Below are 57671 nucleotides of genomic sequence, written 5' to 3' on the forward strand. Positions count from 1 at the left end.
TGACCCTGGCTGTGTGAAAACACAGTCCCGCTGTTATGATTCTCCCGTGATTCTGAGGGGGAATTGATGAGGCGCTTCGTTGAGGGGGCGGATCGTGGGCAACGGACGCTGCTGCCTGAATGCCTCGATGATTTCATTGACGAGAACAACGCTGTTCGCGCGATCGACGAGTTTGTCGATGCGCTCGATCTGGCCGAGATGTGCTTCAATGGAGTTGCGCCGGCGGCGACTGGCCGGCCGTCGTATCACCCCTCGGTTCTCCTGAAGCTTTACATCTACGGCTATCTGAACCGGGTGCAATCAAGCCGGCGGCTGGAACGAGAGGCCGGACGCAACATCGAGGTGATGTGGCTGCTGGGTCGGCTTGCTCCCGATCACAAGACCATCGCGGACTTCCGCAAGGACAACAGCCTGGGGCTGCGTAAGGTCTGTGCGCGCTTTGTCGAGCTCTGCCGCGGGATGGGCCTTCTCACGACGGCGAGCGTCGCCATCGATGGGAGCAAGTTCAAGGCCGTGAACAACCGGGACAGGAACTTTACGCGCGCGAAGGTGGAGCGGCGGCGCGCGCAGCTGGAGGAGAGCGTCGCGCGCTACCTGAGCCAACTTGACACGGCCGACCGACAGGAGCCGAGCGAGGCACTGGCGGCGAAGGTGACGAGGCTTACCGAGAAACTGACCAAGCTGAAGGAAGAAATGGGGAAGCTTGCTGCCTACGAGAAGCAGATGCTTGCTTCGCCGGATCAGCAAATCTCCCTGACCGATCCGGATAGCCGTTCGATGGCAACCAGCGGCCGCGGATCCGGCGTTGTCGGCTACAATGTCCAAGTCGCCGTCGACACCGACCATCACCTGATCATCGCGCATGAGGTGACGAACAGCGGCTCCGATCGGGCACAACTTGCCAATATGGCCAGGCAGGCGAAGGCTGTTCTGAAGGCTGAGACGCTCGAGGCCGTTGCCGATCGCGGCTACTTCAGTAGCCCGGAGATCCTCGCCTGCCACGAGGCCGGCATCACGGTAACTTTGCCCAAGCCGATGACTTCGGGCGCCAAGTCAGACGGACGCTTCGGTAAGCAGGACTTCGTCTATTTGCCGGAGGAAGACGCCTATCGTTGTCCGGCCGGGGAGCGATTGCCGTATCGCTATACAAACGAAGAAGCCGACAAGATGCTGCGGCGCTACTGGACCAACGCCTGTAAGAATTGTTCGATCAAAGCCCAGTGCACGCCCGGGTCAGAGCGACGAATCACGCGATGGGAGCACGAGGATCTGCTCGACGCCGTGCAGCAGCGGCTCGACGCGAACCCGCTCGCCATGCGCCTTCGGCGCGAGACTGTGGAGCATCCGTTCGGCACGATGAAGGCACGCATGGGGGCGACGCACTTCCTGACCAAAACTCTCCCAAAGGTAGCCGCCGAGATGGCTCTCTCGGTTCTGGCCTATAATCTGACCCGAGCAATGAATATCCTCGGGATCAGGCCGCTGATCGCCGCGATCGCGGCCTGAGGTCGGTCCAGTTTTGACGGCCCAGTAAGGCCGTTTTTACACGGCCAAGACCCATTTCGGACGTGGGCATAGCCGGACATCGGCCCACAATTGTGCTATTGAACATTAGGTTTTCCCCGAGCCCGGGGGGTGCATCTTGAGCAGCGAGCACGTAGAGCGGCGATTGGCGGCTATTCTGGCGGCGGATGTCGTGGGCTCTTGCCGCTTAATAGGGATCGACGAAGAAGGCACGCTGGCGCAACTGAAAGCTCTCAGAAAGACGCTTTTCGATCCCAAAATCGCTCAGCATCACGGACGTATTGTCAAGAACACCGGGGACGGCGCTCTCGTTGAGTTCGCCAGCGTGGTCGACGCCGTGCGATGTGCCGACGACGTCCAACGCGGCGTGGCAGAACAAAATACCGATGTGCCGCAGGACAAGCGGATCGAATTTCGCATCGGCATTCACCTGGGTGATATTATCATCGCAGACGATGATATCTTTGGTGATGGTGTCAACATTGCAGTGCGTCTCGAAGGGATCGCAGAGCCGGGTGGGATTTGCATTTCCGACGATGCTCACCGGCAGGTTCGTGGCAAGGTTGAGAGCACCATAGAGGATATGGGCACTCAAACTCTCAAGAATATCGCCGAACCGATCCGGGCTTGGCGCGTGCGCATCGGACCAAGCTCTTCGCCGGCAACAAAAACGCCGACCGAGACTGCGCACCCCCTCGCGCTGCCCGACAAGCCTTCCATCGCCGTTCTGCCGTTCCATAACATGAGTGGCGACCCCGAGCAGGAATACTTTGCCGACGGTATCGTCGAAGACATCATCACCGCGCTGTCGCGCTTCAAGTCGCTGTTCGTGATCGCGCGCAATTCGAGCTTCACCTTCAAGGGCCGAACGGTCGATATCAAGGAAGTCGGGCGAAGGCTCGGCGTGCGCTATGTCCTCGGGGGGTCTGTGCGGAAGGCATCGGGGAAAGTTCGCATCACAGGGCAGTTGATCGATGCGGTTACTGGCGCGCATCTATGGGCGGACAGATTCGAGCGTGATCTGATCGACGTTTTCGCTCTCCAGGACGAAGTAACGCTCTCCGTTGTCTCGGCTATTCAGCCAAAGATGCTTCAAACAGAAATTGAAATGGCGACGCGGCGGCGACCAGAGAACCTCACTGCCTATGACTTTTTTCTCCGAGCCCAGCAACAGTATTACCTGACGACCCGCGAAAGTTTGGCCGAGGCGATCAGGCTGGCTCATCGCGCTTTGGAGCTGGACCCGAGGTTCGGCCTTGCAGCGGCTCTGGCAGGTGACTGTCATGCGAGCAACGTCGCTTTAGGCTATGCCAACGATCCCCAGTTCGACTGCAAGGAAGCAGTTAGGCTTGCTCGTTTGGCATTGAGGATCGATGATGGTGATCCGGACACGCTGTCAAGGGTTGCCGTAATCTCGGCGGGCATGGTCGGCGATAGTGAAGGCGAGATCGAAATGGCTGACCGGGCGGTCGCGCTCAACCCAAATTCATGGCGCACTTGGAACAACAGAGGCTGGGTCTATCTAATGGCGGGGCTGCCGGAGGAAGCGATCCGAAGCTTTGAACGTGCCATTCGCATGAGCCCGGTAGACCCGCTGCTACACATGACGTTTCTTGGCATTGGGCATGCCCTTATGGGGCTTCGCCGCTTTGACGAGGCGATCGTCGTATTGAAGAAAGCCCTTCGTCAGAATCCCTCCTTTATGCCAGCTTGCCGCGGCCTCGCATCCGCCTTCGCCCATCTCGGACGTGACGCTGAGGCGCACGAGGCGGCGGCGCGTGTGCTTGAGATCGATCCCGCCTTTACAATATCGGCGTGGATCGCCCGGGTCCCCAAAAACTCAAAGCTGTTTATTGAGGGTCTTCGGAAAGCGGGGTTGCCCGAATAGCCCGCTGCGCAGTACGGACGAGGCGATCGAATGACCGCTTCTGGCCCACCTGCGACCTAGGAGAATGCCCGCTCTTGGACCGCTGTTGGGGGTTAACCCGACACCAGTCGGCCAGCCGCTTAATGAGTACATGCCCTAAATCATCCCCTTCTTCGTCGCCCGCAAGCTACGAACGTAATACCCTTGTCGCTGAACCGTTGACCTAATCTCGTCGCTTACTTTGAGAATTCTTTTTCTGCTCTTGCGCCACTTATTTGCAGAGTAAGCCCCGGGTATCGCGGAGCCTGTGCTTAGAACGAGCAAGTCACGCTTCCCATTGCGATAGACATCAAACATTTTTCGCCCCCGCTAATGCCTGTCGAAGTAAACACGAAATATGTTTCGATCATTCTGATCGAGCAGCTTACTACCTCGAACGCCTGCGCGGGTTGCAAATGTGCAACGCTCCGCGACTTCAGCTTCGCGACGTGCCAAGCCTGCGAACACGGGAAGCTCATGAAATCGGGACAATAGCTGTCCACAGACCTTCACTGGAACAGGTGGACAAGGCTAAGCCTGCGCATTTCGAATCCCTGCTCTGTGCTATCCGCCGGAACGGCGGGTTTGGATGGCGATTCCTTCCGCGTCGATGGAGTTTGTGATGTTGATGTTCCGGGAGCGACGCCCTGCTTATCGCACGATCGATGGCTGGGCTCGGTCGGTGTTGTTGGAAGCTGGCGCCATTCGTGAATGCGAGGAGCATGGTTGGATGCAGGACCGCACGGATCCTCATGCCCGCGATCGCGCGATCGAGATCGCTCGAGAGACGCCGCCGCACGGGGTCTCGCCAGAGGCGGCTGCCGTCGCCGTAGCGGAAGTCCTGGACGGGATCGGGGACACTTGTCCCGAGTGCCTGTAGGCACTGAAGCCAGCGACTATTTGGTTCGGGGTTTCTCGCTTGGCTGCGCCCACTCAAAGGACCATACCGCAAGATTGGCCTGACGCGCTAGGCGAAGCCCCTTCCGCCTTGCCTTCAGAAACTGTCTACGCCGAGATATTCCAGCAGTGCCTTGCTTTCCTTCAAGTCGCGAATGTCGAAGCCCTCGTTGAACCAACCGTAGACCGGCGCGAGAAGACCGCGTGCTTCATCAACCTTGTCCTGACCATGCCAGAGCCGGGCGAGACTGACGGCAGAGCGAAGTTCCCAGAGTTTCGCCTCCTGCTGGCGAGCAATCGCAATGGCGTGGCGAAACTCGGTCTCCGCCTCGGCTTCGGCGCCCGGCCGAGCCGCCAGCATCAACTCGCCTCGTCGCCGATGCAGCTCGGCCTCGAACCATCGCACCCCCAATTTCTCGGTGAGTGCCAAGGCGTCGGATAGTTGACCGAGCCCGGTTTCAAATCGCGCAGCCTTTGCCTCGGCTGCCGCGAGCTGCGCGAGGTAGAACGGAAGAGTCCACGCTGCGCCGGACGCCTGGAATCCCTCGATACCGCGCCGCAGTAAGTCCACCCCGGCTTCGGCGTCGCCGGCCTCGGCCAGCGTCCAGCCGCGATATGCCGTCCCCATCGCGAGAAAGAAGGCAAAGCCCTGCTCGGTGGTGAGCGCAACTAGCTCCTCCGCCCGTCGCCCAACCATATCCGCATCATCGAGCACGAAATGCAATCGGCATGCGACGCTCCGTCGCCAGGTCTGTTGCGTTGAAGACCGGCCGAAAGATTCGCTGCACGTCTTTGATGTGCTCGCCGATGCCGATCCGGGCGCCGGTCTTCGCCTTGATGTACGGCGCCCCGGACAGATGATCGGCGTGAGCATGTGTCTCCAACACCCAGATGACGCGATAGCCCGCATCTTCGGCCGTGTGAAGAATGGCCCTGACGGAACGCGTATCGACCGCGCCCGAATTGTGGTCGTAATCGAGCACGGGATCGATAACGGCGGCTGCCTGGGTCGCCGGATCGCCAACCAGATAGCTGATCGTATTCGTCGGCTCGTCGAAAAAGGCCTTAATGATCGGCTTCGCCATCGCCTCACTCCTATCTCGTTTCGATGCCTCGGTTCTTGACAGATATATTAGCGACTCCTAATTTAGCAATGTCTAAATAGCACGTGAGGCGGATGTGCCGACGGTCGTCTGCAACTCGCAAAGCATCGAAAATGCCGCCCAAGAAATCGCAACCCTGTTGCGAGCCGTGGCGAACGAGCGGCGGCTGCTTATTCTTTGCAGACTCGTGGAACTGGGAGAAGCGAGCGTGAACTCCCTTGCCGATTCCATCGGCCTGTCCCAGTCGGCGCTGTCGCAGCACCTGGGGAAGATGCGTGACGAAGGCCTGGTGACCTACCGCCGCGAAAGTCAGACCTCTTGGTACCGGATCGCCGATGCGCGCATCGAGCGGCTCTTGGCAACCCTGCACGAACTGTACTGCAAACCGACCAAACGACGTTGAACAGGAGCAAACCATGTCACTTCCGAAAATCGAGCCCGCGGCCGCGCGCCGCCGCATGCAGCAGGGCGCTGTCCTCGTCGATATCCGCGAAGCAGAGGAATTCGCTCGCGAAAACATTGCCGGCGCTCACCATCTTCCACTGTCCAGATTGCACGAAGCGAATTTGGCTGTGAAAGCCGGAAAGGCCGTGATCTTCCACTGCAAGAGCGGCGCGAGGACTTCGATGAACGCCGCCCGTCTCGCAGAGAAAGTGGGCGGCGCTTGCGAAGCCTACATTCTCGACGGCGGGCTAGATGCCTGGAAGCGATCGGGACAACCCGGCTGACAGGCTCATGATTCCGCCGAAGCGGACGCGCCCGTAGGGTCTGCAGCACGTCCTCGAAGCCAGGCCGCCGCCCCGCAAGGGCCGACCTCGGAGTTCCGCAATGCATTCACTGTTGACGCAAGCCGCTCTATCGGCGGCTTCCGGCTCTGTCGTCGGCTTTTCGCTCGGTCTTGTTGGCGGAGGCGGGTCGATCCTCGCTGTTCCACTCCTGGTGTACGTGGTCGGTCTGAACGATTCACATGTGGCCATCGGTACGAGCGCCGTGGCGGTCAATGCGGGCGCCAACCTCGGGACACATGCTCGCAGCGGCAATGTGAAATGGCGCTGCGCCACGACCTTTGCTGTCGCCGGCGTTGCCGGGGCCTACCTCGGGTCCACACTCGGCAAGATCATGGACGGGCAGCGACTGCTCGCTCTTTTCGCCGTATTGATGATGGTCGTAGGCGGACTGATGCTGCGCAATCGCGCTCACGTCGGCAACTCGGCCGTCAGCTTGTCCAAGGAGAACCTCCCGAAACTGATCGTATCGGGTCTGGGCGTCGGTGTACTGTCCGGGTTCTTCGGGATTGGCAGGGGCTTTCTCATCGTGCCTGCGCTCATGCTTGCGACCGGCATGCCTATGCTCAATGCCATCGGCTCGTCGCTGGTCTCGGTGACCGCATTCGGACTGACCACTGCAGCGAACTACGCCCTTTCCGGGCTGATCGACTGGCAGATCGCTGTCCTCTTCGTAGGAGGGGGAATCTTCGGCGGGCTGATCGGAGCGCGGTTGGCGAAGTCGCTCGGATCCAGCCGGGGCGCTCTGACCTCCGTCTTCGCAGGGCTGATATTCGCGATCGCCATCTACGTCCTGTTCCGCTATCTATCTTGAGGTGAGAATACGCCATCCTCGGCAAGCGGCAGCGGAAGGCCGCAAAGGCAGTAAAGGTGCGCGACGCATAGCGCCGGTGATGCAGGTCGAAATTCAAGTTCGACACCCTGTGACGCAGCGGTCTCCAAGTTTGCCTACTCACCCGACCACAAGTTCAAGAATGCGCGTACACGCGAGAAAACACCGCGCACCGGCAATCAGCTCATCTCCGACAAGCGCTTTCTACGAAAGGGCTAGATGAGCTCCTTTTGGGCAAACACAGGAGCACGCATGGAGAGGCCGGAGCTGACCAGCCATCGATAACGACATTCGGTTCAGGTTGCGATTTGACCAAAGTGCAGCGCCTGCGTCCCGAACGCAGTGAGTATCTTCTAAGCTATTGATATTCCTTGATGTGACAGTCGCTTCCGTCCCGTTTTGTTCACGGTCGTTTCGCCCAATTCGTTGCGATTTCGTTGCGAGGTTCTTGAAGAAGAACGGAGCTCGGTGAGGAGTAGGCATCTTGAATGCGCGGCGGGATCTCCGGCCGAGATCAACCGACCGGAAGGCCCCCTTCGCGCGGTTGGTGATGGGCTGTGCGCCGCTCTCGCTGAATGTGTCGGGGGTTCGAGTCAGTGGAGCGCTACCACCTTTCCCCACACCAGCCAAACCTACGATACCTCATCCATTCCTGCGCATAAGGCAGCTCGCGATCCTGGGCGAGAGCCGCTTTACGCTCTCGGCAAAAAATGTTGAACGGTCGCGAACCACAGGCCGTGCGAAAGCGGGCGATATCGTGGAAACTGGAGCGTGAGCGCGCTTTTGGCGCTGCCAACGTAGACGAGCAATCCGATTGGTAGATTCTGACTGATGCGGCTCCTTCGCCGCGGGCTCGAAGTTCTATCCCATCGAACGAGACTTTCCCGGGCACAATTGGTCACGCCACGTCGAACTTGACGCCTTGCGCCAGCGGGAGCGTGCGACCGTAATTGATGGTGTTGGTGACACGCCGCATATACGTTTTCCACGCGTCCGATCCGGACTCGCGTCCGCCGCCGGTCTCCTTCTCACCGCCGAAGGCGCCGCCAATCTCCGCGCCGGATGGGCCGATATTGACGTTGGCAATGCCGCAGTCGGAGCCGCGGGCCGACAAGAAAGTTTCCGCTTCGCGTAGATCGTTGGTGAAGATCGATGACGACAACCCTTGCGGAACGGCATTGTGCAGCTCAAGCACGGAATCGAAATCGCGATATTTCATCACGTAGAGGATAGGCGCAAAGGTCTCGTGCTCCACCGGTCCGGTCTGCGCCGCGATCTCGACCAGCGCCGGGCGGACATAGTAGGCGTCAGCCGCCCCTTCGATGGCGACCCGCTCGCCACCTTGGACCTGCCCTCCAGCAGCGGTCGCAGCCTCGAGCGCACTCCGCATCGCGCGATAGGCCGCGCCGTCGATCAGCGGACCAACCAAGTTACCGTCTTCCAGCGGAGAGCCGACGGTGACGGACGCATAGGCCTGTTTAAGGCGCGCTATGAAGCTGTCGTAGACGCTTTCGTGGACGAACAGGCGGCGCAATGTGGTGCAGCGCTGTCCCGCCGTTCCCATCGCGGCAAAGGCGACGCCGCGCAGCGTGAGGTCGAGGTCGGCGGTCGGCGCAACGATCGCCGCGTTGTTGCCGCCGAGTTCGAGCAGCGCCCGGGCGAACCGGCTGGCGAGCCGCGGGCCGACCGCGCGTCCCATCGCCGTGGAGCCGGTGGCCGAGACCAGCGGCACCTTCGCATGGTCCACGAGCACCTCGCCGATCTCACGGCCGCCGAACAGCACTGCCGCAAGCCCCTGCGGCGCGCCTCCGCCGGCCTCATTGAAGCGTTTGCGCGCGCCCTCAAAGAGGGCGTGTGTCGCAAGCGCGGTCAGCGGCGTCTTCTCCGAGGGCTTCCAGACCAGGCTGTTGCCGCACACCAGCGCCAAGGCTGCGTTCCAGGCCCATACGGCGACCGGAAAATTGAACGCAGAGATGATGCCGGTGACCCCAAGCGGATGCCAGCTTTCCATCATGCGATGCTCGCTGCGCTCGGTCGCGATCGTCAGGCCGTAGAGCTGGCGCGACAGGCCTACCGCGAAATCGCAGATGTCGATCATCTCCTGAACCTCTCCGAGGCCTTCGGAAGTGATCTTGCCGACCTCGATCGACACCAGGCGGCCCAGCACCTCCTTGTTGGCGCGCAGCTCCTCGCCGAGCAGCCGCACCAGCTCCCCGCGCCTGGGCGCCGGCACCAGTCGCCACCCCAAAAACGCGGCGTGGGCCTTCTCGATCACGGACGTCGCCTCGCCAGCGCCGACCTCGGTGACCCGGCCAATAGGCCTGCCAGTGATCGGGGTACGAACGACAAGCGTGCCCTCCGTATAGACGGGACGGCCGACACCGAGCGCTGCGAAGGAGGCTGTCGACTTCGCCGGCAAGATCGGCATTGGCGGCAGGCGTGTGCGGTGCTGATTTGACGGACATGGCGGTTTCCTGATGTTGGTGTCGATTTTAGTTCCGTTGCTGGCGCGCACGCCCATGCCGCAAGGCCGGAGCGCGATGCGCTCCCAGGAAAGCCATGGCGGTATCCATCTCGCGCAGGACCATGCGCAGGACAGATTCGGCGCCCGCCTCTCCCCTGGCTGCAAGCCCCCAAAGCGGCAAGCGGCCGAGAAGCACAGCTTCCGCGCCCAGCGCCAGATACTTCAGGACGTCGGTGCCGCGCTGGACGCCGCTGTCGGCCAGAATCGTCAGACGGCCTTTCACGGCGCCGACAATCGCCGGAATGCAATCCGCCGGAGCCGGCAGACAGTCGAGATTGCGCCCGCCATGGGCCGAGACCACGATGCCGTTGGCCCCGATCTCGACCGCCTTTTCAGCATCCTCCACCGTGAGCACACCCTTGATGGTGAGTTTACCCGGCCAGATCTCGCGCAGCCAGCGCATGTCGTCCCAGCTCAGCCGCGGCTCGATCCGGACCGACTCGGCGATGTCAGCGCGGGTGATGGCGGTGCGGAATGCTTCCGGATAATGGCCGTAGGTCGGCATGCCCTCGCTCACGAAATAGCGCGCCAGAACCCCGAACAGCCAACCCGGATGCAGTGCCACGTCGATCATGCTGCGCAGCCGCGGTTTGAAAGGAATACCGAAACCGTTGCGTTCATTATACTCCCGGTTCGGCGAGACCGGCGTATCGACCGTGACGAGCAGGTTGTCGCAGCCGCAGGCGCTCGCCCGCTCCAGGAGGCGTCCGGTCAGGGCGCGATCGCGCCAGACATAGAGCTGGAACCAGAGCAAGGCATCCGGGGCGCCGCGCCGGATTGCTTCCACGGTGGTCACCGATTGCGTCGAGATGCAGACGGGAATGCCGACGCGCGAGGCCGCGCGGGCCAGCTTCGTCTCCCCATCATGCGAAACAAGACCGGCGAGCGCCGTTGGCGCGACAACGAGGGGCGCGGCGATCCTTCGACCGAACAACACCGTGTCGAGATCGCGCCTGTCTTGCCCCGTCAGCATCGCCGGCAGCAAGGTAATGGCGTCAAGCGAGGCACGCAGGCGCATCAATGCCGTTTCGTCCTCCGAGCCGCGATCGATATACTCGAACAGTCCGCGCGGAAGGAATCGTCGCGCGCGGCGGCGATAGTCGCTGGCATTGAGGAGCATCGGCATCGGCGTTTCAGGCCGCGTAGCGTTTGAACTTGGACTTCGAGATCGACGTTGCGGCGACGTGAACATGCTGAACGAGCTCGGCCTCGACACGCTCCGTGGTCCAGCGCGTCGTCGGTACGGAGATGTTGACCGCGGCAATCGCCCGCCCGTGCTCGTCGATGATCGGCGCCGCGACGGAAATATCGCCCATGACGCTTTGGTTAATCTGGATCGAATAGCCGCGCTTGGCGGCGAGGTGCACCTGCTCCATGAGCTTACCGGGATCCGTAATCGTGTAAGGCGTGAGTGGCTCAAGCCGCGTACGCTTCAAGAGGTCCTGTTGCTCAGCCTCCGGAAGGGCCGCCAGGATGGCTATGCCGGACGCCGTGAAGTACGCCGGCAGCCGGCTTCCGATCACGAAGTCGATATGGATCAGGTGCCGGCCGGGGAAACGCGCCACGAACACGACCTCGTGGCCGTCGAGCTCATGCAGGTTGCAGGTCTCGCCAAGATTGCGGCTCATCTCGAGAAGATAGGGCGAGGCCTTGTCGATGAGCTCGTTGGCCTTGAGATAGCTGTGGGAGAACTGCAGCACCTTCGACGTCAGCCCGTAGTCGCGCGTGCCCTCGATACGCTTGAGATAACCGAGCGATTCCAGCGTGTAGACCAGGCGCTGCGTCGCGCTGCGATCGAGATTGGCGGCCCGTGCGATATCGGCAAGTGTCATGAAGCGTCGCGGCCCATCGAAGGCATGCAGGACCTGAAACGCCTTCTCGGTCGAGCCGACGAACAGGGACGAGCGTCCCGGCTCTGCACTTTTGGCGACACGCGTCGCAGCACGAGCTCTTGCCGGACTCTTGGCCTTGCCGGATTTCTGGGAGCCACCCTGGTCACTACGCGCCATGTCGCCATCCCCCCATCATGCAACGTTCTCGGAAACCGCCAACTGCTTGCCGAATTCGGCGCGGAGATCGGATACCAGCGCCGGCGCCGGTTGGACCAGGGGTGCCAGCATGCGCGGTGCGTCGACGCCAATCATGTCCATCACCGCCTTCATCGGCCCAGGATTGGTTTCGGCAAACGCCATGTTCATGAGCGGGATCAGGCGACGATGCAGACTCAATGCCTCGGCGGTTTGCCCGGCAATCGCCGTCTCGTAGATTTGCCGCCAGGCGCGCGGCAGCAGGCACGCGGTCACGATGATGCCGCCCCTCGCGCCGGCTGCCAGATGCAGTGGAAACAGGCTGTCTTCGCCGCTCAGCACCGCAAAGCTCTCGTCGACGCCGGCAACCACCTGCAGGAAATGATACATGTCGAGATTGCAGGCCTTCATGCCGATGATATTGGGGTGCCTGGAGAGCTCATGCAGGATCTTCGGTTCGATCGCGATCCGGGTGCGGTAAGGGATTTCATAGATCAGGACAGGCACCGGCGAGGCGTCGGCGTAGCGCAGGAAATAGTCGCGAATGCCCGCCTGAGTCGGATTGGTGTAATATGGCGTGAGGACCAGCAGGCCGTCCACGCCCTCGGCGGCGAATTCCCTGCCCGCCGTAAGCGCATCGTGAAATCCGGTGTCCAGCACGCCCCCGATCACTGGACCTCTGCCGTTCATGGCCTTCACCGACAGGCCCGCCATCTTGATGCGCTCGGAGCGCGCCAGCGCGCCGTATTCACCAGTGCCGCCGAGCGGCACCACGCCGTCGATACCCTGCTTGTTGAGCCAGGCGAACAGCGCCGAAACGGCGGCGGCATCGACGGTGTCGTCGGCCTTCACCGGGGTCGGAATGGCGGGAAACAGGCCGCGAAGTCGGGATGCAGTGAGCATGTGAGAGAACCTCTATTCCAGAGTGGAACGGCTATCGTGCGGCAGCGCGCCGACGCAGGCGTTCGGCAGTGAAGATCAAGAGCCCCATGAAGATGAACAGGCAGGTCGAGACGGCGGCGATCACGGGCGAGACCTGAAGCGTCACCTCGTCCCAGAACTGCTTCGGCAGCGTGGCATTGAGGCCGCCGGTCGCAAACAGCGCGATGGTCAGCTCGTCGAACGAGGTGGCGAAGGCAAACAGGAACGACGACATCATGCCTGCGCCGAGAATCGGAAAGGTGACGTAGCGCAGCGTCGCGACCGGCCGCGCTCCGAGGCTCGAGGCGGCATGATCGAGCCTCGTATCGTAGTTGCGCAGCACGGCCATCATGGTCATCACGACATAGGGCACCGCGACGACGGTGTGGCCGAGGATCAGCCCGAAGGCACTGCCGACGAGGCCGATATTCGCGAACACATAGAACAGACCGACCGCGATGATCATGCGCGGCACGACGATCGGCGACAGGATAAAGGCCAGCCAGGCCCCCTTCCCCTGAATGTCGCTGCGCACGAGCAGGAACGCCGCCGGCGTGCCGATCAGCATCGCAAGCAGGCCCGTGCCGATGCCGACCATCAGCGAGCGAAGCAGCGCTTGCGTCCACACTGGCGAAGCCAGCACCGTCTCGTACCATTGCAGCGTGAAGCCCTGGGGCGGCCAGTTGAGCCCGCCTTTGCCGAAGGACAGCGGGATCATCAGAATCGTCGGCAAGCTGATGACGAGGAGCATGGTCCAGGCGAAAGCCTGCAAGCCGAGGCCCGGCTGGTCCGGATTGCGGTCTCGCTTGCGCGATGGCACAAGCGAGATGACGGCGTCCGAAATCGCGCCGAGCAGCGTCAAGAGCGCGTCGCCAGCTTTCGCGATCGAGCCCGCGAGGTGCGACGGCTTGGACTTGCGTGCTGTTGCGGCGCCCGTCATCGTCGACAGGCCAAGCAGTCGGTCGTAGACAGCAAAGACGATCAGCACGACGAACAGCAAGAGCACGGAGATCGCGCCGGCAAAGCCCCAGTTCATGGTCTGCTGGATCTGGTCGATGATGAGCTGCGTGATCATGGTCTCGCGCCGCCCGCCGAGCAGCGCCGGCACGATGAAGAAGCCGATCGCGGCGACGAAGACCATGATGCCGGCTGCCGCGACGCCGGGCAGAGATAACGGAAAGTAAATCTTCCAGAACGCCATGCCGGGCCTAGCGCCGAGGGTTGCCGCCGCGCGCGGCAGATTGCGATCGATGTTCTCCATCACCGAGAGCATGGTCAGCACGGCGAGCGGCAGCAACGCATTCACCATGCCGACCAGGACGCTGCCGAAATTATAGAGTAGGCCTGCCGGACTCGAAATGATGCCGAGCGACAGCAGCAATTTGTTGATGACGCCGTTACGGCCGAGCAGCACGATCCAGGCGAAGGCGCGCACGAGAAAGCTGGTCCAGAACGACAGCAGCACCCAGAACAACAGCGTCGCCTTGCGCTCCTTGCCGACCATCGAGATCAGGTAGGCGATGGGATAGCCAGTGACGACGCAGACCAGCGTCGTGACCAGCGAAATCTTCAAGGTGATGAGAAGAACGTCGACATAGACCGAGGAGGCGAAGAGCTGGCGATACTGCGCCAGCGTGAAGCCGCTGTCGTTGTGGATGCTGAGCAGCAGCAGCTGGCCGACTGGATAGACCAGGAACAGCACGAGCAGCAGGGCGAGCGGGCCGCCCATGGCGACCCAGCTCCAGATCTGGCTCCGCGGCAGTGCGCGCTGCTTGGCCGTCCCCATGATCTCAATGCCCTCCGCCGTCCCGGATCGCGACCGCATCCGCCGGATTCCAGCCGAGCGAAACGAGCTGCCCGATCTCATGGGGCGGAGATCCCGAGCGGGTCGGATAGGCCGCGACGAGCTGCGGCATGCCCGAGGTCTCCGGCGCGATGTAGAGCCGCGTCAGGCTGCCGCTGATCATCACGTCGACCAGCCGGCCGGTGAGCCCGCCGCTATCCGCGGCGGCGGTCCCGACATGCAGGTTCTGCGGCCGGACCATGATCTTGATGGGCTCGCCGGCGGCGAAGCTGGAGCCATTGCCGACAGCCCGCGAGGGCGCGGCCTGGTCGGCCAGCACGATGTCGAGTCCTTCCGCATCGACGTCGCGCACGGTGGCGCTGAGCAGGTTCGACTCGCCGAGAAAGTCTGCGACGAACATCGAACGCGGACGGAAGTAGAGATCCTCCGGCGTACCGAGCTGCTCGATCGCGCCCGCATTCATCAGGCAGATGCGATCCGACATTGTCATCGCCTCTTCCTGGTCGTGGGTAACGTAGATGATGGTGGCGCGAAGCTCGCGATGGATGCGCTTGATCTCGAGCTGCATCTGGTCGCGCAGCTTCTTGTCGAGCGCGCCCAGCGGCTCATCCATCAGGATGATCGCGGGCCGGTAGACGATGCAGCGCGCGAGCGCAATGCGCTGCTGCTGGCCGCCCGAAAGCTCGCGCGGAAAGCGCTTTGCGACGTGCGGCAGGCGCACGGTCTCCAGCGCCTCCATCGTGCGACGACGCGCCTCGGCATCGCTCACTTTCCGCATCTTCAGGGGAAAGGCGATGTTGTCCTCGACCGTCATGTGCGGAAACAGCGCATAGTTCTGGAACACCACGCCGATGTCCCGGTCATAGGCGGGGCTGTGCGTCACGTCGGCATCGTCGACGAGAATCTGGCCCTCGTCGGGATGTGCGAGGCCTGCGATCAGGCTGAGCAGCGTCGTCTTGCCCGACCCGGAGGGGCCGAGCAGCGTGAGGAATTCGCCCTTTGCGACGTCGAGACTGGTCGGCGCCAGGGCGACGAAGTCGCCATAGCGCTTGGACAGTTCCAGAATGCGCAGGCTCGACGAGACCATGGGCTGCTCCATTTAGGACAGGACCCAGCTGTTGAAGCGCTCGATGACGGCGGCCTGATTGTCGAGCCAGAATTTCGCATCGATCTTCAGGCCGACCTTGATGTTGTCCGGATAGGTCGGACAGTTCTTGGCGATTTCCGGCTTGACGTAATTGAAGGCCTCCGGCTGCGTCAGCCCGGCCGGGAAGTACTCTGTCAGCGCTGCCTGGCGCTTCGGGTCGGAGGCGAACTTGATGAATTCGCGACATGCATCCGCGTTCGGCGTGCCGGCGAGGATCGACCAGTTGTCGCCACCCCAGATGCCCTGGTTCCAGACGATCTCGACCGGCGCGCCGGCCGCCTGGGCCGCCTGCGGACGGGACACCCAGGTCGGCAACAGGTCGATCTCGCTCGAGGTTAGCATCTGCTCGACCTGCGCTCCGCTCGTCCACCATACCGCGACCGATGGCTTGATCTTGTCGAGCGAGGCGAAGGCCTTGTCGAGGTCGCAAGGGTAGACCTGCGCGGTCCGCGTGCCCGCCCCCATCAGCGCCTCCTCGATCGTGTCGAAGGGGTGCTTGCGGACGGCACGGCGGCCCGGAAATTCGCTCACGTTCCAGAAGTCGGCCCAGGATTGCGGCGCCTTGCGGCCCTTGAAGGCATCGGTGCGATAGGCGAGCACCGTGGTGTAGACGTTGGTGCCGACGCCATAGGGCGACATGAATTCGGCGGGAATCGACTTGATGACCGGCTCGGCCTCGAGGCCGTGCTTCTCGAGATAGGACTTGCTGCCGGTGGTCAGCAGCAGGATCGCGGGCCAGCTGATCTTGGCCATGTCCCAGGTGTAGTTCTTGGTGTCGACCATGGTCTTGATCTGGGCGACCGGCTCGGCATTGGCCTGCACGCCGACGACCTCGATTCCCGTCGCCTCGGTGAAGGGACGGTAGAAAACCGCGCCGTAGGCCTTGGTGTAGATGCCGCCATCGTCGCGCACGACGATGCGCTTGCCTGCCGCGCGTGACGGCGACCAGACGGAAGGTGCGGCGAGCGCGACGGCTCCGGCTCCGGCTCCCAGCAGCAGGCGACGGCGGGAGGTGATGATGTCAGGAAGATGGCTCATGTCAGTCCCCTCTTTGCGATGTTGCGATGGATGGCAAGGCACTTGGTGATCGCGGCGGCAGAACGCGGCCAAGATTGAACAGGCCCTTTGGATCGAAAGCCTGCTTCACGGCGCGCATCAAGGCGAGCTCTGGCTGAGGCTTGTAGCGGGTCATCTCGCCGGTCAGCGTCCGACCGACGCCGTGCTCGGCGCTGAAGGTGCCTCGCAGCGAGCTTGCGGCGTCGTTCATGGCGCGGCGGATGCGCTGCGCGAGCGCGTCGCGATCCGGCATGGCGTCCCATTGCGCAAAGCTGAAAAACGGAATGAAGTGAACGTTGCCGTCGCCGAGATGGCCGACGATCACGAACCGAACATCCGCCACGATGGCGCGTACCGACGCCATCGCTAGGTCGATAAACGCGGGCACCGCCGAGACCGGCACCGCGCAATCCGACGTGAGGCCAATGCCTGCCTTCTTGTTGGCCTCGGACACGCTGTGCCGCAACAGCCACATCGCCTTGCGCTGCGCTTCGCTCGAGGCAACGACGCCGTCGCGGATCATGCCGGCTTCGAGCGCCTGCTCAAGCACGCCTTGCATGGCCGCAGCCAACGCGCTGGCATCACCGGTGTCGGAGAGTTCGACCAGCACATGCCAAGTATCGATCTCGGCGAGCGGACAGCGACGGCCTGGCACCTGCTCGAGCACGAGCCGAACCTGTTCCGCGTTCATCATCTCGAAGGCTGAAAGGCGCGAATTCCACGTCGCCTGGAACAGGCCGAGCATGTCGAGCGCCCGCTGCGGATTCTCGACCGCGAGCCACGCGACGGCTTCCGCCGTCGGCAGCGGATGCAGCTTCAGCACCGCGCCGGTGACGATGCCGAGCGTGCCTTCCGAGCCGATGAAGAGATGCTTGAGGTCGTAGCCCGTGTTGTTCTTGCGCAGCGCGTAGAGCCCGTCCCAGACCGAGCCGTCCGGCAGCACGACTTCGAGGCCGAGCACGTTCTCGCGCGTGTTACCGTAGCGCAGCACGCCGGTGCCGCCGGCATTGGTCGCGATGTTGCCGCCGATCTGGCAGGAGCCTTCGGCGCCGAGGCTGACGGGATAGAGCCGCCCCTCAGCCGCGGCCGCTTCCTGAATGGTAGCGAGCACGCAGCCGGCATCGACAACCATGGCATTGTTGGCCGGATCGATCGCGCGGATCCTCCGCATGCGCATCAACAGGACGATGACCGGACGCTCGCCTTGATCGGACGGCGTCGCGCCGCCGCACAGGCTGGTGTTGCCGCCCTGCGGCAGCACCGGTATGCCGTTCTCGACACAGAGGCGAACGACTGCGGCGACCTGCTCGGTTGTCGAGGGCAGCACTGCGCAAAGTGCCGGCGCCCGATAGCGGCCGCGCCAATCCTCGGTGAATGCGGCAAGATCTTCATCCCGCGTCAGCACGGCCGTGTCGCCCAGCAACCGCTTGAACGCCTCGATCAGAGCCATCGAACCTGCCTCTCGGGAGGGCCGACAGTGGCCCCGGTCGCGGAAAAATAATTGCAATGCGATTATTTCAATTGTATTATGGTAACTATGAATTTCGCGAGACGGCGAGTCAAGCAAGTCCTGCGGAGCCAAGAGAGAGCAGGTCTCATGGTTTCATCGCTCGAGCAGCGTCTCCGGCCCCGAGAGTACTTCTCAAGTCATGGCGCCAGCCCCACTATCGACAGCTGGGCTTGCTTCGTTCACCAACGCGATACACTCTTGAAGCTCAAGCTGCTGCCGTCAGCAGTGCAAATCGTGGAAAATCGAAGCTTGGCGTGCAAAATCGTACGGTTGGTGGCGGGGAGCGCTACCGCCCTTCCCCACTCCAAGCAGGCCTACGTTGCCTTACCCAACCTTACGCATAGCAGTTCGTGAGCGCAGCACTACGCTCATAGAGGAACATCGAAAGACCTCGGCTGCCGATCAAGCGCAAGCGATCTCGTCGAAACAGCCAGTGTCGCGCCATTCATTAGACCGCTGCCATAGCAAGACCGCTGGATACAGTAGAGAAGCAGTGCGGCGGAGAGAGTGGGGGTCAAACCCACGGTTCACGATCACCTTCCCATCACGCGCGCAACGAGGATAAAAACGGACTATCTTTATCGTAACAGCAGCCGCTGACTCAGCTTGTCGGAATGACGAAGTCTCGGTTGTCAGCGCGCGCAGGAAAGCGCATCGACAACAGTCGGGGGTTCGAGTCAGGGGTCCGCTACATCGCGAAACCCACTAATTCGGAAGCCCTATTTTCTTATCGAAGGGCAGCTTAACTCGCGAGGCTGCGTCTGGATAGGCTGCCGAAAGCCGCCGTTTGTACGATGAACTGCCGCTCAAGATTGCCTCGATGCAGTGCTGCGAGTCGAGGAGGCGCGATACCGTGGAGCCGACGCCGCAACTATCCGTCGCATCGAAGGACGTATTCCGCGATCAACGGAATAGACCCCTGCCCTCGAAGGCAAAGATCACACGTTCGAATCCTGTCCGCTTCGCGCCAAGAGCTACTCTCTTTTTCGCAATGGACTTAACGGTCAAGTTCCAAGGCCTTGTTCGAGCTGTCGAGGAATTCGACAGTGGTGAACCACAAATCGGCCTCTCCGACGTTTTCGAGATCGTGGATCTTGTATTCGCCCTTCCCATAGACGAAGTGACGGGTCTCGCCAGCCGAATAAATGGCTTCGACGATCGTCCCATCCTCCGCGTGGGATCGCGCCCGACCTGGCGTGACTGCGGTCCAAAAATAGTCCAACACGTGACGATGGAATCCAATGCGCTCGCCTGGAGCAAGCCGGATTTCCCAGACACGCACGCGCTCCGTTTCAGACAAGAGCTGGGTGCCGACCCGCCCGTTGAACTGATTGGCGTCAAACTCCTTGCGAATGAAGTCGGGCCAAGCGGCCCTGCCCTTTTCGACCATACCAGCGTTCATAGTAGTTCCTCCTTGAGGTGAGCTCTGCGAGAAGCATCATTCGACGACCAAGCCGGTCTGGGCGCGAACATGCTGCGCACCGAACGATGCGCGGACCGAGGCAGCCGCTGCGCTGCGATCCAACATCGACACCGCCCAAGACACAGCAAAGGCCAGCGGAGCCGAGACGAGGGCCGGATTGTCGTAGGGAAACGGCGCCGGCCCGAGCTTGAACGTGGCGGTCCATACGCCCGGGCTGAGAGCGACCAACCCGACCGATGCCAACAGGCCAGCGAGCGATCCGCATACTGCTCCCCGCGTCGTAAGATCGGGCCAGACAATCGAGAGAAGTATGATTGGGAAATTCGCGCTGGCGGCAATCGCGAACACCAGCCCTACCATGAACGCGATGTTCTGGTTCTCGAACAGGATGCCCAGCCCCATCGAAAGCACGCTGATTCCGACTGCGGCGGCCTTCGAGACAAGCACTTCCTCGCGTTCGCCCGCAAGACCTCTGCGGATCACGCGCGCATAGAGATCATGGCTCGCCGCCGAAGCACCCGCGAGCGTCAGCCCGGATACGACGGCGAGGATGGTCGCGAACGCCACCGCCGAGATGAACCCGAGCAGGAGCGACCCGCCAACGGCGTCTGCCAGATGCAGGGCGACCATGTTGACGCCCCCAATCAGACCACCCGACGCATCCCGAAACTGGGGATTCGCCGAAACGATCGCGATGGCGCCAAAGCCGAGCACGAACAGCAGGCTATAGAAGATGGAGATGAACCCCGTCGCGACCAAAACCGACGTGCGAGCCTGACGGGCATCGCTCACGGTGAAGAAGCGCATAAGGATGTGAGGCAGCCCGGCCGTACCGAAGATCAGGGCCAATCCGAGAGAGATCGCCGATATCGGATCCTTGACCAGTCCGCCGGGGGCCATGATCGCGTCGGCCTTCGGGTGCAAGATGATCGCCTCTCGGAAGAGAGCCTCCAGGCTGAAGCCGAAATGTCCGAGGATCAGGATCGACATCAGCACCGAGCCCGACATCAACAGCACGGCTTTAATGATCTGCACCCAGGTCGTCGCAAGCATGCCTCCGAAAGTCACATAGACCATCATCAGCACACCTACGATGCCGACCGCGTAGACGTAGGGAAGTCCGAACAACAACTGGATCAGCTTGCCTGCTCCCACCAACTGAGCGATCAGATAGAAGACCACGATCACCAAGGTGTTCACGCCAGCGACAGCCCTCACCGGCACCTCAGACAGCCGGTACGCCGCCACGTCAGCGAACGTGTACCGACCGAGATTGCGCAGCGGCTCGGCAAGCAGGAACAGGATCATCGGGAAGCCGACGAGAAAGCCGATCGCGTAGATCATGCCGTCGTAGCCCGAGCTGTAGACGAGCGCCGTGACTCCCAGGAATGTCGCCGCCGAGGTGTAGTCGCCGGCGATCGCAAGCCCATTCTGGACGCCCGTGAGTCCGGCGCCGGCGGCATAGAAGTCTTTCGCCGTGCTTGTCCCCCTTCTCGCCGCCCACCATGTGATCGCGAGACTAACTGCGACAAAGCCGAGGAACATGGCGATCGCCGTCGCATTCAACGTTTGCCGCGCGTTGACAGCTGAAACCAGCGCGTCAGCTGCTGCAGGGTCTGAAAGAAGGACCAATGCGGTCGCAAACAAGGCTCCACAACCTGAGCGGGACATCATCGCGGGTTCTCCAGAAGAAGCTGACTGAGCTGATCGAAACGGGAATTGGCCCGGCGGACATAGACGGCGGTGAGAATGAAGCCGAGCGCGATCAGACCGACGCCGATCAACACGCCCCAAGTGATCACGGTACCATCCCATAGTGGACGCCCGAGCAACCGGGGCCAGAATGCGATGGTCAGGATGTAGGCGAAATAGGCGGCGGCCATGACGATCGACATACCCACGCCAAGGCGTGCGCGTTCGCGCGCAAGCTGATTGAACGCGGGATGGGTCTGGATGGCTTGCAGGTCCATTGGTCTCCTGTCCTCCATTTTTTGAATCCTGTTAGGCGGCGATGCCCGCCGCGACGGCTGTCTCCGTCATCACTGCCTCGGGGCTGCGATGCCGCTCCGCCATCGCCCGTTCCTCGGCAGTGGCAATCCGCGCCTGCATGTACGCGCCGAGATCGCGGGCACGACGGACGACCGCGGCTCCGAACGGAAGCCGCATCGACTCGAACTTGGCAAGCGCCGCGGGCAAATCGGCCGGGCGCGCTCGCAAAGCATCAGCCAGCGCTGCCGCGTCGGCAGCGGCCTTCGTCACTCCCATTCCGACATGGGGCCTGGCCACGAACGCGGCATCACCCAGGATCACCGTTCGGGATCCCAGCGCCATGCGCGGTGTCTCGAGATCCAGAATGGCCTGGATGAACGGCTGAGGGGTAAGGCGAACGACCTCGGCGAATTGCGGTGCAAGCAATTGCTCCGCGTCCCGACGCATTGAGGCGATCACCTCGGATCGAATCCTGCTCGGCGGAATGGACAGTTCGTGCCGGACGCCATCAATGTCCGTCAGCAAATCTGCCAAGCCATGGTCGGCATCGGCCGGGCGGTACCAAACAAAATTGAAGCGACGCTCGCCGACATCCATCTCTTCGTTGACGCCGGCGACGGGATAGCCGAGCATTTGCTCTCCTGGAGGGAGGCTGAAGGCGAACCAATCGCACAATTCTGCGCGCGTCCGAGACGACAGGTCTCGCTCATTGACGAGGCCACGCCACGCGACGTAGCCCGCGTAAGCAGGACGGACCTTGGCCGCAAGCTGGGCCCTGACGCACGAAAATATACCATCCGCGCCGATCAGCAGATCTCCTGAAACCTCCGAGCCGTCGGAGAAACGCGCCACCACGCGATCGCCAAGCTCGGCAACCTCCGCAAGGTTTTTGCCGTGATGGTAGTGCTCTGCCGGGAGCGCTGCCTTCAGAAGCCCATAGAGGTGTCCCCACGAAGTAAGGACCTGCCGCAGCCCGAGTTCGCCCACGATGCGGCCGCTCCGGTCCAGCACCCGCCGTCCTGGGACAACGACTCCGACGGCGGCGGCGTCGGTATCGATACCCGCCCTGCCCAGGACCTCGAACAGTTCACGATGGGTCACGATGCCCGCGCCACGGCCTGCCAGTTCGGCGCCGATACGCTCGTACACATCGACGTTCCAGCCTTGTCGCCGCAATAGCAACGCGGCGAACAATCCGGCCATGGACCCTCCAACCACCAGCGCTTTCGGCTGCGTCCCTTGGCTCCAACGATGGTCACACAAGAGCGACCTCCCTTTTGCGATTGTTATTTATCGATTGATCAATTATCGGGATGTCATTGACGCAAGTCAACGACTATTTATCGTTCGATAAACAAAACGTGATGACCGCACCCCGATCGGCTGCGATGGCAAATCGGTGTATGAAGTTTCGAAGGCACTCAAACTGACGAATCAGATGTGAAGCAGCGCAGCAAAGCGGGTCACCGGACGCCGATCCGAGAGCAGCAGAGACTGGACCCGTCGGAGCGGGAAGCCATTATCGCGCGAGAAGCCGTCACGTTTTTCGCCGAGTACGGGTTCGAGGGGCAGACCCGCGAACTCGCAAAGCGGCTGCGCATTACCCAGCCCCTGCTCTATCGCTACTTTCCGAGCAAGGAAGCTCTCATCGAGCGGGTCTATCAGGACGTTTTCGTCGAGCGCTGGAAGCCGTCCTGGGAGAAAATCATCACCGATCGCTCGGTACCCCTGAAGGCGAGGCTAGTCCGTTTCTATCGCGAATATGCCGCGGTCATTCTCACCTACGAGTGGATCCGCCTGTTCATGTTCGCGGGCCTGAAGGATCTCGGATTGAATGCCCGCTATCTCAAAATGCTGCGCGAGCGCGCGTTCGAGAAGGTCGTTGAGGAAATCAGGGTCGAGTACGGACGCCCCTCGACTGGCGAACTCCCGGTCACCGATCTCGAAATCGAGATGGTGTGGGGACTCCACGCGGCGATCTTCTACCTCGGCGTGCGCCAATTCATCTACTCGATGCCCCTCGAAACGGACGTCAATTCCATCATCGATGCAAAAATAGCAACCTTCCTGAATGGCTTTCGCTCCGTTCTGCCGGCGAAGGGCTAAGTCCGGGAGGCGCGTCTGCCGTCTTATTCGAAGCGCAAATCGCATGTTGTGCGTATTGGCAGGCCGTGCATCCACCGCGCCTTCAACCTCCATTCAGCCTTCCGATCGGACCGCAACCGCTCTCTTGATTCGGGCCGCAGTGAACGGAAGTTCGTACATTCGAACACCGGTCGCATCCCTAATCGCATTGGCGATCGCGGCTCCCGCAGGCCCTTGTGCGGCCTCAGCGACACCATAGAAGGCGTCGCCCGGACGATCTATCAGGTGGACTTCGACGGAATCCGGGACGCTGTCAAACCGCATGATCGGATAGGCTGACCAGTCCACCGACGTGACACGGGTGCGATCGAACGTCACCCGTTCGAAAAGCGTCCAGCTCATCGTCTGCAAAATGCCGCCTTCAATTTGATTGCGGATCCCATCCGGGTTCACGACCTGCCCCGTGTCCACCGCCGCCACGATGCGACGGACACGAACGACGCCACTCTGACGCGGCACCTCGATCTCGACTGCCACGGCGCACCAGGCCTCGAGATTCTTGTAACGTGCAAAGCCAAATCCGAATCCGGTGCTCTCCGAACGCTTGACCCGCCCAGCCCAGCCGAAACGCGATGCCGCCGTTTCGATGACCTCACGCGCACGAGGGTCTTCGATGTGCCGAAGCCGAAACGTAACTGGATCTTGGCCCGAGCGAGCCGCCAACTCATCGAGGACGCTCTCGATCGAAAGGACGTTAAGGTGGCCTCCCAGAGAGCGCATGGAGGATCCGCGCAAGGGCATGTCAGGCAGGAAGTGACTAACCACCTTTGAGTTCGGGATCGCGTAAAGCGGAATTGCATTCCGGTCGCCGCCGCCCTCAGGCTGGACCAGCGCAACGGGCGGCGCCGGCGGAAAGGCGTCGGCTTTCAGTCGGGCAGCGATCAGCGCCCCGGGAGGGCCAGGCCGCATCATATGCGACTGGCTCCAAACCTCGTGGCGCCAATCCGCAATCGCACCGTCTGCTCCGACCGTCGCCCTGAGCTTGACCACCATACCCGGCCCGAATGGATCCCACGCGTGCTCCTGTTCACGCATCAGCTGTACCCTGACCGGACGACCGGGCATCGCGAGGGCAAGCATCGCCGCATCGGCCGCCGCGTCGTCGGCTCCGTTGTGCCCGTAACAGCCGGCGCTCTCTGCGTGGATGCAACGCACGTTCTCGGCGGACATCCGCAGCATGCCCCCGATCGCATCGCGCAGGAAAAACACGCCTTGCGTATGGGTCCAAACCGTAAGCTTCCCGTCCCCGAATTGCGCAATCGCGCAGGACGGTCCGATCGAGCCGTGCGTAAGATAGGGTCTGCTGAAGGTCCCCTCGACCAGAATTCCGGGCTCACCTGGATTTCCTGTGTCGTGAATCGTCGTGTCGTGCGAGGGCAGCTTCATCAGAGCGGCCGGCAAGTCCGCGCTGTCCGGAAGGGCTTGCTGCTCGATCCAGGTCGTGGTTGCCGCGAGGGTTCGCATTCCCTGGATCGCAGTCCATTCCCGGTCTGCAAGCACGCCGAGGAAGTTGCCGTCCCGCACGACCTTGACGATCCCGCCCATTTGCTCGACCTGCGCGACGTCACAGTCCCGCAATGTGGCGCCATAACTCGGCGGGCGAACGACGCGACCGTGCAGCATCCCCTCGGGGCGCAGATCCTGGACGTAGGCTGCTCCGCCCGTCACCTTGGCCGGAATATCGATCCGCGGCACGGGTTGGTTCATCACGACGAAATCTGCCGGCGATGTCAAATGCGAGGCCTGCTGTGCGTCGACCGCCAGCAATTGATCGCGGACCAGTTCGCCGTAGCCCAGGCGCATGCGGTTGGGGCCGAATACCTCGCCGTTGCGGATCTGCAGCGAATTAGCGGACACACCGAATCGGCGGGCTGCCTCGTCTCGGAGTATTTCGCGAGCTTGCGCCGCCGCACGCCGAATTGCAGTGCCGGAGTCCTGCATCGAGTGGCTGGCCGCCGTGTAGCCTTCATTGGGCGTCCGCGCAGTGTCGGCCGTGATCAACGATAGCCGCGCAAGCGGCAACTTGAGTTCCTCTGCCGCGACCTGAAGCAGCGCCGTCTTCAGACCTTGGCCAAGTTCGGCTTTGCCGGTCAGGATCGTAGCGGCGCCCGACGCGTCGACACGGATCCAGGCGTCGATCCTCGGCGTGTCGTCGAGGCTTCCGGGCAAACCGTGCTTCGAGGGTTTTCCACCTGTTCCGGTTTCGGTCTGTGCATGTGCTCCAGAAAGCCGGAAGGCGATGATGAGCGCGCCGGCGCCCGCCAATACATTGCGTCGCGAGACGGCATGCGTCATCCTCTTGTCCTCGCGTCGGCAGTCTTCGGCCTCATCTCTTCTGCGGCCCGCCGGATCGCACGCAGAATGCGCATATGTGTTCCGCATCGGCAGAGATGAGGCTGAAGTTCGGCCTTGATCGCCTCATCGGCTGCATGCGGGTCGCGATTCAGCAGCGCCTGGGCGCGCATCATCATGCCGGGAATACAATAGCCGCATTGTGCCGCCTGCTCGGCAAGGAACGCACGCTGCATTGGGCCAGGCGCATCCGGACTTCTAAGTCCTTCGAGCGTCGTGATCGCCCGCCCTTCCAACAGCATCACCGGGGTTACGCAGGAGAAAATGGCCTTGCCATCGACGATGACGGTGCATGCTCCGCATTGGCCGAGTCCGCAACCAAACTTCGCGGCATTCAGCGCGAGTTCGTCCCTGAGGACGTAGAGCAGCGGAGTGTCCGGGCTCGCCTTGATGGATCGGCTCTCGCCGTTAATTGTCAGCGTTGTCATGGCACTTCACCGAACCTTCTATTCTTTGTTGACGAGTCCAGTTCACCGGTTGCCTCTGGCTTCCGTGACAGCTTTGACTAACCCATTCCACGGGTTTTTCCCGGCAATCTGGACCCGCAGATAGTTCGCGAGATCCGAGATCTGCCGGTCGCCGAGAACATCGCCAAAGCCGGGCATGATCGGATGCGCAGAGCCGCCGGTGGACGCTGGTATTCCCCGCACAACAAGGTTGACCAGGTTTGTGGGCGTCTCGCCCGCAATGGCGGTGGAGAGACCAAGTCTTACGCCACCCAGCGGCAAGGCTCTGTCGCCTTCGTGGCACGACGCGCAAACGGCGGCATAGATCGCGCCGCCGGGGTCGGATGGAATAGAAGGCGCGGCCGCCTGAATGCCCGCGGCTTGCGGCAGGCGGCCCGGACCGGAAGGAGCCGTCTCCACATCCTTCCGCCCCTCGCTCTTGCCGAGCGATGCAAGATAGTGGGCCATCGCGCCTACGTCCGCGGGGTCGACAAGGGACAGATTGTCAACCACGTTCGCCATGGGGCCCTGAGCCGTCCCATGCTGGGAATGCGAGCCACGCGCAAGATACTCCGTAAGGGCAGCTTCGTCCCATGGGACAGGTGATTGCGAGCTTCGACCAAGCGCGTAGGCGCGCCAACCTTCGGCTTCGCCTCCTTCGAAACTGGCCGATGCCTTTTCCGCCCCCAGCAGATTGCGCGGAGAATGACAGGCGCCGCAATGCCCCAGTCCGTCGACCAAATACTTTCCCCTGTTCCACGTCTCATCCTTCGAAGGGTCGGCGACGAAACGCACCTGACGCAGAAACAGCAGCTTCCAGCCGGCGAGTGTCAGGCGAACATTGAGAGGAAACGGGAGGTCGTTCGGTGGCGCCGACGACCTGACTGGATCGATCGACATGAAGAAGGCATACATCGCCTTCGCATCATCATCCGACACGCGCGTGAAGTGATCGTATGGGAACGCCGGGTAAAGGTGGCGGCCTTCGCGATCCACACCGGATCGCAGAGCACGGATGAACGCCGTCTCCGACCATCGTCCGATGCCGGTTTCCGGATCGGGCGTGATGTTGGTGGAATAGATCGTTCCGAAGGGCGTGGGCATCGCAAGCCCCCCGGCGTAGGGGAGTCCGCCGGGTGCCGTATGACACGTGGCACAGTCTCCGAGCAGAGCAAGGCTCGCTCCACGACGCGCCTTCGCACGATCCGGGGCTCCGGCTGACCGTGAATCGATGGGAGGGATCGGCGATTCCCAAGCATAGAGAAGTGCCGCCGTCCCGCCGATCGCTCCAATCACAAGCAGTGCGAGCAGAACGGACCTAAGCTTCATCGCTCTCCCCTCCTAGATGCGAACGCCATATTAGACCGGTCCGGGCGACATCTTTTCAGTTTCGTGCGCGACTTGCACAATCTCTCGATCACGGCTCGACGAGCCAATCCAAAGCGTGCGCACGGAATCCAATACGCCCGCTCGTCCGCGGCGTAGGGATCGAGCAAAGACTCTCTCGCCTCAAGAACGAGCGTGCGGCCAAGACAGCTGTTGCGGCGATTGCCGAGACCATCGTGGCCATGTGCAGATGCCGCCATTTGCACATGGGAGCCATTCATCTTTGACGATCCCTTGTTATTTATCGATTGATAATTAACATTGGTGACGCTGAGGTCAAGAGCCGGCGCGTCGAACCGAGACTGCGTGCCGACGAAAGAGGATTTGCCGCCATGTCCACATCAACGATCGCGACTGACCAACAGGTCTCTACGCTCACCCGCGCACGCACCTTCGCGATGGCGGTCTGCGCGGGTATCGCGGTCGCAAACATCTACTACAATCAGCCTCTGCTCGGCCTGATCGAGGCCAATTATCCGAGTTCCTCGGCCATCGGACTGATACCCACGGCGACACAGTTCGGTTACGCGGTCGGCCTCCTCTTTTTGGTTCCCCTGGGCGATCTCGTCGAGAGACGGCGCCTTATCGCCGTGCAGTTCATTGTTGGCCGCGGCTCTCGCGTTCGCTGCTATCGCTCCGACCACGCTGGCGTTGATCGCGGCGTCGCTCTTGCTGGGCGTAGCGGCCACTGTGGCTCAACAGATCGTCCCATTCGCTGCAACGCTTGCCGATGACCGGACGAGAGGCGCCGCGGTCGGAATGGTGGTGAGCGGTATTTTAGGTGGCATTCTACTCAGCCGCACGATAGCCGGCTTCGTCGGATCGCACTTCGGATGGCGGGAGATGTTTTGGCTCGGCGTCCCTTTGGCGCTTGGCGCCGCCGCACTGGTGCGTTTGACCTTGCCGCGCCACCATGCGACGCAAAGTATCGGATACACTGACGCGCTGCGTTCGCTCATCCACCTGCTCGTCGAGGAGCCGGCGCTTCGACTGGCGGCAGCGACACAAGCGATGCTATTTGCTTCATTCATCGCCTTCTGGACCGTCCTGTCTCTCCATCTTCAAGAGCCCCAATTCGGACTTGGACCGGAGATCGCTGGCCTATTCGGCGTCATCGGGGCGTCAGGGATCCTCGCAGCGCCTCTCGCGGGTCGGGTCGCCGATAAGCGGGGGCCTCACACGGTGGTTGCGATTGCTGCCGCCATCTCCCTTTTCTCGTGGGTCGTATTCGCGGGTTGGAACGCCGTCGCGGGCTTGGTCGTCGGGGTTGTGCTGCTCGACGCGGGAGTGAACGCAGCGCTCGTGTCAAATCAGCACCTGATTTTCGTCCTCCGCCCGGACGCACGAAGCAGGCTCAACACCGTGTTCATGACGGCGATGTTCGTCATCGGTTCGCTCGGATCCCTCGGGGCGGGCTGGGCCTATGCCCACTTCTCATGGCTCGGCGTCTGCGGTTACGGGGCCGTGCTTGCGACGGCGGGTCTGCTGCTGCAGCTACCGACGCTTTCATCCCGAATCGGAAAATCATCGCGCCACTGACGCCACGCCGGGTTCTCTCAATAGCTGTCATGGCAAGTTTGGCCACCCAGCAGGCAGATCGAATCCGGGAGCGCGCGCTACCAATCCGGTGCCGCGCAATCGCTGGTCGCGCGAGGACAGCGGCGACTAACCCGGTCGACTGGCACCAGATCCCAACCTCAAAGGAGTGCGAACATGGCGGGGCTTTTTGATCGAACGACCTTGGGCGATCTCGATCTCGTGAATAGGATAGTGATGGCCCCGATGACACGGTCGCGTGCCGACGAGCGCGGCGTCATCAATCCTACCGCATCGGAATACTACGCAGCGCGGACGAGCGCCGGCTTGATCATAAGCGAAGGCATTAACGTCGGACCGATGTCTAATGCCTTCGACCGCACGCCCGGTCTCTGGACAGAGGAACAGACCGAGGGATGGAGAGCGGTCGTCGATCGGATCCACGAAAAAGGGGGGCGCGTTGTCGCGCAACTCTGGCACGCCGGACGCGCGAGCGCACGTGGCCTGCTGTCGGACAGGCAACCGCTGTCTCCGTCGGTCGTGGACGACGATCTGGACCGGCTGCAGGTGTGGGCGCTGCTTGCCAACGGCGCATATGTGCGGATCGCGGCTACGCCGTCGCGCGCGATGACGCTCGGAGAGGTCCAAGGCGTCGTCAACGAATTCAGACTGGCGGCCGCCAACGCCGTTCGCGCAGGATTCGACGGCGTGGAAATCCATGGCGCCAATGGTTATTTGATCCACCAGTTTCTATCCCCGACGATCAACCTGCGAACCGACGACTACGGCGGGAGCGCCGAAAGACGATCCAGGCTGCTTCAGGAAATCGTCTCGGCGATTGCCGAGGTCATGCCGCGTTCGCGGATAGGACTGCGGCTATCGCCGTTCGCGGACTACAACAGCACGCGGGATCCGAAGCCGGAAGATACCTATGGGCAAATCGCGTCGACGCTGCAGGCTGCCGGGCTCGCATATCTGCACCTCGCCGACACCAATGCTTGGACCGGAGCACCCGACTACGAAAGGATGCTTCCGATCTTCCGCGGAGACTATCGCGGACCACTCATCGTCAATGCCGGCATCACCCCCGAGCACGCCGCCCGGATCGTCAGTTCTGGAGAGGCGGACGCAATCGCCTTCGGCCGCCTCTTTCTCGCCAATCCGGACCTTCCGGCACGGATTCGGGCGGGTGGTCCCTACAATGCCCCCAAACCGTTCGGGATATACGGTGGTTCGGATTCCGGTTATCTCGACTATTAGCTACTCGAGACCGTCAACGGAGAGGCCGCTGCGCAAGCTTGATGTTGGCAGAACGGCGCTGGTCAACGACAGTCGTCATCCCGCGAGTCCGTACACGGACATTTGGGCGGAGACCCCTCGCAACTGGTGCTCACCGAGATACTCGACATCGGCAACATGTCCAGCGACGGCTTCCGTCATGAGCAGGTCCCGACCTATCGTCTTGGTGAGCGTTTCAACGCGGCAGGCCTCGTTAACGGCTGCGTGAAGTCCAGGCGATCCGGAGCGCCCACGTTGCCGAAAAAGACCTCACCCTCGTGAAGGACGATGCCCGCCCGGAGCACGGGGCGGCCTCCAGCATCGGACCCGACCCGGATTGTCCGATTGGAAGCTTCGAGGCTGACGATTGCCTCTTTCGCCGCCGAGACGGCCGCGCGTGACGCTTCGGCGACCCCCACCGTCACCGGAAAGACAGCGAGCATCCCGTCGCCGATGAACTTGAGGGTTTCGCCGCCATGAGCGGCCACGGCGCTCGCCATGGCTTCGAAGTAGGCGTTGAGCAGCACGAGCATGTCGGCCGGGGCCAGAACGTCCGACATCTTGGTGAAGTTTCTGAGATCCGAGATCCAAATCACGGCACGGATCGAGTCTCCCGCGCCGCGCTTGATCGCTCCTTCGAGCACCTTGGCGGCGGCGCCGTATCCAAGATAGGCGCCCAACGCGTTTTCGGAGATCTTCAACTCGCTGTGCCGCTGCACGTGCAAGGCGAACAGCTTGAAGAGGCGTGTCAGGGAATCGATCTCCGCCTCGGCGAAGCCGCCGGCTGCTTTCGTCGCGATGGTGATCACGTTGCGCGTATCCAGGCCGGATAAGGGAATCGCCACGTAGTCGGTCATGCCGGCGGACGCGAGCTCGATCATGATGGGAAATTCGGCCTGCGCCGACGGCTCATTCGGCGCTCGCCGGATCGTTTCGCCGGTCTCGACGATCCGTTGCAGCGGATTGAGCTTGTAGGCGTCAGAATCGATCGCCGCGTCGGCGACCCGCACTTCGTCGCAGAAGCCGTCATCGACGTTCCAGACCCACGCGAAGCCAACGAGCTGAGGGTGGAGCGTTCCGATACGGGGAAACCGACAAGCCTGCGAATGGCTATGACAAGCGGACGATGGCCAACGACATCGTCGAGCTGCTGAAGGCGCTCGGGGTTGGACGCATCGCGCTGGTCGGACACGACCGCGGCGCGCGCGTCGCCACGCGTCTCGTCAAGGACCACCCGGACATCGTCGATCGTCTCGTGGTCATGGACAACGTTCCGACCCGCGTCGTCGCGCGCGAGATGAACGCCAAGGTCGCCCGCGAATACTGGTTCTTCATGTTCCACCAGATTCCCGATCTGCCAGAGGCATTGATCGCGGGACGGGAGGACATCTGGCTTCGCCATTTCTTCTCCGATTGGGCATCGCGGCACCCTTCTGGATCAACGCGCTGAGCAATTTCGCCGTGATCGGAGCGCTGCTTTGGTGGCGCCCGGCGTCCTCGCAAGGCAGCGCACTGCCGCCGGAACGTCTTGCCGGCGCCATGGTGAACGGCTTACGCCACGCGCGGTTCAATCTGAAGCTCCGTGCGACGCTCGTCAGAGCGGCAGCGTTCTTTTTCTTCGCGAGCGCCTATTGGGCACTGCTCCCACTCGTCGCACGCAATCAGATCGCAGGCGGTCCAGAACTCTACGGCATTTTGCTCGGGGCGGTCGGCGTCGGCGCCATCACCGGCGCGTTCATGTTGCCCTGGCTGAAGGCGAGCTTCGGGCCCGACGGGCTGGTTGCGGCCGGCACCGTCGGCACCGCGGTCAGCCTGATCCTTCTTGGCATCGCGCGTTACCCGGAAATCGGACTTGCGGCATGCCTGATCGCAGGCATCTCATGGATCGCCGTCCTCGCGACGGTCAACGTCTCAGTTCAAGTCTCGTTGCCGGATTGGGTGCGCGGCCGTGGACTGGCCATGTTCGTGACCGTGTTCTTCGGAGCGATGACCGCCGGCAGCGCCCTTTGGGGACAGCTTGCCTCTGGGCTCGGCTTGCCGGAGGCGCATTTCCTCGCTGCCGCGGGCGCCGTCGTCGGAATCGCGCTCACCTGGCATTGGAAGCTTCAAACAGATGCAGGAATCGATCTGGCGCCCTCGATGCATTGGCCGGCACCTGTCTTGGCGATCGACGCAGACGCCGACCGCGGGCCAGTCCTGATTACGGTCGAGTATCGCATTGCTCCGGAGTGCCGTGAAGCCTTCCTCACCCATCTCAGAGCTCTGGAACAACAACGACGGCGCGACGGCGCTTATTTCTGGGACGTCTTCGAGGATGCCGCGGAGGGCGGGCGCTTCCTGGAAACATTCATGGTGGCGTCATGGCTCGAGCATCTGCGACAACACCAGCGCGTGACGAACGCGGACAGGGTCGTTCAGGACGCGATCCACGAGTTCGGCGCTGCGGCCGAACCCAAGGTTACCCACTTCATCGCCGCCAATTTTCGGCAAGCCGAGTTGGGCACCTCGGTGCCACCATCGAGCGAATGAAATCGTGGGAGATCGTAGTCTGGCGTACAGAATCGTACCCCGCGGTAGCGGGGGGCGAATCGAGCCTCACTCGAACAATCCGGTTCGGGTTGTGCTACGCGGTACCCGGCGACGGAAAGAACAAATGGTCCGTTTTGCTCGCCCTATTATCCTATTCTACGACGAGCACGTAATCGACCTGTACCATCGGATCTGCGGGCTATATCGAATGGGAGGCGAAGATACAGAAGCAATCTGGCGGTGGAAACGTCGCACGAGAGCCGTTTTGTTCTCGGCCACAGCTCGCAAAGGCCTGGGAAAATAAGGATTTTCGAATGGTGGGCGCACCAGGGCTCGAATCTGGGACCCGCTGATTAAGAGTCAGAGGGTCGTTAACGCGCGCTCGACTGATATCTCAGATGCAGAAATCCGCTCCGAGTTTGCACGCGTGGCGCCTGTTCCCACGGTTGAGCAAACCATCATGTTCTGCGAAACCAGCCCGCAGGCAGCTGCTTTCATCTTGCCTCGTCTTGCCTCGCCCAAGGATTCGAATACGGTATGGATCAGCATCGCTGCTCCAAGGATTCGATAGCATCGACCGGCTGACCGGAGCTCGGTTGTACGGCGGTTGTATGAAAATCGATATGGAGCGACTCAATCCGGCACGAAAATAGCGCGCAAGGGGTTGTTTTTGGTAACGAAAGAGCTCTGGAGCGGGTGAAGGGAATCGAACCCTCGTATTCAGCTTGGAAGGCTGCACAGCACACTGATGGAGCTTCGGGTTGAGCAGCAACCTCGTTCCTCACGAGCCTGAGGTACCGATCTGCCATTGTCCAGTTCGTGTCGATCGTCCGCGGTCGGCGCCGGAGGGGAACCGCTTTGGTTCGGCCCTCTCAAGCGGTTTTTGCCGCTAGTCCTCGAACTGTGGGCGCAGCAGCGCTGGAACCTTCGCTGCTTCACAATCCCTCGCTCCTGAGCCCTACTCTTCGTAAGCCTAGTGCAATGTTCTTGTAGACTCGAGTGGTTCGCTTTCAGCCGATATGGCCTTGGAAACTTTCGCGACATTTGGTGACGCTTTCGCACCATTTGCGAGACTGTCCACCTATAAGTTTGCGCTTGACAGGGGAAGCCTGCCGCGAATGTAATAGGATATAACTTATAGAACGCAGATGAGGAAACGCGCCGCCTTCGGGCCTCGCGCGCACACGACCGAGGAAGCCGCAATGGCAGAGCGACTGAAGGTTCACGTCGATCCCGACAAATGCCAGGGCCACGCCCGCTGCAAGGCGCTCGCGCCGGAGCTGTTCGAGCTCGACGAATACGGCAACGCCCATGAAGCCGGAGACGGCACCGTCCCGCCGGGACTGGAAGACAAAGCCTGGCTTGCAAAGTCCAATTGTCCGGAGATCGCAATAGATGTGATCGAGGAGTAGCGCGCTTTCCGCGTTGTGCGTGCCTTCCGCGAACACGAGCCCCTGGGGATTCCGAGATGTCCGACGTCAGCCAACCCGCCGCTCATCCGCCTGTGACCGACTGGGTCCACGATTTCGACCACACCGATCCGCAATGGACGGACGATCCCTTCCCGATCTGGGACGAACTGCGCGCCGCAAGCCCGGTCGTGCATACAGAACGCTTCCTCGGCTGCTACCTGCCGACGACCTATGCAGCCGTGCGCGAGATCGCCAACGACACCGAGCATTTCTCCTCCCGCCGCATCATCGTCCGCGACGTGCGCCCGGAGATCGCCAGGAATGCGGCCCCGCCGATCACCTCCGATCCGCCCGTGCACAAGCCGGCCAAGCAATTGCTGCTGCCGCCGTTCACGCCGGACGCGATGAAGAAGCTCGAGCCGCGGGTCCGAGCCATCTGCAACGAGCTGATCGACGACTTCATCGCCGAGAAGAGCGTGGACGCCGCGGCGCGCTACACGAAGCACATTCCGGTGCGCGCGATCGCGCACATGCTCGGCATTCCCGAAAGCGACAGCGACCTCTTCGTCAACTGGATCCACATGATCCTGGAGCTCGGCATCAAGGACGAGAGCCAGCTGCTCCAGGCCGTCCAAGAGATGAGCGCCTATTTCAGCGGTCATATCGAGGCGCGCAAGACGAAGCCGACCGACGACCTGATCTCTTACCTAATGAACGCCAGGGACAAGGACGGCAATCCGCTCGAGGACTCCCACGTGCTGGGCTCGCTGCGCCTGCTCCTGATCGCCGGCATCGACACCACTTGGAGCGCGATCGGTTCGTCGCTCTGGCATCTCGCGAAAACGCCGACCGATCGTGAACGGCTGATCGCCGAGCCAGGGTTGATTCCAACCGCGGTGGAAGAGCTGCTGCGCGCCTATTCCCCGGTGACGATGGCGCGCGAGGTGGTCAAGGACACATCTATTTCGGGCTGCCCGGTGAAAGCAGGCAACATGGTGCTGCTGTCCTTCCCCGCCGCGAACCGCGATCCCAAGATGTTTCCGGACGCTGACAAAGTCGTGATCGACCGTCGCGAGAACCGTCACGCCGCTTTCGGCCTCGGCATCCATCGCTGCGTCGGTTCCAACCTTGCGCGCATGGAAATGCAGGTTGCGCTGGAGGAATGGCTGACGCGGATTCCGGATTTCGCCCTCGACCCGGCAGGCACCGTGACCTGGTCGCAAGGCACGGTGAGAGGGCCCCGCCAGTTGCCATTTCTGCTTGGAAAGGCGATGTAGGCCTCTCCAAACAACGATACGGAGAGGCCGGACGTGACAGAGCAAGCAACCAACCCGGCCTCTGCGTATTTTGACCTCGCCGACGCCGAGCGGCGGATCAAGGCGATCTTCATCGGCTCGATCGGCAATCTCGTCGAGTGGTACGATTTCTACGCCTATACGGCGTTTGCGCTCTACTTCGCTCCCGCGTTCTTCCCCGGTAACGACCCCGTCGTCCAGCAATTGAACGTCGCCGTCGTATTCGCGGCGACCTTTCTGATGCGGCCCCTGGGCGGCTGGTTCTTCGGCTATATCGCTGACCATTTCGGCCGCCGCATCTCGCTGACCCTGTCCGTCGTCTTCATGTGCTTCGGCTCGCTGATCATCGCGCTGACGCCGACCTATGCCACGATCGGCTTTGCGGCACCGGTGATCCTGGCGCTCGCCCGCGTCATCGAGGGCTTGAGCCTCGGCGGCGAATATGGCGCCAGCGCCACCTACCTCAGCGAAGTCGCCGACCCCAAGCACCGCGGCTTCTATTCCAGCTTTCAGTACGTGACGCTGATCGGTGGCCAGCTCACCGCAATCATCGTGCTGCTGCTCCTGCAAAAAGTCTTCCTCACGCCGGCGGAGCTGAAGAACTGGGGTTGGCGTATCCCCTTCGCGATCGGCGCGGCACTTGCGATTTTCGCCGCGGTGATGCGGCGTGGCCTGCACGAGACCGAGGCGTTCGAGGAGGCCAAGAAGGTGGTGAAGCCGACCGGATCGATCACCAACCTGCTGCGATATCCGCGCGAGCTCTTGCTGGTCGTCGGCCTCACCGCCGGCGGCACCGCGGCGTTCTACACTTTCACCACCTACATGCAGACCTTCGTCAAGCTTTCGGTCGGACTGACCGAAGACCAGACCACTTTCGTGATCTTCGGCACGTTGATCTTCGCGACCATTCTCCAGCCGATCTACGGCGCGATCTCCGACAGGATCGGACGCAAGCCGCTGCTGATCTTCTTCGGTGTCGCCGGCACGCTCGCGACCGTGCCGCTGCTGATGACGCTGAAGGAGACCAAGTCGCCCTTCATGGCGTTCGTCCTGATCTGCGCCGCTTGGCTGTTTGTCGCCGGCTACACCTCGATCAATGCGGTGGTGAAGGCCGAGCTGTTCCCGACCAATGTCCGCGCGCTCGGCGTCGGTCTGCCCTATGCCATTACGGTCTCGATCTTCGGCGGCACGGCGCCGGCGATCGCGCTCTATTTCAAGAGCATCGGGCACGAGGAATGGTTCTATTTCTATCTTGCCAGCATCATCTGCCTGTCGCTGATCATCTATGCTACCATGCGCGACACCAAGCACGCCTCCGCAATGCATCGGCACGAGTAGACCATGGCTGACGACAACGAGCCGCCCGACAGCAAGCTGACGCGCACCAAGGAGAAATGGGCGCGCGAGGGGCGCTTCCTCACGGGGAAGATCACGCGGCCGGAGGACCAAAGGCTGCCGCCCGGCCAGCACCTCACCAAGGATTGGCCGGTGCTCGATCTCGGGGTCGTGCCGCCGGTATCGCGCGAGCGCTGGCGGCTCGACGTCTATGGCGCGGTCGATGCCCCCGTGTTCTGGACCTTTGCCGAATTCACCGCGCAGAAGCAGGCCCGCTTCACCTCCGATATCCACTGCGTGACGACTTGGTCGCGCTATGACAATGAGTGGGAAGGGCTCGCAACGCGCGAGCTGCTCGCGGCCTGCCAGCCGCGCGAGGATGCTCGCTTCGTCGTGCTGCATTCCTATGACGGTTACACCACCAATCTCGCGCTGGAAGACTTCGCCGCCGAGGACGCACTGCTCGCCCATAGCTGGTCGGGTCAGCCGCTGACGGAGGAGCATGGCGGACCGGTGCGGCTGGTCGTGCCGCATCTGTATTTTTGGAAGAGTGCCAAATGGCTCCAGGCCATCGAATTCCTGACTGAGGACGCGCCGGGCTTCTGGGAAGTCCGCGGCTATCACAACCGCGGCGATCCCTGGGCCGAGCAGCGCTATTCAGGCGATTAGGTTCAACAAAGGACGGGGGAAGTCCAATGCCGACGGAACGCTTTCAATTCACGGGTGAAGGCGGCCATCAGCTTTCGGCCGCGCTGGAGCTTCCGGACGGTGAGCCCGCGGCTTTCGCGCTGTTCGCGCATTGCTTCACCTGCGGCAAGGATACGCTGGCCGCCAGGCGTATCTCGGTCGCGCTCGCCGCCAAAGGCATTGCGGTGCTGCGGTTCGACTTCACCGGGCTCGGCTCCAGCGAGGGCGATTTCGCCAACTCAACGTTCTCCTCCAATGTGACCGATCTCGTGCACGCCGCCGATCATCTACGCGCAACGCGCAAGGCGCCGTCCGTCCTGATCGGCCACAGCCTCGGCGGTGCCGCGATCCTCGCGGCAGCAGGACAGATCCCTGAAGCCAAGGCGGTTGCGACCATCGCGGCGCCGTCCGATCCGGCCCACGTCACCGGGCTGTTCAAAGAGCACATCAACAACATCCGCGCGCAGGGCGAAGTGGAAGTCTCGCTGGCGGGCCGCCCGTTTCGGATCAGGCGTGAATTCCTCGACGACATCATCGAGCATGAGTTGATGAAGGACGTCACCGGCCTGCACAAGGCGCTTCTGGTGATGCACTCCCCGGTCGACGACACCGTCGGCATCGACAATGCGACCAAGATCTTCGTGTCGGCGAAGCACTCCAAGAGCTTCGTCTCCCTCGACCATGCCGACCATCTGCTGACGACGCCTGCCGACGCCCTCTACGCGGCCGATGTGATCGCGGCCTGGGCCAGCCGCTACATTGACACCGCAAAGCCCGCGAAGACGATGGATCTCCCCGAGACGCCGCGCCAGGTCGTGGTGCAGGAGACCCGCAAGAGCAAGTTCAACCAGATCATCTCGGTTGGTCCGCACCGTCTGGTGGCGGACGAGCCTGTGGCTGCCGGCGGCGAGGATGCCGGTCCCGGGCCCTATGATTTCCTGCTCGCAGGCCTCGGCGCTTGCACCTCCATGACCATGCGCCTCTATGCCGACCGCAAATCGTTGCCACTCGACCGCGTCACCGTCACGCTGAAGCATTCCAAGATTTACGCCAAGGACTGTTTGGAGTGCGAGACGCGCGAAGGCATGCTCGACCAGATCGAGCGCGACATTGCAATGGAGGGCCCGCTCGATGCCGAGCAGCGCAAGAGGCTGATGGAGATTGCCGACAAGTGCCCGGTGCACCGGACCCTGACCTCCGAGATCCGCATCGTGACGAAGGCCGTGGAGTAATTCAAGCGGCCGGCGAACCTGCCCCGGTTGCCGCCTCGAAGGGTTGGACCCGCAACGCACCGCGCAGGCCCGCTGCCGTACCGAGCAGGATGCCGGTGACCGCGACGAATGAGCCCAGCGCCAGCGTCGACATGCCGGTGAGCCCCTGCCCGATCGAGCAGCCGAACGCCATTACGCCGCCGATCCCCATCAGCGCCGCGCCGGTGCCCGAGCGCAGCATGTGGCGCGGCGAAGAATAGCCTTCGAGCTTGAAGCGCCCCGTGACGAGCGCAGTGACCAGGCTCCCGGCGAAGACGCCCGCGACCGTCGCGATGCCGAAATTGAGTGTCAGGCCGGTCGAGAGCATGGCGTATTGCAGGCTATCGGCGATCGGCGCGATGAAGGTGAGCGACGTCACCGGCACCGGATTGAAATCGTCAGCACCGAGATAGCCGGTGACGAACCAGCCACCGGCCACGAGAAGACCGACGATGACGCCGGCCGCGATCTGGCCCGGCGAGCGCCGGAACGCTGGATGCGCGAAAGCAAACAAAATCAGCGCGACAACGATCGCGGCGGCGGCGAGCGCACGCGAAACCGGTTCAGCGGCACCAAGCGCTGCCAGCACAGACGGGAGCGAGCTGGATTTGACGGTCGTTTGCGACGCCTGAACCAGGACAATGCGGGCGGGCGCGAGGAGGCCCTTGAGCGTCATCTGCGCGGCAATCGCAAGCACGATCACGACGACGAAAGAACGGAGATTGCCGCGGCCGAGCAGCACCAGCGCCCGCGAGCCGCAGCCATTCGACAGCACCATGCCGTAGCCGAACAGCAGGCCGCCGAGGAACAGTACCGGAGCCGAGAACGTCTGCTGCAGGTAGATCGACTTGCCGAGATCGATCGTGCCGCTGCCCGCCAGCAGCTGGCTGGCAGCGATCGCAACGGCAATCGCCAGCGCATAGGTGCGCACCAACCGCCCGTCGCCTTTGGCCAGAAAACCGCGCATGCTGCTCATCAGGCAGAAGCCGCTGAGCAGGCCGACGGCGCCATAGATCAGGCCGATGACGAGCCCTGCGAGGATGACGAGTTGCGTGGATTCCATCGGTTGTTCTCAGAACTCTCGCCAATCTCCGTCATTGCGAGCGCAGCGAAGCAATCCAGTCTGTCTCCGCGGGTACATTTCTGGATTGCTTCGCTGCGCTCGCAATGACGGTGTGTTACGGCTTCAGGATCACTCGGTCGCGCGACGACCCAGCGACAGCGACATAAGCATCTCTGGCGCGCTCCAGCGGATAGACCGCGCTCGCCTTGATCGGGAACGGTTTCAGATGCCCGCTTGCGAAGCCCGGGCCGAGATCACGAAGCACCGCACCGGTCGCAACCGACGAAAGGCCGAGCGTGTCGATACCGACATAGGTATGCTGGCCCCGGTAGAACTCGAGAATGTTGAACTGGACGATGCGGTCGATCGCGGCGATCAGTATCTGGCGGCCGCGCAGGGCAAGTGACTTGTGCGCCGCCTGGAAGTAGGGGTCGCCGACCGTGTTGAAGACGATGTCCGCGCCTTTGCCGCCGGTCAGATCGCGCACGCGCGTGGCGACATCGATCGTGGAAGCATCGATCACCTCGACCGGCGCGTTGGTGTGGCCTTCATAGGCCTCCGCCTTGCGCACCACGCCGATCACGCGCGCGCCCTGCCAAGTCGCGATCTGCACCGCGGCCTGGCCGACCTTGCCGTTGACGCCGAAGACCAGCACCATTTCGCCGGGCTTCGGCACGCCGGCGCGACGAAAGCCTTCCATGGCCGTGACGAAGGGCACGCCGATGCCGGCAGCTTCCTCCCAGGACACCGTCTTCGGCTTCTCCACCACGGCATCGGCTTCGACCACGAGATGGGTTGCGTGAGTGCCGTCGCGGCGGATGCCGAGATCGCCCGAGGAGCCGAACACCTCGCGACCGACCGTCCCGGCCGGCCCGTGGATCACCACGCCGGCGTAGTCACGGCCGGGCGTACGCGGGAAGACGGCATAAGGCATCAACCCCGTCGCGGCCTTGACGTCGGATGGATTGACGGCAGCAGCTTTCACCTCGATCAGGAGATCGTTCGGACCAGGCCTGAGCGTATGAGGCTCGACCACCGGCGCAAGTGCCGCGGCGTTCTCGGCCTTGGCATTGAGGCGGACGCAGCGCGCTTCGACGGTTTTGGTATCGGCTGGCGACATGAAAGACCCGTGATTTCTTGCGGGCCTTGTCGCCTTTGGGGCCGGTCAAGTCAATCCGTCAAGTCAGTCCTTGGGCCGCTTGTCGTAGAGCCGCTTTGCCTTGCCGAGCGAGCGCTCCAGCGTGGCCGGCGCGACCACCTGAACCTTGGAGCTGATCCCGATCGTGTTCTTGATGTGGGTCGATACCCTGTCGGCATGATCGACGAGACCGCGGCCGTCCCAGCTTTCGGGACGCGCTTCGGCGATGATCGTCAGCTCGTCCATGCGGCCTTCGCGGGTGAGTTCCAGGATGAAGTGGCCGCCGCACCAATCGGTCGCGAGCAACACCTCCTCGATCTGGGTCGGGAACAGATTGACCCCGCGCAGGATGATCATGTCATCCGAGCGCCCCGTCACCTTCTCCATGCGCCGCATGCCCGGCCGCGCCGTGCCCGGCAACAGCCGCGTCAGGTCGCGGGTGCGATAGCGGATCACCGGAAACGCCTCTTTGGTCAGCGAGGTGAAGACCAATTCGCCCTTCTCGCCGTCGGGCAGCACCGCGCCGGTCTCGGGGTCGATCACTTCAGGGTAGAAATGATCCTCCCAGATATGGAGCCCGTCCTTGGTCTCGATACATTCCTGCGCCACGCCGGGGCCGATCACCTCGGAGAGACCATAGATGTCGGTCGCATCCATGTCGAAGGCGTCCTCGATCTCACCGCGCATGGCGTTGGTCCAGGGCTCGGCACCGAAGATGCCGACCTTGAGCGAGCATTGGCGCGGATCGAGCTTCTGACGCTTGAACTCGTCGAGGATTGCCAGCATGTAGCTCGGCGTCACCGTGATGATGTCGGGCCGGAAATCGTTGATGAGCTGCACCTGCCGCTCGGTCATGCCGCCGGAGATCGGTACCACGGTGCAACCGAGCTTCTCGGCGCCGTAGTGCACACCGAGGCCGCCGGTGAAAAGACCATAACCATAAGCATTGTGGATGATCATGCCGGTGCGGCCGCCGGCGGCACGGATCGAGCGCGCCATCACGTCCGACCAGGTGTCGATGTCGCGTTGGGTATAACCAACGACGATCGGCTTGCCCGTCGTGCCGGAGGAGGCATGCACCCGCACCAGTTTTTCACGCGGCACGGCGAACATGTTGAAAGGATAATTGTCGCGGAGGTCCGTCTTCACGGTGAACGGGAATTTTGCGAGATCCGCGAGCTCGCGAAAGTCGGACGGATGCACGCCGGCCTTTTCGAAGGCCTTGCGGTAGTGCGCGACGTTGTCATAGGCGTGCTTCAGTGACCGGGCCAGCCGCTGCTTTTGCAGCGCCATGATCTCGTCGCGCGAGGCGCGCTCCTGCGCGTCCATCTCGGCGCTATAGGTGTTGCCACCTTCCTTGCGTCTCGTCAGAGCCATCCTCGTTTCCCCACATTGTCGTTTGTTCTTTTCTTTGGTCTCTTATTGATCCTGCGCCGGCAGCCACGTGCCGGGAATGACGCGCGAATGCCCGCGGAATTCCGCAATGACGGTATCACCTACAGTGACACGCACGTCGTAGATGCCGGAGCGGCCGCCACGGGTGATCTCTCTTGCCTTCGCAATCAGGCGATCGCCGAGCTTGCCCGGCCTGATGAAAGTGATCTGCCCCTGCGCCGCAACGACGCGCTCGTTGTGCGAGTTGCAGGCAAATGCGAAAGCGGAATCGGCGAGCGTGAAGATGAAGCCGCCATGGGCGATACGCTGGCCATTGACCATGTCCGGCCGCACCAACATCGCCAGCGTCGCAAAGCCCGGGCCGATCTCGACGATCTCCATGCCGAGCCCCTTGGAGGCATCGTCCTCCGCCCACATTGCATCGGCGCAGGCCCGCGCGATATCCTCGGGCGACAAGGTGGCTTTGACGTTCACGCGCTTCTCCCGGGCAAATGTCTATCCATCATGCTCTGCTGCTTGGCCAAAACTGTCAAACATGGTCGTAATCGACCACGACCCGCTCCGACGACGGCTTCGCCTGACAGGTCAGGATAAAGCCGGCCTTCAGCTCCCAGGGTTCCAGAGAGTAATTGATGTCCATCGGCGCCTCGCCCTCGACCAGCTTGGCACGGCAGGTCGAGCACATGCCGCCCTTGCAGGCGAAGGGCAGATCGACGCCGGCGCGCAGCGCGGCATCGAGTATCGCCTCGTCCTCGGCAACAGGCACGTCGCGGCGCTTGCCGTCGATGATCAGAGACGCGACCGCCTTCGGCGGCGCGTCGGGCGCAACGGCTTTCTTCGGCCGCGGCTTGCCGCCGAATTCGGAGACAAAGCGCTCGACATGGATACGCTCTTCCGCAATCCCGAGGTCGCGGCAGGTCGCCTCGATGTCTTCGCTCATGCCTGATGGACCGCAAATGAAGACATGATCGACGCTCTCCGCCGGCACCAGTGAACGCAAGAGCACCCTCACCTTGTCGCCGTCGAGCCGGCCATGCAGGATCGGGATATCCTGTTCCTCGCCGGAGATGACGTGGAAGATCGAGAGGCGGTCGATGAAGCGGTCCTTCAGCTCCTCCAGCTCTTCGAGAAACATGATGTTGTCGGTGGCGCGGTTGCCGTAGAACAGGAAGAAGCGGCTGTCAGGCTCGCGCACGAGCGTGCCCTTCACGATCGAGAGAATGGGCGTGATGCCGGAGCCCGCGGCAAAACCGACATGGATGCGCCCGGCCTCCGCTGCTGGGACCAGGCCGAAGCGCCCCGTCGGCGTCATCACGTCGAGCTCGTCGCCGCATTTCAGCTCGTCCGCCGCCCAGCTCGAAAACGCGCCGCCGTCGACCTTCTTCACGGCAATCCGGATCTCGCCGTCGTCGGGTCCGGAACAGATCGAATAGGAGCGGCGCACCTCTTCGCCATCCAGTGTGGTGCGGAGCGTCAGGTATTGGCCGGGCGTGAAGGCGTAATCACTGGCGAGTTCGCCGGGAATGGCGAAGGTCATCGAGATGGCATCCGAGGCCTCGCGGCGGAGGTCGTTGATGGCCAAGCGATGGAAGCGCGGCGCGGCTGGTGACATTACGGGCACCCTCGTTCGGTCTCTCCGTCGTCATTGCGAGCGAAGCGAAGCAATCCAGAATCTTTCCGCAGAGGCAGTCTGGATTGCTTCGTCGCAAGAGCTCCTCGCAATGACGATGGGGTTGGCATCGCACGTTTCTCAATGACACTTGAAATAATCGAAGGGTTCGCGGCAGGCCTTGCAGCGCCAGAGCGCCTTGCAGGAGGTCGAGCCGAATTCGGACAAGAGTTCAGTCTTGTCAGAGCCGCATTGCGGACACGCGACGGCCTGTCCGCCGAATAGCGCGCGGCGCGAGCTTGAGGCCTGCGGCGGCGCGATGCCGTAGGCGCGCAGCTTCCGGCGGCCCTCCTCGCTCATCCAATCCGTGGTCCAGGCCGGCGACAGCACCGTGCGCACCTCCGGACGATGGAAGCCGGCGCGTTCCAGCGCAAGCTCGATTTCGAGCGCGATCATGTTCATGGCCGGGCAGCCCGAATAGGTCGGTGTGATGGCGACCTCGACGCGATCGCCATCCAAAACGACGTCACGGAGCACGCCGAGATCGGCGATGGTCAGCACGGGAATCTCGGGATCGACCACGCTTGCCGCGGCATCCCAGGCCCTCCGGCGTAGCTCGCTATCGCGCTCCAGCACCGTCACCATGTCGACCCCGGGAAGGTGCGCTGCATCGATTGCAGCTCGGACAGGAGATGGCCGAGATGCTCGCTGTGCCGGCCAGAGCGGCCACTCTGCTGCATCCAGTCGTTCTGCGGCAGCTCAAGTGTCGCCTCTCTGACGATATCAGACAACGTCGTCAACCAACGACCGCGCAAGCTCGCCGGATCGATGGCAATATCGGCATGGATCAGGGCGCGCTCGGCTTCGTCCACGGCAAACAACTCACCGGTGAACGCCCAGAGATGATCGATCGCGGCCTGCGCGCGGGCGCTGCTTTCGTCCGTGCCGTCGCCGAGCCGGATGATCCACTCGGAGGCATGGCGCAGATGATAGGCGCTCTCTTTCTCCGACTTGGCCGCAATGGCGGCAAGCGTCGTATCGCGCGAGGTCATCATCGCGCGCCAATAGAGGTCGGCGAAGGCCGAATAGAAGAACTGCCGCACCAGCGTCTGGGCGAAATCGCCGTTCGGCTGCTCGACCAGCAGCAAATTGCGGTACTGCCTGACGTCGCGCAAATAAGCGAGTTTGTCCTCGTCGTTGTCCGCGCCTTCGACCTTGGCGGCGTAAGTGTAGAGCTCGCGCGCCTGGCCGATCAGGTCGAGCGCGATGTTGGACAGCGCCATGTCCTCTTCCAACATCGGCGCGTGCCCGCACCATTCCGACAACCGGTGGCCGAGGATCAGCGCATCATCGGCGCGGCGCAGCGCGTAGAGCACCAGCGGCGTTTCGGAGACCTGGATGTTGGCGACCGGCATCACATGTGTCCCACTTCTTCGGGCACCTCATAAAAGGTCGGGTGCCGATAGATCTTCGACTCTGCCGGTTCGAACATCATGCCCTTATCAGCCGGATCGCTCGCGGTGATCGCGGTGGACGGCACGACCCAGATCGACAGGCCTTCGCCGCGACGGGTGTAGATGTCGCGGGCAGCCTGCAGCGCCATCGTCGCGTCGCTCGCATGCAGCGAGCCGACATGCTTGTGCGCGAGCCCGTTGCGGCTGCGAATGAAGACTTCCCACAGCGGCGTGTTCGGCGTGGTCATCGTGATCTCCCTATTCCGCGGCTTGTGCGGTCTGACGCTGCGCGCGCTTTGCCGCGTAAGCGGCTGCCGCCTCACGCACCCAGGCGCCCTCCTCGTGTGCCTTGCGGCGCGCGGCCATGCGATCGCGATTGCACGGGCCGTTGCCGGCGAGCACCTGCTTGAATTCGGTCCAGTCGATCTCGCTGTAGCGCCAGTGCCCGTCGGCATCCTGGGTCATCGCGGGATCTGGAATGGTGAGGCCGAGATATTGTGCCTGCGGCACGGTGGCATCGACGAATTTCTGGCGTAACTCGTCATTGGAGAAGCGCTTGATCTTCCATTTCGTCGAGGTGTCGCTGTGCTGGCTCGTCGCATCCGGCGGGCCGAACATCATCAGCACCGGCCACCACCAGCGATTCAACGCATCCTGCGCCATCGCCTTCTGCTCCTCCGAGCCGCGGCACAGCGTCAGCATGATCTCGTAGCCCTGGCGCTGGTGAAAGGATTCCTCCTTGCAGACGCGGATCATCGCGCGCGCATAGGGGCCATAGGAGCAGCGGCACAGTGGGATCTGGTTCATGATCGCGGCGCCGTCGACCAGCCAGCCGATGGTGCCGATGTCGGCCCAGGTCAGCGTCGGATAATTGAAGATCGAGGAGTATTTGGCTTTGCCCGCGAGCATGGCGTCGACCAGCTCTTCGCGCGAGGTCCCTAACGTCTCGGCGGCGGCATAGAGATAGAGCCCGTGGCCGCATTCGTCCTGCACCTTGGCGAGCAGCGCGGCCTTGCGGCGCAGCGTCGGCGCGCGCGTGATCCAGTTGCCCTCGGGCAGCATGCCGACGATCTCGGAATGGGCGTGCTGGGAAATCTGGCGGGTGAGCGTCTTGCGGTAGGCCGCCGGCATCCAGTCGTTCGGCTCGATGCGCTCCTCGGCATCGATGCGGCCCTGGAATTGCGCAGCCCTGGCCGCGTCCTCAAGACCGCGATCGTCGGTCTCGGCCGTGTTCAGCGCCTGGGTGTACATGCGCATCCTCCCGATTTGTTGGGAGGAAATATATAACAGAATTTAGTTCATGCAAGATATTTCTGTAACATATAGATCAAGCGCCGAACCTCTGTTCCAGAAGCTTCCGCGCCGCGGGCAAGGGTCCCCTCTCGTTGGTTCCATGGCTGTCGAGCCATTGTTCCGACGGAGCCAGCAGTGCGCGATAAATCTCGCCGCAAAGCGCACGCGCTGCCCTGCCCGGCCAATCCGACGGCAGCAGGCTTTCGGGCAACAGCGGATCGCGCAGCACCACGCGGCGGTAATAGTGGATCAGGAGGATGCGCGCGGTGAAGGCGTCAGCCTCGGATAAATCCGTGCCGCGCGCGATCGCGGCACGGAGCGGCTCGAACGTCTTCATGAATTTCAGATACGCATCCGCAGTGCGGTCCAGCGGCCAGCTCGCGCTGAGCAGGCGGCGGCCGCTGTCATCCTCCGCCGAGACTTCGAGACGGATCGCGCCCACGGCCTCGTCGGGCACCGGTACGCCCGACGGCGCGACCCAAACGCCGGGCAGCGGACTGCCGAAGCCGGCATTGCGGAGCGCCTCGCGCGAGGCGTCGCGGTCCTCGCCGTTGCCGATCAGGAGCAGCTCGAAGCGCCCGGTCCAGTCGGACGGCGGCGGATCGTAGATGTGGCGCGTCGCGGCCTCGAAGGTCTGGCGTCCCTTTTCGGCCAGCCGATAGAAGCTGTTGCGGCCGACCTTTTCGCGGGTCAGCCAGCCATCGGCCGCAAGGCGCGACATCGCGGTGCGCACCACGCCGCTGTCGATGTCGAGGCTTTCGAAGAATTCCAACAGCGTGCCGAGCCACACCACACCGCCGCGCGGCACGATGGCGTCGCCGAACACGGTGATGACGATGGAGCCGGTACGCGATGGCTCGCGCTTGAGCTGGTCGATGATGCGGGACAACGGATGCGCCATGCGCGAGGCATAGCGCGTTTGGTGCGGGCGCGACAATGGACGGGAGCGACGAGGCGAGAGCCAGGCTCGATCCTTCGAGATGGCGCGTCCTCTTCTCCCTCTCCCCGTTCTTACGGGGAGAGGGTTGGGGTGAGGGGCTGTATCAGCAAACTCAGTAGCAGACGGACTCGCGGAGATTCCCCTCACCCGCCACGCTTCGCGTGTCGGCCTCTCCCCGCAAGCGGGGAGAGGCGAAGGAAGCGAGCTACCTGTGCGGATCGGGATAGGCCAGGCTGCGCCAGCCGCTGCGATCGAACGGCCGCCACTGGCCTTCTTTCTGCGCGAGGCGGTCGGCCACGGCATAGACCACGGCGGGATGATGGCCCATGCCGCAATGGCTGCTTTCGACCTCGATGCTCTCGGTCTGCGCTCCCGATTTCTCCATGCAGCCCTGCCAGGCGCAGACGCCGTCGGTGCGGCTGAAGATGGCGGTGGTCGGCACCGGCGGCGGGACGGCGAGCTCGCCGCCGAAATGCGGATCGACCTCGTCGGCCTTGCGCCCGCTCGCCCATTCATAGACGCGCCAGGCATTGGTCGAGCGCGGATTGCCGGCAAAGGGACTGCCGAGCGTGATCACCTGGCGTACGCGGTCCGGCATCATCTTGGCGAGCTGGCGCGCATAGAGGCCACCGAGGCTCCAGCCGACCAGGCTGATCTTGCGGCCATGCGTGTCGCTGAGCTCCTGCACCAGATCGACCATCGCATGCTGGACGCCGGTGCGCAGGCCGTAGTTGCGACCCTGGCGCCAGCCGCTCACCGCATAGCCCTTGCTGGTCAGAAACGCGCGCAGCGCGCGCGTGGACGTATCGGAGGCCACGAGGCCCGGCAACACCAGCACCGGATGCCCATCGCCGCGGGGCGCGAGGCTCAGCAGCGGCAGCGCGCCGAGGAATGCGCCGAACTCGTGGATCGCGCGCCCCTCCAGAAACATCAGGGTGCGGGACGGCGGACGCAGCGTCTGGGCAGTTGCGGTCATCAATGTTTCCCCTGGGACGAATTCCTGGAAAGGCCGCCGGCTGCGATGCCGGCAAACGCGCGTGAATTCCAATACACCGGCTTCTTGATCGTTCCGCAGTGCAACATGAATCAGCTAATCGGCCGGTTCCCGACATTCAAGCGGGAGAGACGCAAGGCGACAATAGGCCCACGCGTTAATGCTAACGGCCGTGACGCAAAAGTCACAGCAATCGGAGCAGGAATTCTACGGAGTAGAGCGCAAGTCCCGCGAGGCCGCCGATCAGCGAACCGTTGAAGCGGATGTATTGCAGGTCGCGTCCGATGTTGATTTCGATCAGCGAAATCAACTGCGTCATATTCCACGCCTTGACCTGGTCGGAGATGAAAGTCGAGACACCGCCCTTCTGATCGGCGACGACGCTGCGCAGCACGGTCACCAAGCCCTTGTTGATCTCCCCGCGCAGTTCGGCATCGCCGGCGAGCGCTTCGCCCGCGGCGACGAACATGCCGGCGAGATGATGCTGGAGCACTTGCGTCTCGCCGCTTGCGCTGCGCTCGATGAAGGAGCGCGTGTTGGCCCAGACGGTACGGGCGAGATCGGCAAGCTCGGGCCGCGCCAGCAGATCGCGCTTCAGGCCGTCGATGCGGTCGATATAGGCCCGATCGGTGCCGAGCTGGTCGACGAAGTTCAACACCATGCGATCGAACTCGCCGCGAAACGGATGTTTGGGGTCGCTGCGCACTTCATTGAAGAAAGCGGTGGCGGACGCCACGATCTTGTTCACCAGAAACTTGTCGGCGCGATAGAGCCGCAGCAACGTCGGCAATTCCGCGCGCACCTTCTCGCGGATCATCGCCATCGTCTCCTTCTGATTCAGCGTGTCGTGCATCACGCGCAGGAGATCGTCGAACAGAATCTGGTGCCGTCCTTCCGCGACGAAGCCGCGCAGCGTGCCCGCGGCGAGCGGCGCAAGGTCGATCGCCTGGAGCTGGGAAGACATGCGGCGGATGATGAAGGTCATCAGGCCCGAGCTTTCCGTCGCTGAGAACGCCTCCGGCAGCAGGCGGAGCGCAAAGCGCGCGAGATCGTCGCTGCGCTTGCGATCCCGCAGCCAGTCGGCAACGAAGGAGCCGAAATCGATTTCCTTCAGCTTGGCCTCGACGGGACCGGTCTCGAGGAAATGCACCTGGATGAACTCGCCGAGCTTGTCGGCGATGCGGGCCTGGTTGCTCTGGATGATCGCGGTATGCGGGATCGGCAGGCCGAGCGGCCGTTTGAAGAGCGCGACCACGGCATACCAGTCGGCGAGCCCGCCGATGGTCGCGGCTTCCGCGAAGGCCGCGATGAAGCCGAACACGGGATGCACGTTCAGCAGGAGTTTTGCGACAGTGAACAGAGCCAGCGTCGAGGCCAACACCAGCGTCGCCAGCGCTTTCACGCGCCGCAGCTCCGCCGCGCGTTCGGCGTCACCGGGGGTGTCGAAGAGATAGGTGCCTGATGAACCCATGACTGCATCACCCTACCCGTCATTGCGAGCGAAGCGAAGCAATCCAGAATCTTTCCGCAGAGAGACTCTGGATTGCTTCGTCGCAAGGGCTCCTCGCAACGACGACTGCGGCAGCGCAAAACAAAAGGCCCGCCGAAGCGGGCCTCAAATTCAGTTGCTACTCAGGCGCCAAATCAGGCGGTCTTGTTGTAGACCTTGGCAAAGTTGTCCTGAGCGGACTTCGCGCCGTTGGCGGCGAGCTTGCCGAGATAGTCGGCGGTCGCCTTGGCACGCGAGACGAACACTTCACCGCGGGCGCGGAGCAGGCTCGACTGGATCTCGACGGCCTCGCTGATCGACTTGGCGGACGCGAGCTCGTCGATGCCCGAGAAGAACGCCTCGGCGTCCTCATAGATCGCCTGCTGGATATTGCGGCTGATCTTGCCGGCCTCGGCAACGGATTCGGTCACCGCGTTCTCGACGGCGGCGGTCACCCGCTCGGAGCCGGCGAAAGCTTCGGCGGCACGGTCCTTGGCGGTGTTGGCGGTCTTCTTGACGAACTCGCGGGCGGCCTCGGGAACTTCCAGATTCTGGATGTTCTTGAAAGCGTCCTTGAAGCCCTCGAAAGCGGTGTTGGTTTCAGTGGTCATGGGGTTCTCTCCATCCTCATTGGTCTGAGCTATGGGCTCACCCCGTCCGCATCGGCCCGGGGCACGGCTTATATGGCATCGTTAATTGTGCGATGCAATATTCATATTGCGCTGCGATATCACGAAATCGTGAAGAGCCTTAGCAAAAGGCGCCACACTGCCCTAGTTGGAGGCCGTCTCGGACGAATTAAGTCCGTACCGGCCCGATCTTCGGCTTAATGCTGGACGGCGCCTGGCAATCCATAGGCCTCCATCTGCGCCTGAACTTGCGCGATGTTGTGCCCCAGCACGACAATGTCATGGGTCTTGCCATCGATATCCCGCACGTGGTCGCGCAGCAGCGCCTCGGCCTTGAACCCGAGGCCTTCGAACAGCGCGATCGCCGCCTGCTGGTCGACCGTCATCTGCACCGAGAGCTTTTCCAGGCCAGCCCCGAGCGCAAGTGCAAAGGTCTCCTGTGAGAGCGCCTTCCCCACACCCTGCCCGCGCACGTCGGACGAGACCACCATGCGGATCTCGCCGACATGAGGCGACCAGGAATGCGGATCGCGCACCAGCGTGCCGCAGCCGACGACCTTGCCGTCCCTCACCGCGAGCAGGCTCGTGATTGCGCCGCGCTCGATCTCCTTGACCCAGGCGGAGAGCACCTTCGGCTCGCTGATATTGCGTGGCAGGAACAACAGATCGTGGGACGGAAGACCTTGGCCGAAGGCGAGCACCGCGGCTTCGTCTCCGGGCGACATCAGGCGGATCTCGATATCACCAGCATCGGTCTTGATGTGACGCGGATAGGAACGCTGCTCACTCATGTCGATCTCTTTCCCAGCCAGGAATCCAATTTTGGCCACAGCCGCTTCACCGCGTTGGCACCGGCGACGAGGGAGACGTGGCCGCCCTTCAACATCACCTCTTCCTTGTCCTCGGAGCCGATCTTCGCGATCAGGTGCTTTGCGGCGTCATAAGGCACGATGTGATCGTGCTCGGCGACAGCGTGCAGGATCGGCACCTTGATGTTTTCGAGCTTCGCCGCGCGGCCGCCAACCGACATGGTGTCGTTGAACAGTTTGTTGTCCCACATCAGGTCCTTGGTGATGGCGCGGAAATACTCGCCCGCCAGCGGCAGCGTGTCGGTCGCCCAACGGTCGAACATGCGGTAAGACTTGACGAACTCGTCGTTCCAGATGTTTTCCCAAAGCTGGATCTGGCTGACGGTGCGCGAGGCCGGGCGCAGCATCTCGAACGAGGACAGGATCATCTCCGGCGGCACATTGCCGACGCTGTCGACGAGATGATCGACGTCGAAATAGCGGCGATCGGAGAAGTTCGAAAACAGCTTCATCTCGCGGAAGTCGATCGGCGTGGTGAAGCAGATCAGGTTCTTCATCGGCCCGTCCTTGTGGATCGAGCCGTAGAGCAGCGACAGCACGCCGCCGAAGCAATAGCCGATGACGGAAACGTCCTGCTCGCCGGAATCGGCTTGCACGCGGCGGACGCAGTCCGGAATGAAGTCGAGGACGTAGTCCTCCATCCGCAGGCTCTTCTCCTCCGGCCGCGGTGCGGTCCAGTCCAGCATGTAAACGTCGTAACCGCGTTTCAGCAGGAACTCGATGAAGCTCTGGCCGGGGACGAGGTCGAGAATGTAGCCGCGATTGGTCGTCGCCATCACGATCAGCACCGGGATGCGGTAGATCTCGTCCGACATCGGCCGGTAGTGGTAGAGGCTCATCGTGCCGCGCGAATGCAGCACATCCTTCGGTGTCGAGCCGAGCGTGGGGCCGGAGGTCGAGAAATATTCGACACCCTTGATGCTGCGCTGGATCGCGCGCTGCACCTCGGTCTGGATGCGCTCCGGGATAGATGCGAAATCAAGTCCCGTCGGCGCATTCATTTCTGCTCTCCGTTTTCGGAGGGCGGACGCTTCGTCCGCGGCGGCCGTGGCGTCCCATCGGAGCCTTGCGAGATGCCCGAACTTGCCGCCATCTGGCTCAGCATCGACTTCATCTCGCCGAGCTGGGCTTCAATGGACTGGAGCCGCTCCGCAAGACCCGTGACCTGCTCCCGGCTCGGCAGGTTCATTGCGACGAGGTATTTCTCCACGAGCTCGCCGAGCTGCTTCTGAGCACCTGCAGCAACTCCTCCCGCACGGTTCATCGCCTGTGAAAACTCGGGCGATGACATGGCCTGGTTGGCGAAGGAGTTGAACCCCTTCTCCATCTCGCCCACCATCTTCTGCCACACGGCGACGGGGTCGTTGGTCTTGTCGGTCATCGGCGTCCTCCTGGTATCGAGAGCTTCGACGCCCTTCTTTTTGGCCATACCACACCGTTGCGAAGGGCCGGTCAACCGGCAAGCGGCCCGGTGCCGCACACGCGGCTTCTTTGCCGCGGGAAACCGTGCAATACAGCATTGGTCAGCAGCAAGGGATCGCAACCGTGACCGTCCATCAGCCGCCCCAGACCGTCCGCGCCAATGGCATCGACATCTGTTACGAGATTTTCGGCAACGGCAACACCGAGCCGCTGCTGCTGATCATGGGGCTCGGGGCGCAGATGATCCATTGGGACGATGCGTTCTGCGAGCAGCTCGCCGCGCGCGGCTTTCGCGTGATCCGCTTCGACAATCGCGATATCGGCAAGTCGAGCCATCTGACGGGCGGCAAGCGGCTAACGCCGCTCGAGCTGTTGAAGCTGCGCTTCCTCAGGATTCCCGTGGCAGCGACCTACAAGCTGATCGACATGGCGAGGGACACGGTCGGGCTGATGGACGCGCTCGGCATCAAGTCGGCGCATCTGGTCGGCGCCTCGATGGGCGGCATGATCGCGCAGGAAGTGACGCTGTCGTTCCCCGAGCGCGTGCGTTCGCTGACCTCGATCATGTCGACGACAGGCAATCCGCGCGTGCCGCCGCCGACACGCGAGGCGGCCGCCATGCTGATGGCGCCGCCGCCGCGCAGCAAGGAGGAATTCATGGTCCGCTTCGGCCAGACCTGGAAGGTGCTGCGCGTCGGCTCCTTTCCGGAAGAGGAAGCGCTCGACCCTGGTCGTGCCGAGCGGGTGTTCGCGCGCGGACTTAATCCCGCCGGCGTCGGCCGGCAGCTCCGCGCCGTACTAGCATCGGGCAGCCGCAAGGAACGGCTGCATGGCGTGAAGACGCCGACGCTGGTCATTCACGGCACCGTCGATCCTCTGGTCCGTCCCGAGGGTGGCAAGGACACGGCAGAGTCAATTCCGGGCGCCAAGCTCCTGATGATCGACGGCATGGGCCACGCGTTGCCGATGCGGTTCTGGCCGGAGATCATCGGCGCGATCGACAAGCACGCGCACGGGGCGGCGGCTCAGGACTGCAGGTCTCCTTACGGTGACCATGTGAGCTCCCGGTTACTCTCTTAACGTCAGCCGGCACGGAAGCTATACAGGCCTTCCTCAATCGCAAAGAGGCTGCGGCCTCTCGGAGCTCACATGCATTCGATCGTCCGACCCGGCGCAATGATCACTGCTGCAATTCTCATGCTCTCGCTCGCCAGTAGCGCTGCGATGGCCGGTAGCGCGCAAGAAGAAGCCAATCGCAAAACCGTGCTGGCCTTCTACGAGAAGGGTCTCAATCAGAAGGACGCTGATGCGGCCCTCACCCATGTCGGCGACCGCTACGTCCAGCACAATCCAAACGCGGCCGATGGACCGGATGGCTTCCGAAAATTCATCGGCTTCCTGCGCGAAAAGTTTCCGAACTCGCATAGCGAGATCAAGCGCAGCTTCGTGGATGGCGACTTTGTGATCCTACACGTTCACTCCGTTCGCGAGCCCGGCAGCAAGGGGCGCGCAATCGTGGATATCTTCAAGCTGGAAAACGGCAAGATCGTCGAACACTGGGACGTCGTTCAGGACATTCCTGAAAATCCCGCAAACGGCAACACGATGTTCTGACGGATAGAACAGCGGCTGAGGAACGGCCTAGCTTTTCCGCGCGATCCAGATCACGTGGCGCGCACCGCCGCCCCTGCCGGTGGCACGGACATTGACTTCGTTGACGTCGAAGCCGGCACGGCCGAGGCGCTTGGTGAAGGCGGGGTTGGGTCCTGAAGACCAGACAGCGAGCACGCCGCCCGGCCGCAGCGCCGTCTTCGCCGCCGTGAGCCCGCTCGCGTCGTAGAGCGCATCATTGCCCTTCCGGGTCAGCCCTTCCGGCCCGTTGTCGACGTCGAGGAGAATGGCGTCGAAGGCGGACCGCTGCGCCCGGATGATCTCGCCAACGTCGGTCTGCCGGATGCTCACCTTGGGATCATCGAGGCTGTCGCCGAAGACCTGCGCCATCGGGCCGCGCGCCCAGGCTACCACCGCAGGCACGAGTTCGGACACCACGATCCTCGCGTTGCTTCCGAGCACGGCAAGCGCCGCACGCAGCGTAAAGCCCATGCCGAGGCCGCCGATGAGGACGACGGGCTTTACGACATTCTCGATCTGCTTTGCCGCCAGCGTGGCGAGCGCCGCCTCCGAGCCCGACAAGCGGCTGTTCATCAGCTCGTTGCTGCCGAGCTTGATGGAGAACTCCTTGCCGCGCCGCATCAGGCGCAGCTCACCGTCGGAACCGGGGATTTGCGCGGTGTCGATCTTTTCCCAGGGAATCATGGGAGAGCTTTAGCACGATCGGAAATCGTATAGGGTGGGTTAGCCGAAGGCGTAACCCACCACTTCTGTATCCGCGGTAAGAGACCTTGGTGGGTTACACCCAGCGAACTGCGCTTCGCGCGTTCGCAAGGCTAACCCACCCTACAATCTCGCCCTATCCGCCCGCCCAGACGTCCAACACATAGCGGTTCTTCGCGCCCATCTCCTCGATCCAGCGTGCGCTGGCCGCGGCATCGCTGCCGCTCTTCTCGCGGTGGATCGCGACGAGCGCGGCCTTCACGTCCGGCTCCATCCTGCCGCCGTCGCCGCAGACATAGATGATGGCGCCTTGCTCGATCAGCGGCCAGACCTTGTCCTTCTGCGCGGCAAGCACATGCTGCACATAGGTCTTGGGTCCATCCGCGCGCGAGAACGCCGTGAAGAGCTCGGCGATGCCGCTTGCCGCCAGCGCCTTCAGCTCGTCCGCATAAAGAAAGTCCTGGTCGGGATGGCGACAGCCGAAGAACAGCATGGCCGGACCGAGGGCGGCCCCCTTCGCCTTGCGCGCGGCGCGCTCCTGAAGGAAGCCGCGGAACGGCGCAAGTCCCGTGCCCGGCCCGATCATGATGATCGGCACCGATGAATCATCGGGAAGCCGGAAACCGGCCTTGGTCTCGCGCACCGTCGCGTAGATCGCATCGCCCGCGCGACGGTTGGCGAGATAATTCGAGCAGATGCCTTTATAGGTGCCGCTACCGGAGGCTGCCGGACCTTCGACCACACCGACGGTGACGCTGCATCGCGCCGAGTCGACCGACGGCGAGGACGAGATCGAGTAGTAGCGCGGCGCCAGCAGCGAGAGCATTTCCAGATAGACGTGGAAGGGCAGTTCGCAGGCCGGATATTCGAGCAGCAGGTCGAACACCGATTTGCGCCTGGCCAAGATCTCGGTGCGGTAGCGCTCGAGCGGCTCAGGCTCCTCGCCAACGAACCCCAGCAATTTCGGCTTGGTGACCGGGCAGCGGGTGTGCTCGGCCATGATCTGGATCTGCTTGCGTGTCGCGATCTGCTGCAGCTCGACGAATTCGCTGAGCAGACGGCCGACCGACACGGCCTCGCCGACCGGCAATTGCGGACGGCGGCCTTCGGCCACCTGAAGCCTGATCTGATCGGCCGGCAGGAAGCCGAAGCGGCGGGCGACCGAATCCACCAATGTCGGGTCGTTGCGCGGAACGACGCTCAAGTGATCGCCGACGCGATAGCTGATGTTGGACGGCAGCTGCACCTCGATGTGGCGCGTCGAACGCTCCGACGGATTGGCCCCGCTCCTGTTCTGAAGCTCATCATTGACCAGCACCTTCATCGCCACCGCGCCGCCTTGGGCCACGATGGTGTTGACGGCGGTCACCGCGACGGGCTCGATCGCGTAAAGCGGATCGTCCTCCGCGGTGCGGGTGAAATTCCAGTCGATGCCGAATTCCTTGGTCGCGACCTGGGCAGCCGCCGGGAACCATTTCTGAAACTGGCCGTCGAGATCGCTGCGCGCATCGCCTTCGCCGCGCGGGAAGACGGCGCGCCCGCCATGCGCCGACAATTGCTCGTCGATGAAGCGCGGCACCGACTGATAGGTCGCCGCCCAGTCGCTGTTGCCGCAGCCGAACACGGCGTAGCGCACATTGGCAAAGGCATCTGTCGGCAAGTCGCCGCCGAGCCATTTGACGAACTGCGTCGCATTGTCAGGCGCCGCCCCGTTATAGGAGGCGCAGATGATCAGCACGCCGCCTTCCTGCGGCAGCTTGCCGACGTAATCGTCGAGCGGGCCAAGGTGAACGGCGAAACCGTTGATCTCGGCGAGATCGGCCATGCGCGTCGCCAGTTCCTCGGCGGTGCCGAGATTGGAGCCGTACAGCACCAGCATCGGTGTGTTGTGGCCGGGCCGCGCGGTCGGCTGGCGTGGCGCCCTCGGTGCCGAGGCCACAGCC

The 57671-nt window shown here is 62.7% G+C and carries 55 protein-coding genes and 1 pseudogene (1 of these 56 running past the window's edge); 18 read left to right on the top strand and 38 right to left on the bottom strand.

The genetic code is table 11. The annotated features are described in order from the left end of the window. Positions 1–66: 66 nt before the first annotated feature. Together BLV07_RS25815 and BLV07_RS25820 are read left to right on the top strand one after the other, a co-directional pair. Positions 67–1506, top strand: coding sequence for an IS1182 family transposase (locus BLV07_RS25815; protein WP_091891397.1), 1440 nt, complete (start codon positions 67–69; stop codon positions 1504–1506). Positions 1507–1642: 136 nt separating this feature from the next. Then, on the top strand, positions 1643–3412 hold the full coding sequence (locus BLV07_RS25820) for an adenylate/guanylate cyclase domain-containing protein (RefSeq protein ID WP_091891400.1): 1770 nt from the start codon (positions 1643–1645) through the stop codon (positions 3410–3412). A gap of 135 nt (positions 3413–3547) precedes the next feature. On the opposite strand, the gene BLV07_RS48980 is transcribed toward BLV07_RS25820, so the two are convergent. Next, a complete protein-coding gene (locus BLV07_RS48980) occupies positions 3548–3748 on the bottom strand; it encodes a hypothetical protein (RefSeq protein WP_091891403.1) in 201 nt (66 codons plus the stop codon). Between the two features lie 304 nt (positions 3749–4052). On the opposite strand from BLV07_RS48980, the gene BLV07_RS25830 reads away from it, so the two are divergent. Continuing rightward, a complete protein-coding gene (locus BLV07_RS25830; protein ID WP_091891706.1) occupies positions 4053–4310 on the top strand; it encodes a hypothetical protein in 258 nt (85 codons plus the stop codon). 114 nt (positions 4311–4424) lie between these two features. Here BLV07_RS25830 and BLV07_RS25835 read toward each other — a convergent pair whose 3' ends face one another. Then, positions 4425–5051, bottom strand: coding sequence for a hypothetical protein (locus BLV07_RS25835; protein WP_143035493.1), 627 nt, complete (start codon positions 5049–5051; stop codon positions 4425–4427). A gap of 13 nt (positions 5052–5064) precedes the next feature. Continuing rightward, a pseudogene (locus BLV07_RS25840) lies at positions 5065–5412 on the bottom strand (MBL fold metallo-hydrolase); the annotation flags it as partial. A 94-nt stretch (positions 5413–5506) separates the two neighbouring features. On the opposite strand from BLV07_RS25840, the gene BLV07_RS25845 reads away from it, so the two are divergent. From BLV07_RS25845 to BLV07_RS25855, 3 genes are all read left to right on the top strand, one after another. Next, positions 5507–5833, top strand: a complete 327-nt coding sequence (locus BLV07_RS25845; RefSeq protein ID WP_091891408.1) for an ArsR/SmtB family transcription factor — start codon at positions 5507–5509, stop codon at positions 5831–5833. Between the two features lie 82 nt (positions 5834–5915). Then, a complete protein-coding gene (locus tag BLV07_RS50375; RefSeq protein ID WP_502690220.1) occupies positions 5916–6158 on the top strand; it encodes a rhodanese-like domain-containing protein in 243 nt (80 codons plus the stop codon). A gap of 100 nt (positions 6159–6258) precedes the next feature. After that, positions 6259–7029: a sulfite exporter TauE/SafE family protein gene (locus BLV07_RS25855; protein WP_091891415.1), complete on the top strand. Its 771-nt coding sequence runs from the start codon at positions 6259–6261 to the stop codon at positions 7027–7029. A 916-nt stretch (positions 7030–7945) separates the two neighbouring features. On the opposite strand, the gene amaB is transcribed toward BLV07_RS25855, so the two are convergent. From amaB to BLV07_RS25920, 12 genes are all read right to left on the bottom strand, one after another. Next, positions 7946–9475 carry an L-piperidine-6-carboxylate dehydrogenase gene (amaB, locus tag BLV07_RS25860; RefSeq protein ID WP_091891418.1) on the bottom strand — a complete coding sequence of 510 codons (1530 nt, stop codon included), beginning with the start codon at positions 9473–9475 and terminating at the stop codon, positions 7946–7948. Positions 9476–9539: 64 nt separating this feature from the next. Next, a complete protein-coding gene (locus BLV07_RS25865) occupies positions 9540–10697 on the bottom strand; it encodes an alpha-hydroxy acid oxidase (RefSeq protein WP_091891421.1) in 1158 nt (385 codons plus the stop codon). A 7-nt stretch (positions 10698–10704) separates the two neighbouring features. Further along, positions 10705–11580 carry an IclR family transcriptional regulator gene (locus BLV07_RS25870; RefSeq protein WP_091891424.1) on the bottom strand — a complete coding sequence of 292 codons (876 nt, stop codon included), beginning with the start codon at positions 11578–11580 and terminating at the stop codon, positions 10705–10707. Between the two features lie 15 nt (positions 11581–11595). Continuing rightward, positions 11596–12501, bottom strand: coding sequence for a 4-hydroxy-tetrahydrodipicolinate synthase (gene dapA / locus BLV07_RS25875; RefSeq protein ID WP_091891427.1), 906 nt, complete (start codon positions 12499–12501; stop codon positions 11596–11598). 31 nt (positions 12502–12532) lie between these two features. Next, positions 12533–14344 (bottom strand): ABC transporter permease subunit, encoded by a 1812-nt coding sequence (locus BLV07_RS25880; protein ID WP_244551210.1) that lies wholly within the window; start codon positions 14342–14344, stop codon positions 12533–12535. After that, positions 14310–15410, bottom strand: coding sequence for an ABC transporter ATP-binding protein (locus tag BLV07_RS25885; protein WP_091891712.1), 1101 nt, complete (start codon positions 15408–15410; stop codon positions 14310–14312). The genes BLV07_RS25880 and BLV07_RS25885 overlap by 35 nt, the downstream gene beginning before the upstream one ends. Before the next feature lie 12 nt (positions 15411–15422). Beyond that, complete coding sequence (locus BLV07_RS25890) at positions 15423–16508, bottom strand: ABC transporter substrate-binding protein (protein ID WP_091891430.1); 1086 nt, start codon at positions 16506–16508, stop codon at positions 15423–15425. Between the two features lies 1 nt (position 16509). After that, positions 16510–17976: an FAD-binding oxidoreductase gene (locus BLV07_RS25895; protein ID WP_091891433.1), complete on the bottom strand. Its 1467-nt coding sequence runs from the start codon at positions 17974–17976 to the stop codon at positions 16510–16512. A gap of 1057 nt (positions 17977–19033) precedes the next feature. Then, positions 19034–19438: a cupin domain-containing protein gene (locus BLV07_RS25905; protein ID WP_091891438.1), complete on the bottom strand. Its 405-nt coding sequence runs from the start codon at positions 19436–19438 to the stop codon at positions 19034–19036. Between the two features lie 36 nt (positions 19439–19474). Next, entirely contained in the window at positions 19475–21130 is a 1656-nt protein-coding gene (gene actP, locus BLV07_RS25910; RefSeq protein ID WP_210187823.1) for a cation/acetate symporter ActP, read from the bottom strand. Continuing rightward, positions 21130–21429 carry a DUF485 domain-containing protein gene (locus tag BLV07_RS25915; protein WP_091891444.1) on the bottom strand — a complete coding sequence of 100 codons (300 nt, stop codon included), beginning with the start codon at positions 21427–21429 and terminating at the stop codon, positions 21130–21132. The genes actP and BLV07_RS25915 overlap by 1 nt, the downstream gene beginning before the upstream one ends. Before the next feature lie 31 nt (positions 21430–21460). Beyond that, complete coding sequence (locus BLV07_RS25920; RefSeq protein WP_091891447.1) at positions 21461–22711, bottom strand: FAD binding domain-containing protein; 1251 nt, start codon at positions 22709–22711, stop codon at positions 21461–21463. A gap of 177 nt (positions 22712–22888) precedes the next feature. Here BLV07_RS25920 and BLV07_RS25925 point away from each other — a divergent pair, with 177 nt between their 5' ends. Then, on the top strand, positions 22889–23554 hold the full coding sequence (locus BLV07_RS25925; protein ID WP_091891450.1) for a TetR/AcrR family transcriptional regulator: 666 nt from the start codon (positions 22889–22891) through the stop codon (positions 23552–23554). A 93-nt stretch (positions 23555–23647) separates the two neighbouring features. Here the strand turns inward: BLV07_RS25925 and BLV07_RS25930 are convergent, their stop codons facing one another. The 3 genes from BLV07_RS25930 to BLV07_RS25940 are packed head-to-tail and all read right to left on the bottom strand — an operon-like array spanning position 23648 to position 27495. Then, a complete protein-coding gene (locus tag BLV07_RS25930; RefSeq protein ID WP_091891453.1) occupies positions 23648–25888 on the bottom strand; it encodes a xanthine dehydrogenase family protein molybdopterin-binding subunit in 2241 nt (746 codons plus the stop codon). Continuing rightward, on the bottom strand, positions 25885–26373 hold the full coding sequence (locus BLV07_RS25935) for a (2Fe-2S)-binding protein (RefSeq protein ID WP_091891456.1): 489 nt from the start codon (positions 26371–26373) through the stop codon (positions 25885–25887). The genes BLV07_RS25930 and BLV07_RS25935 overlap by 4 nt, the downstream gene beginning before the upstream one ends. Positions 26374–26415: 42 nt before the next feature. Beyond that, positions 26416–27495 carry a c-type cytochrome gene (locus BLV07_RS25940; protein ID WP_349525447.1) on the bottom strand — a complete coding sequence of 360 codons (1080 nt, stop codon included), beginning with the start codon at positions 27493–27495 and terminating at the stop codon, positions 26416–26418. 885 nt (positions 27496–28380) lie between these two features. Between BLV07_RS25940 and BLV07_RS25945 the strand changes: the two genes are divergently transcribed. Together BLV07_RS25945 and BLV07_RS25950 are read left to right on the top strand one after the other, a co-directional pair. Beyond that, a complete protein-coding gene (locus BLV07_RS25945) occupies positions 28381–29316 on the top strand; it encodes an MFS transporter (protein WP_349525448.1) in 936 nt (311 codons plus the stop codon). Positions 29317–29490: 174 nt separating this feature from the next. Beyond that, positions 29491–30573, top strand: coding sequence for an alkene reductase (locus BLV07_RS25950; protein ID WP_091891461.1), 1083 nt, complete (start codon positions 29491–29493; stop codon positions 30571–30573). A gap of 194 nt (positions 30574–30767) precedes the next feature. Here the strand turns inward: BLV07_RS25950 and BLV07_RS25955 are convergent, their stop codons facing one another. Continuing rightward, a complete protein-coding gene (locus tag BLV07_RS25955; RefSeq protein ID WP_176945751.1) occupies positions 30768–31601 on the bottom strand; it encodes an adenylate/guanylate cyclase domain-containing protein in 834 nt (277 codons plus the stop codon). Between the two features lie 116 nt (positions 31602–31717). Between BLV07_RS25955 and BLV07_RS25960 the strand changes: the two genes are divergently transcribed. Beyond that, positions 31718–32041, top strand: a complete 324-nt coding sequence (locus BLV07_RS25960; protein ID WP_244551212.1) for an alpha/beta fold hydrolase — start codon at positions 31718–31720, stop codon at positions 32039–32041. Continuing rightward, complete coding sequence (locus BLV07_RS25965; protein ID WP_244551213.1) at positions 32005–33120, top strand: MFS transporter; 1116 nt, start codon at positions 32005–32007, stop codon at positions 33118–33120. Before BLV07_RS25960 ends, BLV07_RS25965 begins: the two co-directional genes overlap by 37 nt. Before the next feature lie 360 nt (positions 33121–33480). Here the strand turns inward: BLV07_RS25965 and BLV07_RS47740 are convergent, their stop codons facing one another. Next, a complete protein-coding gene (locus tag BLV07_RS47740; protein WP_176945752.1) occupies positions 33481–33669 on the bottom strand; it encodes a hypothetical protein in 189 nt (62 codons plus the stop codon). Between the two features lie 653 nt (positions 33670–34322). On the opposite strand from BLV07_RS47740, the gene BLV07_RS25970 reads away from it, so the two are divergent. The 5 genes from BLV07_RS25970 to BLV07_RS25990 are packed head-to-tail and all read left to right on the top strand — an operon-like array spanning position 34323 to position 39081. Then, complete coding sequence (locus BLV07_RS25970; RefSeq protein WP_018648108.1) at positions 34323–34532, top strand: ferredoxin; 210 nt, start codon at positions 34323–34325, stop codon at positions 34530–34532. A 56-nt stretch (positions 34533–34588) separates the two neighbouring features. After that, positions 34589–35809 (top strand): cytochrome P450, encoded by a 1221-nt coding sequence (locus tag BLV07_RS25975; protein WP_091891464.1) that lies wholly within the window; start codon positions 34589–34591, stop codon positions 35807–35809. A 33-nt stretch (positions 35810–35842) separates the two neighbouring features. Next, positions 35843–37165, top strand: coding sequence for an MFS transporter (locus BLV07_RS25980; RefSeq protein ID WP_091891467.1), 1323 nt, complete (start codon positions 35843–35845; stop codon positions 37163–37165). Positions 37166–37168: 3 nt separating this feature from the next. Beyond that, entirely contained in the window at positions 37169–37831 is a 663-nt protein-coding gene (locus tag BLV07_RS25985; protein WP_091891471.1) for a sulfite oxidase-like oxidoreductase, read from the top strand. Positions 37832–37857: 26 nt separating this feature from the next. After that, entirely contained in the window at positions 37858–39081 is a 1224-nt protein-coding gene (locus tag BLV07_RS25990; protein WP_091891477.1) for a bifunctional alpha/beta hydrolase/OsmC family protein, read from the top strand. Between the two features lies 1 nt (position 39082). Here the strand turns inward: BLV07_RS25990 and BLV07_RS25995 are convergent, their stop codons facing one another. The 16 genes from BLV07_RS25995 to BLV07_RS26080 all read right to left on the bottom strand — a co-directional run bounded on the left by BLV07_RS25995 (position 39083) and on the right by BLV07_RS26080 (position 53353). Next, positions 39083–40162, bottom strand: coding sequence for a YeeE/YedE family protein (locus BLV07_RS25995; RefSeq protein ID WP_091891480.1), 1080 nt, complete (start codon positions 40160–40162; stop codon positions 39083–39085). Between the two features lie 115 nt (positions 40163–40277). Continuing rightward, positions 40278–41282, bottom strand: a complete 1005-nt coding sequence (locus BLV07_RS26000; RefSeq protein WP_091891483.1) for a quinone oxidoreductase family protein — start codon at positions 41280–41282, stop codon at positions 40278–40280. A gap of 63 nt (positions 41283–41345) precedes the next feature. After that, the gene (gene paaK, locus BLV07_RS26005; RefSeq protein ID WP_091891486.1) at positions 41346–42677 is read right to left on the bottom strand and encodes a phenylacetate--CoA ligase PaaK; all 1332 of its coding nucleotides are present in this window, start codon (positions 42675–42677) and stop codon (positions 41346–41348) included. A 42-nt stretch (positions 42678–42719) separates the two neighbouring features. Continuing rightward, entirely contained in the window at positions 42720–43169 is a 450-nt protein-coding gene (gene paaI, locus BLV07_RS26010) for a hydroxyphenylacetyl-CoA thioesterase PaaI (RefSeq protein ID WP_091891489.1), read from the bottom strand. A 55-nt stretch (positions 43170–43224) separates the two neighbouring features. Then, on the bottom strand, positions 43225–44307 hold the full coding sequence (paaE, locus tag BLV07_RS26015) for a 1,2-phenylacetyl-CoA epoxidase subunit PaaE (protein WP_091891492.1): 1083 nt from the start codon (positions 44305–44307) through the stop codon (positions 43225–43227). Positions 44308–44445: 138 nt separating this feature from the next. Beyond that, entirely contained in the window at positions 44446–44949 is a 504-nt protein-coding gene (paaD, locus tag BLV07_RS26025) for a 1,2-phenylacetyl-CoA epoxidase subunit PaaD (protein WP_091891498.1), read from the bottom strand. Further along, positions 44943–45719 (bottom strand): 1,2-phenylacetyl-CoA epoxidase subunit PaaC, encoded by a 777-nt coding sequence (paaC, locus tag BLV07_RS26030; protein WP_176945753.1) that lies wholly within the window; start codon positions 45717–45719, stop codon positions 44943–44945. The genes paaD and paaC overlap by 7 nt, the downstream gene beginning before the upstream one ends. After that, entirely contained in the window at positions 45719–46006 is a 288-nt protein-coding gene (gene paaB / locus BLV07_RS26035) for a 1,2-phenylacetyl-CoA epoxidase subunit PaaB (RefSeq protein WP_091891504.1), read from the bottom strand. Before paaB ends, paaC begins: the two co-directional genes overlap by 1 nt. Positions 46007–46016: 10 nt before the next feature. Next, positions 46017–47009, bottom strand: a complete 993-nt coding sequence (paaA, locus tag BLV07_RS26040) for a 1,2-phenylacetyl-CoA epoxidase subunit PaaA (RefSeq protein WP_176945754.1) — start codon at positions 47007–47009, stop codon at positions 46017–46019. A gap of 76 nt (positions 47010–47085) precedes the next feature. Further along, the gene (paaX, locus tag BLV07_RS26045; protein WP_091891714.1) at positions 47086–47952 is read right to left on the bottom strand and encodes a phenylacetic acid degradation operon negative regulatory protein PaaX; all 867 of its coding nucleotides are present in this window, start codon (positions 47950–47952) and stop codon (positions 47086–47088) included. Between the two features lie 244 nt (positions 47953–48196). Next, positions 48197–48967, bottom strand: a complete 771-nt coding sequence (locus tag BLV07_RS26050; RefSeq protein WP_091891510.1) for a lipase family alpha/beta hydrolase — start codon at positions 48965–48967, stop codon at positions 48197–48199. 202 nt (positions 48968–49169) lie between these two features. Then, positions 49170–50456: a DUF445 domain-containing protein gene (locus BLV07_RS26055; RefSeq protein WP_091891513.1), complete on the bottom strand. Its 1287-nt coding sequence runs from the start codon at positions 50454–50456 to the stop codon at positions 49170–49172. Between the two features lie 173 nt (positions 50457–50629). Continuing rightward, positions 50630–51085: a phasin gene (locus tag BLV07_RS26065; protein WP_091891519.1), complete on the bottom strand. Its 456-nt coding sequence runs from the start codon at positions 51083–51085 to the stop codon at positions 50630–50632. A gap of 215 nt (positions 51086–51300) precedes the next feature. Beyond that, positions 51301–51894 (bottom strand): GNAT family N-acetyltransferase, encoded by a 594-nt coding sequence (locus BLV07_RS26070; protein WP_176945755.1) that lies wholly within the window; start codon positions 51892–51894, stop codon positions 51301–51303. Next, on the bottom strand, positions 51891–52973 hold the full coding sequence (locus BLV07_RS26075; protein ID WP_091891525.1) for a PHA/PHB synthase family protein: 1083 nt from the start codon (positions 52971–52973) through the stop codon (positions 51891–51893). The genes BLV07_RS26070 and BLV07_RS26075 overlap by 4 nt, the downstream gene beginning before the upstream one ends. Further along, the gene (locus tag BLV07_RS26080) at positions 52970–53353 is read right to left on the bottom strand and encodes a hypothetical protein (RefSeq protein ID WP_091891717.1); all 384 of its coding nucleotides are present in this window, start codon (positions 53351–53353) and stop codon (positions 52970–52972) included. Before BLV07_RS26080 ends, BLV07_RS26075 begins: the two co-directional genes overlap by 4 nt. Positions 53354–53517: 164 nt before the next feature. Between BLV07_RS26080 and BLV07_RS26085 the strand changes: the two genes are divergently transcribed. Both BLV07_RS26085 and BLV07_RS26090 read left to right on the top strand, forming a co-directional pair. Next, complete coding sequence (locus BLV07_RS26085) at positions 53518–54474, top strand: alpha/beta fold hydrolase (RefSeq protein ID WP_091891721.1); 957 nt, start codon at positions 53518–53520, stop codon at positions 54472–54474. Positions 54475–54543: 69 nt separating this feature from the next. Then, positions 54544–55008 (top strand): nuclear transport factor 2 family protein, encoded by a 465-nt coding sequence (locus BLV07_RS26090; protein ID WP_091891528.1) that lies wholly within the window; start codon positions 54544–54546, stop codon positions 55006–55008. A 27-nt stretch (positions 55009–55035) separates the two neighbouring features. Here the strand turns inward: BLV07_RS26090 and BLV07_RS26095 are convergent, their stop codons facing one another. Together BLV07_RS26095 and BLV07_RS26100 are read right to left on the bottom strand one after the other, a co-directional pair. Beyond that, positions 55036–55710: a spermidine synthase gene (locus BLV07_RS26095; RefSeq protein WP_091891533.1), complete on the bottom strand. Its 675-nt coding sequence runs from the start codon at positions 55708–55710 to the stop codon at positions 55036–55038. A 154-nt stretch (positions 55711–55864) separates the two neighbouring features. Beyond that, a protein-coding gene (locus BLV07_RS26100; RefSeq protein ID WP_091891536.1) for a bifunctional cytochrome P450/NADPH--P450 reductase crosses the window boundary here: on the bottom strand, positions 55865–57671 show its 3' portion. It continues 1430 nt past the right edge of the window; 1807 of the gene's 3237 nt are visible here — the last part of the coding sequence; the start codon falls outside the window, past its right edge; its stop codon occupies positions 55865–55867.

Origin of the sequence: Bradyrhizobium sp. Rc2d, from assembly GCF_900099855.1 — a bacterium.
Classification (GTDB): Bacteria; Pseudomonadota; Alphaproteobacteria; order Rhizobiales; family Xanthobacteraceae; genus Bradyrhizobium.

Bases quoted from the DNA above. Each gene is read 5' to 3' on its own strand.
- paaA (WP_176945754.1), bottom strand. From the start codon at position 47,009: ATGTACACCCAGGCGCTGAACACGGCCGAGACCGACGATCGCGGTCTT.
- BLV07_RS25930 (WP_091891453.1), bottom strand. From the start codon at position 25,888: ATGACGCATGCCGTCTCGCGACGCAATGTATTGGCGGGCGCCGGCGCG.
- BLV07_RS25855 (WP_091891415.1), top strand. From the start codon at position 6,259: ATGCATTCACTGTTGACGCAAGCCGCTCTATCGGCGGCTTCCGGCTCT.
- BLV07_RS25990 (WP_091891477.1), top strand. From the start codon at position 37,858: ATGCCGACGGAACGCTTTCAATTCACGGGTGAAGGCGGCCATCAGCTT.
- BLV07_RS26095 (WP_091891533.1), bottom strand. From the start codon at position 55,710: ATGATTCCCTGGGAAAAGATCGACACCGCGCAAATCCCCGGTTCCGAC.
- BLV07_RS25895 (WP_091891433.1), bottom strand. From the start codon at position 17,976: ATGGCTCTGATCGAGGCGTTCAAGCGGTTGCTGGGCGACACGGCCGTG.
- paaE (WP_091891492.1), bottom strand. From the start codon at position 44,307: ATGTCACCAGCCGCGCCGCGCTTCCATCGCTTGGCCATCAACGACCTC.
- BLV07_RS25915 (WP_091891444.1), bottom strand. From the start codon at position 21,429: ATGGACCTGCAAGCCATCCAGACCCATCCCGCGTTCAATCAGCTTGCG.
- paaB (WP_091891504.1), bottom strand. From the start codon at position 46,006: ATGACCACGCCGAACACGCCGCTGTGGGAAGTCTTCATTCGCAGCCGC.
- BLV07_RS48980 (WP_091891403.1), bottom strand. From the start codon at position 3,748: ATGTTTGATGTCTATCGCAATGGGAAGCGTGACTTGCTCGTTCTAAGC.
- BLV07_RS25885 (WP_091891712.1), bottom strand. From the start codon at position 15,410: ATGGTCTCGTCGAGCCTGCGCATTCTGGAACTGTCCAAGCGCTATGGC.
- BLV07_RS26070 (WP_176945755.1), bottom strand. From the start codon at position 51,894: ATGAGTGAGCAGCGTTCCTATCCGCGTCACATCAAGACCGATGCTGGT.
- BLV07_RS25960 (WP_244551212.1), top strand. From the start codon at position 31,718: ATGGCCAACGACATCGTCGAGCTGCTGAAGGCGCTCGGGGTTGGACGC.
- BLV07_RS47740 (WP_176945752.1), bottom strand. From the start codon at position 33,669: ATGCTGATCCATACCGTATTCGAATCCTTGGGCGAGGCAAGACGAGGC.
- BLV07_RS26055 (WP_091891513.1), bottom strand. From the start codon at position 50,456: ATGGGTTCATCAGGCACCTATCTCTTCGACACCCCCGGTGACGCCGAA.
- BLV07_RS25880 (WP_244551210.1), bottom strand. From the start codon at position 14,344: ATGCGGTCGCGATCCGGGACGGCGGAGGGCATTGAGATCATGGGGACG.
- BLV07_RS25815 (WP_091891397.1), top strand. From the start codon at position 67: ATGAGGCGCTTCGTTGAGGGGGCGGATCGTGGGCAACGGACGCTGCTG.
- BLV07_RS25890 (WP_091891430.1), bottom strand. From the start codon at position 16,508: ATGAGCCATCTTCCTGACATCATCACCTCCCGCCGTCGCCTGCTGCTG.
- BLV07_RS25905 (WP_091891438.1), bottom strand. From the start codon at position 19,438: ATGAACGCTGGTATGGTCGAAAAGGGCAGGGCCGCTTGGCCCGACTTC.
- BLV07_RS25865 (WP_091891421.1), bottom strand. From the start codon at position 10,697: ATGCCGATGCTCCTCAATGCCAGCGACTATCGCCGCCGCGCGCGACGA.
- BLV07_RS26050 (WP_091891510.1), bottom strand. From the start codon at position 48,967: ATGACCGCAACTGCCCAGACGCTGCGTCCGCCGTCCCGCACCCTGATG.
- BLV07_RS25985 (WP_091891471.1), top strand. From the start codon at position 37,169: ATGGCTGACGACAACGAGCCGCCCGACAGCAAGCTGACGCGCACCAAG.
- BLV07_RS25940 (WP_349525447.1), bottom strand. From the start codon at position 27,495: ATGCCCACGCCCTTCGGAACGATCTATTCCACCAACATCACGCCCGAT.
- dapA (WP_091891427.1), bottom strand. From the start codon at position 12,501: ATGCTCACTGCATCCCGACTTCGCGGCCTGTTTCCCGCCATTCCGACC.
- actP (WP_210187823.1), bottom strand. From the start codon at position 21,130: ATGTCCCGCTCAGGTTGTGGAGCCTTGTTTGCGACCGCATTGGTCCTT.
- paaC (WP_176945753.1), bottom strand. From the start codon at position 45,719: ATGCCGGTCGCCAACATCCAGGTCTCCGAAACGCCGCTGGTGCTCTAC.
- BLV07_RS25995 (WP_091891480.1), bottom strand. From the start codon at position 40,162: ATGGAATCCACGCAACTCGTCATCCTCGCAGGGCTCGTCATCGGCCTG.
- BLV07_RS26080 (WP_091891717.1), bottom strand. From the start codon at position 53,353: ATGACCGACAAGACCAACGACCCCGTCGCCGTGTGGCAGAAGATGGTG.
- BLV07_RS25870 (WP_091891424.1), bottom strand. From the start codon at position 11,580: ATGGCGCGTAGTGACCAGGGTGGCTCCCAGAAATCCGGCAAGGCCAAG.
- BLV07_RS25830 (WP_091891706.1), top strand. From the start codon at position 4,053: ATGTTGATGTTCCGGGAGCGACGCCCTGCTTATCGCACGATCGATGGC.
- BLV07_RS25975 (WP_091891464.1), top strand. From the start codon at position 34,589: ATGTCCGACGTCAGCCAACCCGCCGCTCATCCGCCTGTGACCGACTGG.
- paaX (WP_091891714.1), bottom strand. From the start codon at position 47,952: ATGGCGCATCCGTTGTCCCGCATCATCGACCAGCTCAAGCGCGAGCCA.
- BLV07_RS25935 (WP_091891456.1), bottom strand. From the start codon at position 26,373: ATGACAACGCTGACAATTAACGGCGAGAGCCGATCCATCAAGGCGAGC.
- amaB (WP_091891418.1), bottom strand. From the start codon at position 9,475: ATGCCGATCTTGCCGGCGAAGTCGACAGCCTCCTTCGCAGCGCTCGGT.
- BLV07_RS25970 (WP_018648108.1), top strand. From the start codon at position 34,323: ATGGCAGAGCGACTGAAGGTTCACGTCGATCCCGACAAATGCCAGGGC.
- BLV07_RS26075 (WP_091891525.1), bottom strand. From the start codon at position 52,973: ATGAATGCGCCGACGGGACTTGATTTCGCATCTATCCCGGAGCGCATC.
- BLV07_RS26065 (WP_091891519.1), bottom strand. From the start codon at position 51,085: ATGACCACTGAAACCAACACCGCTTTCGAGGGCTTCAAGGACGCTTTC.
- BLV07_RS26000 (WP_091891483.1), bottom strand. From the start codon at position 41,282: ATGTCGCCAGCCGATACCAAAACCGTCGAAGCGCGCTGCGTCCGCCTC.
- BLV07_RS26090 (WP_091891528.1), top strand. From the start codon at position 54,544: ATGCATTCGATCGTCCGACCCGGCGCAATGATCACTGCTGCAATTCTC.
- BLV07_RS25950 (WP_091891461.1), top strand. From the start codon at position 29,491: ATGGCGGGGCTTTTTGATCGAACGACCTTGGGCGATCTCGATCTCGTG.
- paaK (WP_091891486.1), bottom strand. From the start codon at position 42,677: ATGGCTCTGACGAGACGCAAGGAAGGTGGCAACACCTATAGCGCCGAG.
- paaD (WP_091891498.1), bottom strand. From the start codon at position 44,949: ATGGTGACGGTGCTGGAGCGCGATAGCGAGCTACGCCGGAGGGCCTGG.